General features: G+C 62.1%; 59 protein-coding genes and 1 pseudogene (1 of these 60 running past the window's edge). 32 read left to right on the forward strand and 28 right to left on the reverse strand.

The genetic code is table 11. From position 1 onward, the window contains the following. The coding region (locus PLN84_RS02930; RefSeq protein WP_348531896.1) for an AAA family ATPase at positions 1–1,072 on the reverse strand (1,072 nt) is incomplete at its 3' end. A gap of 46 nt (positions 1,073–1,118) precedes the next feature. Here PLN84_RS02930 and larC point away from each other — a divergent pair. Further along, positions 1,119–2,312 (forward strand): nickel pincer cofactor biosynthesis protein LarC, encoded by a 1,194-nt coding sequence (gene larC, locus PLN84_RS02935; RefSeq protein WP_292558585.1) that lies wholly within the window; start codon positions 1,119–1,121, stop codon positions 2,310–2,312. Further along, the gene (gene radB / locus PLN84_RS02940; protein ID WP_292558584.1) at positions 2,309–2,986 is read left to right on the forward strand and encodes a DNA repair and recombination protein RadB; all 678 of its coding nucleotides are present in this window, start codon (positions 2,309–2,311) and stop codon (positions 2,984–2,986) included. The genes larC and radB overlap by 4 nt, the downstream gene beginning before the upstream one ends. Here radB and dapF read toward each other — a convergent pair. Then, a complete protein-coding gene (gene dapF / locus PLN84_RS02945; RefSeq protein WP_292386659.1) occupies positions 2,973–3,791 on the reverse strand; it encodes a diaminopimelate epimerase in 819 nt (272 codons plus the stop codon). The genes radB and dapF overlap by 14 nt on opposite strands. A 249-nt stretch (positions 3,792–4,040) precedes the next feature. Beyond that, positions 4,041–4,439 (reverse strand): hypothetical protein, encoded by a 399-nt coding sequence (locus PLN84_RS02950; protein WP_299954023.1) that lies wholly within the window; start codon positions 4,437–4,439, stop codon positions 4,041–4,043. Positions 4,440–4,740: 301 nt separating this feature from the next. Here PLN84_RS02950 and PLN84_RS02955 point away from each other — a divergent pair, with 301 nt between their 5' ends. From PLN84_RS02955 to PLN84_RS02990, 8 genes are all read left to right on the forward strand, one after another. Next, the gene (locus tag PLN84_RS02955) at positions 4,741–5,613 is read left to right on the forward strand and encodes a winged helix-turn-helix transcriptional regulator (RefSeq protein WP_292558582.1); all 873 of its coding nucleotides are present in this window, start codon (positions 4,741–4,743) and stop codon (positions 5,611–5,613) included. 617 nt (positions 5,614–6,230) lie between these two features. Beyond that, positions 6,231–6,464, forward strand: a complete 234-nt coding sequence (locus PLN84_RS02960; protein WP_292386377.1) for a hypothetical protein — start codon at positions 6,231–6,233, stop codon at positions 6,462–6,464. Positions 6,465–6,606: 142 nt separating this feature from the next. Beyond that, entirely contained in the window at positions 6,607–7,566 is a 960-nt protein-coding gene (locus PLN84_RS02965; protein ID WP_292386378.1) for an ABC transporter permease subunit, read from the forward strand. 7 nt (positions 7,567–7,573) lie between these two features. Continuing rightward, positions 7,574–8,581, forward strand: coding sequence for an ABC transporter permease subunit (locus PLN84_RS02970; protein WP_348531897.1), 1,008 nt, complete (start codon positions 7,574–7,576; stop codon positions 8,579–8,581). Positions 8,582–8,857: 276 nt separating this feature from the next. Then, positions 8,858–9,820 carry an ABC transporter permease subunit gene (locus tag PLN84_RS02975; protein WP_348531898.1) on the forward strand — a complete coding sequence of 321 codons (963 nt, stop codon included), beginning with the start codon at positions 8,858–8,860 and terminating at the stop codon, positions 9,818–9,820. Between the two features lie 357 nt (positions 9,821–10,177). Beyond that, positions 10,178–10,735, forward strand: a complete 558-nt coding sequence (locus PLN84_RS02980) for a hypothetical protein (protein WP_292386380.1) — start codon at positions 10,178–10,180, stop codon at positions 10,733–10,735. A gap of 122 nt (positions 10,736–10,857) precedes the next feature. Further along, entirely contained in the window at positions 10,858–11,265 is a 408-nt protein-coding gene (locus tag PLN84_RS02985) for a hypothetical protein (protein ID WP_292386381.1), read from the forward strand. An 11-nt stretch (positions 11,266–11,276) separates the two neighbouring features. Continuing rightward, a complete protein-coding gene (locus tag PLN84_RS02990; protein WP_292561573.1) occupies positions 11,277–12,068 on the forward strand; it encodes a hypothetical protein in 792 nt (263 codons plus the stop codon). 296 nt (positions 12,069–12,364) lie between these two features. Here the strand turns inward: PLN84_RS02990 and PLN84_RS02995 are convergent, their stop codons facing one another. Both PLN84_RS02995 and PLN84_RS03000 read right to left on the reverse strand, forming a co-directional pair. Continuing rightward, complete coding sequence (locus tag PLN84_RS02995) at positions 12,365–12,589, reverse strand: type II toxin-antitoxin system HicB family antitoxin (protein ID WP_292386383.1); 225 nt, start codon at positions 12,587–12,589, stop codon at positions 12,365–12,367. Between the two features lie 83 nt (positions 12,590–12,672). Continuing rightward, positions 12,673–13,602 carry a ribose 1,5-bisphosphate isomerase gene (locus PLN84_RS03000; protein WP_292386384.1) on the reverse strand — a complete coding sequence of 310 codons (930 nt, stop codon included), beginning with the start codon at positions 13,600–13,602 and terminating at the stop codon, positions 12,673–12,675. A gap of 56 nt (positions 13,603–13,658) precedes the next feature. Here PLN84_RS03000 and PLN84_RS03005 point away from each other — a divergent pair, with 56 nt between their 5' ends. Genes PLN84_RS03005 through asnB form a run of 10 tightly spaced genes read left to right on the forward strand, consistent with a single transcriptional unit; the run spans position 13,659 to position 23,648 of the window. Next, a complete protein-coding gene (locus PLN84_RS03005) occupies positions 13,659–14,501 on the forward strand; it encodes an HAD family hydrolase (RefSeq protein WP_292386385.1) in 843 nt (280 codons plus the stop codon). A gap of 47 nt (positions 14,502–14,548) precedes the next feature. Next, positions 14,549–16,159 carry a methyl coenzyme M reductase system, component A2 gene (gene atwA / locus PLN84_RS03010; protein ID WP_292386386.1) on the forward strand — a complete coding sequence of 537 codons (1,611 nt, stop codon included), beginning with the start codon at positions 14,549–14,551 and terminating at the stop codon, positions 16,157–16,159. Positions 16,160–16,169: 10 nt separating this feature from the next. Further along, positions 16,170–17,696 (forward strand): methanogenesis marker 3 protein, encoded by a 1,527-nt coding sequence (locus PLN84_RS03015; protein ID WP_292386387.1) that lies wholly within the window; start codon positions 16,170–16,172, stop codon positions 17,694–17,696. Next, on the forward strand, positions 17,696–18,160 hold the full coding sequence (locus PLN84_RS03020; protein ID WP_292386388.1) for a methanogenesis marker 6 protein: 465 nt from the start codon (positions 17,696–17,698) through the stop codon (positions 18,158–18,160). Before PLN84_RS03015 ends, PLN84_RS03020 begins: the two co-directional genes overlap by 1 nt. Before the next feature lies 1 nt (position 18,161). Beyond that, positions 18,162–18,614: a methanogenesis marker 5 protein gene (locus PLN84_RS03025; protein ID WP_292386389.1), complete on the forward strand. Its 453-nt coding sequence runs from the start codon at positions 18,162–18,164 to the stop codon at positions 18,612–18,614. Next, the gene (locus tag PLN84_RS03030) at positions 18,611–19,849 is read left to right on the forward strand and encodes a methanogenesis marker 15 protein (protein WP_292386390.1); all 1,239 of its coding nucleotides are present in this window, start codon (positions 18,611–18,613) and stop codon (positions 19,847–19,849) included. The genes PLN84_RS03025 and PLN84_RS03030 overlap by 4 nt, the downstream gene beginning before the upstream one ends. Beyond that, complete coding sequence (locus PLN84_RS03035; protein WP_292386391.1) at positions 19,850–20,434, forward strand: methanogenesis marker 17 protein; 585 nt, start codon at positions 19,850–19,852, stop codon at positions 20,432–20,434. Then, positions 20,431–21,372 (forward strand): methanogenesis marker 7 protein, encoded by a 942-nt coding sequence (locus PLN84_RS03040; protein WP_292386392.1) that lies wholly within the window; start codon positions 20,431–20,433, stop codon positions 21,370–21,372. The genes PLN84_RS03035 and PLN84_RS03040 overlap by 4 nt, the downstream gene beginning before the upstream one ends. A gap of 2 nt (positions 21,373–21,374) precedes the next feature. Continuing rightward, positions 21,375–21,821 carry a carboxymuconolactone decarboxylase family protein gene (locus PLN84_RS03045; protein WP_292386393.1) on the forward strand — a complete coding sequence of 149 codons (447 nt, stop codon included), beginning with the start codon at positions 21,375–21,377 and terminating at the stop codon, positions 21,819–21,821. Positions 21,822–21,842: 21 nt separating this feature from the next. Next, complete coding sequence (gene asnB / locus PLN84_RS03050; protein ID WP_292386394.1) at positions 21,843–23,648, forward strand: asparagine synthase (glutamine-hydrolyzing); 1,806 nt, start codon at positions 21,843–21,845, stop codon at positions 23,646–23,648. Between the two features lie 12 nt (positions 23,649–23,660). On the opposite strand, the gene PLN84_RS03055 is transcribed toward asnB, so the two are convergent. Beyond that, a complete protein-coding gene (locus PLN84_RS03055; RefSeq protein WP_292386395.1) occupies positions 23,661–24,365 on the reverse strand; it encodes a DUF1614 domain-containing protein in 705 nt (234 codons plus the stop codon). Between the two features lie 466 nt (positions 24,366–24,831). On the opposite strand from PLN84_RS03055, the gene PLN84_RS03060 reads away from it, so the two are divergent. Both PLN84_RS03060 and PLN84_RS03065 read left to right on the forward strand, forming a co-directional pair. Further along, positions 24,832–25,545, forward strand: a complete 714-nt coding sequence (locus PLN84_RS03060; RefSeq protein ID WP_292386396.1) for an ATP-binding cassette domain-containing protein — start codon at positions 24,832–24,834, stop codon at positions 25,543–25,545. Between the two features lie 93 nt (positions 25,546–25,638). Then, the gene (locus PLN84_RS03065) at positions 25,639–26,073 is read left to right on the forward strand and encodes a rhodanese-like domain-containing protein (protein ID WP_292558691.1); all 435 of its coding nucleotides are present in this window, start codon (positions 25,639–25,641) and stop codon (positions 26,071–26,073) included. Between the two features lie 3 nt (positions 26,074–26,076). On the opposite strand, the gene PLN84_RS03070 is transcribed toward PLN84_RS03065, so the two are convergent. From PLN84_RS03070 to PLN84_RS03115, 10 genes are all read right to left on the reverse strand, one after another. Further along, complete coding sequence (locus PLN84_RS03070) at positions 26,077–26,529, reverse strand: RDD family protein (RefSeq protein ID WP_292386398.1); 453 nt, start codon at positions 26,527–26,529, stop codon at positions 26,077–26,079. Between the two features lie 199 nt (positions 26,530–26,728). Beyond that, a complete protein-coding gene (locus PLN84_RS03075; protein WP_292386399.1) occupies positions 26,729–27,475 on the reverse strand; it encodes a proteasome assembly chaperone family protein in 747 nt (248 codons plus the stop codon). Next, complete coding sequence (locus tag PLN84_RS03080; protein WP_292386400.1) at positions 27,457–27,624, reverse strand: RNA-protein complex protein Nop10; 168 nt, start codon at positions 27,622–27,624, stop codon at positions 27,457–27,459. Before PLN84_RS03080 ends, PLN84_RS03075 begins: the two co-directional genes overlap by 19 nt. Positions 27,625–27,630: 6 nt before the next feature. Next, positions 27,631–28,410 carry a translation initiation factor IF-2 subunit alpha gene (locus tag PLN84_RS03085; protein ID WP_292386401.1) on the reverse strand — a complete coding sequence of 260 codons (780 nt, stop codon included), beginning with the start codon at positions 28,408–28,410 and terminating at the stop codon, positions 27,631–27,633. Positions 28,411–28,418: 8 nt separating this feature from the next. After that, positions 28,419–28,607: a 30S ribosomal protein S27e gene (locus PLN84_RS03090; protein WP_292386402.1), complete on the reverse strand. Its 189-nt coding sequence runs from the start codon at positions 28,605–28,607 to the stop codon at positions 28,419–28,421. Between the two features lie 7 nt (positions 28,608–28,614). Continuing rightward, entirely contained in the window at positions 28,615–28,893 is a 279-nt protein-coding gene (locus PLN84_RS03095) for a 50S ribosomal protein L44e (protein WP_292386403.1), read from the reverse strand. Between the two features lie 37 nt (positions 28,894–28,930). Further along, the gene (locus PLN84_RS03100; RefSeq protein ID WP_292386404.1) at positions 28,931–29,602 is read right to left on the reverse strand and encodes a hypothetical protein; all 672 of its coding nucleotides are present in this window, start codon (positions 29,600–29,602) and stop codon (positions 28,931–28,933) included. A 4-nt stretch (positions 29,603–29,606) separates the two neighbouring features. Further along, on the reverse strand, positions 29,607–30,722 hold the full coding sequence (locus PLN84_RS03105) for a DNA primase small subunit PriS (protein ID WP_292386405.1): 1,116 nt from the start codon (positions 30,720–30,722) through the stop codon (positions 29,607–29,609). Next, positions 30,719–32,290, reverse strand: coding sequence for a tRNA uridine(34) 5-carboxymethylaminomethyl modification radical SAM/GNAT enzyme Elp3 (locus tag PLN84_RS03110; RefSeq protein ID WP_292386407.1), 1,572 nt, complete (start codon positions 32,288–32,290; stop codon positions 30,719–30,721). Before PLN84_RS03110 ends, PLN84_RS03105 begins: the two co-directional genes overlap by 4 nt. 3 nt (positions 32,291–32,293) lie before the next feature. Next, positions 32,294–32,560, reverse strand: coding sequence for a UPF0058 family protein (locus PLN84_RS03115; protein WP_292386408.1), 267 nt, complete (start codon positions 32,558–32,560; stop codon positions 32,294–32,296). A gap of 67 nt (positions 32,561–32,627) precedes the next feature. Here PLN84_RS03115 and PLN84_RS03120 point away from each other — a divergent pair, with 67 nt between their 5' ends. Then, complete coding sequence (locus PLN84_RS03120) at positions 32,628–33,500, forward strand: ADP-ribosylglycohydrolase family protein (protein ID WP_292386409.1); 873 nt, start codon at positions 32,628–32,630, stop codon at positions 33,498–33,500. A gap of 201 nt (positions 33,501–33,701) precedes the next feature. On the opposite strand, the gene PLN84_RS03125 is transcribed toward PLN84_RS03120, so the two are convergent. Together PLN84_RS03125 and PLN84_RS03130 are read right to left on the reverse strand one after the other, a co-directional pair. Beyond that, positions 33,702–34,154 (reverse strand): UPF0179 family protein, encoded by a 453-nt coding sequence (locus tag PLN84_RS03125; protein WP_292386410.1) that lies wholly within the window; start codon positions 34,152–34,154, stop codon positions 33,702–33,704. 6 nt (positions 34,155–34,160) lie between these two features. After that, on the reverse strand, positions 34,161–35,240 hold the full coding sequence (locus tag PLN84_RS03130; RefSeq protein ID WP_292386411.1) for an NAD(P)-dependent glycerol-1-phosphate dehydrogenase: 1,080 nt from the start codon (positions 35,238–35,240) through the stop codon (positions 34,161–34,163). Between the two features lie 11 nt (positions 35,241–35,251). Here PLN84_RS03130 and PLN84_RS03135 point away from each other — a divergent pair, with 11 nt between their 5' ends. Genes PLN84_RS03135 through proS form a run of 3 tightly spaced genes read left to right on the forward strand, consistent with a single transcriptional unit; the run spans position 35,252 to position 38,128 of the window. Then, positions 35,252–36,097 carry a DUF63 family protein gene (locus PLN84_RS03135; RefSeq protein WP_292386414.1) on the forward strand — a complete coding sequence of 282 codons (846 nt, stop codon included), beginning with the start codon at positions 35,252–35,254 and terminating at the stop codon, positions 36,095–36,097. Further along, positions 36,090–36,656: a stage II sporulation protein M gene (locus tag PLN84_RS03140; RefSeq protein ID WP_292386416.1), complete on the forward strand. Its 567-nt coding sequence runs from the start codon at positions 36,090–36,092 to the stop codon at positions 36,654–36,656. The genes PLN84_RS03135 and PLN84_RS03140 overlap by 8 nt, the downstream gene beginning before the upstream one ends. Before the next feature lie 38 nt (positions 36,657–36,694). Further along, complete coding sequence (gene proS, locus PLN84_RS03145) at positions 36,695–38,128, forward strand: proline--tRNA ligase (RefSeq protein WP_292386418.1); 1,434 nt, start codon at positions 36,695–36,697, stop codon at positions 38,126–38,128. Here proS and PLN84_RS03150 read toward each other — a convergent pair whose 3' ends face one another. Beyond that, complete coding sequence (locus tag PLN84_RS03150) at positions 38,129–38,572, reverse strand: hypothetical protein (protein WP_348531899.1); 444 nt, start codon at positions 38,570–38,572, stop codon at positions 38,129–38,131. 425 nt (positions 38,573–38,997) lie between these two features. Between PLN84_RS03150 and PLN84_RS03155 the strand changes: the two genes are divergently transcribed. Further along, positions 38,998–39,918, forward strand: coding sequence for a DUF362 domain-containing protein (locus PLN84_RS03155; RefSeq protein WP_292386422.1), 921 nt, complete (start codon positions 38,998–39,000; stop codon positions 39,916–39,918). A 3-nt stretch (positions 39,919–39,921) separates the two neighbouring features. Here the strand turns inward: PLN84_RS03155 and PLN84_RS03160 are convergent, their stop codons facing one another. Continuing rightward, a complete protein-coding gene (locus PLN84_RS03160) occupies positions 39,922–40,482 on the reverse strand; it encodes a manganese efflux pump MntP family protein (RefSeq protein ID WP_292386424.1) in 561 nt (186 codons plus the stop codon). Between the two features lie 96 nt (positions 40,483–40,578). Between PLN84_RS03160 and PLN84_RS03165 the strand changes: the two genes are divergently transcribed. The 3 genes from PLN84_RS03165 to PLN84_RS03175 all read left to right on the forward strand — a co-directional run bounded on the left by PLN84_RS03165 (position 40,579) and on the right by PLN84_RS03175 (position 43,285). Further along, the gene (locus tag PLN84_RS03165) at positions 40,579–42,513 is read left to right on the forward strand and encodes an agmatine deiminase family protein (protein ID WP_292386426.1); all 1,935 of its coding nucleotides are present in this window, start codon (positions 40,579–40,581) and stop codon (positions 42,511–42,513) included. After that, on the forward strand, positions 42,510–42,713 hold the full coding sequence (locus PLN84_RS03170; protein WP_292386428.1) for a hypothetical protein: 204 nt from the start codon (positions 42,510–42,512) through the stop codon (positions 42,711–42,713). Before PLN84_RS03165 ends, PLN84_RS03170 begins: the two co-directional genes overlap by 4 nt. A 248-nt stretch (positions 42,714–42,961) precedes the next feature. Continuing rightward, positions 42,962–43,285 carry a hypothetical protein gene (locus PLN84_RS03175; protein ID WP_292386429.1) on the forward strand — a complete coding sequence of 108 codons (324 nt, stop codon included), beginning with the start codon at positions 42,962–42,964 and terminating at the stop codon, positions 43,283–43,285. On the opposite strand, the gene PLN84_RS03180 is transcribed toward PLN84_RS03175, so the two are convergent. From PLN84_RS03180 to PLN84_RS03210, 7 genes and pseudogenes are all read right to left on the reverse strand, one after another. Next, positions 43,265–44,809 carry an MFS transporter gene (locus PLN84_RS03180; RefSeq protein WP_292386432.1) on the reverse strand — a complete coding sequence of 515 codons (1,545 nt, stop codon included), beginning with the start codon at positions 44,807–44,809 and terminating at the stop codon, positions 43,265–43,267. The two genes, PLN84_RS03175 and PLN84_RS03180, sit on opposite strands and share 21 nt — an antisense overlap. 249 nt (positions 44,810–45,058) lie before the next feature. Then, positions 45,059–45,652 (reverse strand): annotated as a pseudogene (locus PLN84_RS03185) (SDR family oxidoreductase). A 278-nt stretch (positions 45,653–45,930) separates the two neighbouring features. Then, positions 45,931–46,815: a thiamine pyrophosphate-dependent enzyme gene (locus PLN84_RS03190; RefSeq protein ID WP_292386434.1), complete on the reverse strand. Its 885-nt coding sequence runs from the start codon at positions 46,813–46,815 to the stop codon at positions 45,931–45,933. Further along, positions 46,812–48,476 (reverse strand): 2-oxoacid:acceptor oxidoreductase subunit alpha, encoded by a 1,665-nt coding sequence (locus PLN84_RS03195; protein WP_292386436.1) that lies wholly within the window; start codon positions 48,474–48,476, stop codon positions 46,812–46,814. The genes PLN84_RS03190 and PLN84_RS03195 overlap by 4 nt, the downstream gene beginning before the upstream one ends. Positions 48,477–48,580: 104 nt before the next feature. Continuing rightward, complete coding sequence (locus PLN84_RS03200) at positions 48,581–49,327, reverse strand: hypothetical protein (protein ID WP_292386438.1); 747 nt, start codon at positions 49,325–49,327, stop codon at positions 48,581–48,583. Between the two features lie 55 nt (positions 49,328–49,382). Further along, positions 49,383–50,516: an SDR family NAD(P)-dependent oxidoreductase gene (locus tag PLN84_RS03205; protein WP_292386440.1), complete on the reverse strand. Its 1,134-nt coding sequence runs from the start codon at positions 50,514–50,516 to the stop codon at positions 49,383–49,385. A gap of 179 nt (positions 50,517–50,695) precedes the next feature. After that, on the reverse strand, positions 50,696–52,285 hold the full coding sequence (locus PLN84_RS03210) for a glutamate synthase-related protein (protein WP_292386442.1): 1,590 nt from the start codon (positions 52,283–52,285) through the stop codon (positions 50,696–50,698). A gap of 189 nt (positions 52,286–52,474) precedes the next feature. On the opposite strand from PLN84_RS03210, the gene PLN84_RS03215 reads away from it, so the two are divergent. Further along, positions 52,475–52,993 (forward strand): hypothetical protein, encoded by a 519-nt coding sequence (locus PLN84_RS03215; protein ID WP_292558693.1) that lies wholly within the window; start codon positions 52,475–52,477, stop codon positions 52,991–52,993. 69 nt (positions 52,994–53,062) lie between these two features. Here the strand turns inward: PLN84_RS03215 and PLN84_RS03220 are convergent, their stop codons facing one another. After that, positions 53,063–53,743: a 2,5-diamino-6-(ribosylamino)-4(3H)-pyrimidinone 5'-phosphate reductase gene (locus tag PLN84_RS03220; RefSeq protein ID WP_292386446.1), complete on the reverse strand. Its 681-nt coding sequence runs from the start codon at positions 53,741–53,743 to the stop codon at positions 53,063–53,065. 287 nt (positions 53,744–54,030) lie between these two features. Here PLN84_RS03220 and PLN84_RS03225 point away from each other — a divergent pair, with 287 nt between their 5' ends. Beyond that, positions 54,031–55,421, forward strand: partial view of a PAS domain-containing sensor histidine kinase gene (locus PLN84_RS03225; RefSeq protein ID WP_292386448.1) — the 5' portion only. Its footprint extends 340 nt past the window's final position; 1,391 of the gene's 1,731 nt are visible here — the first part of the coding sequence; its start codon is at positions 54,031–54,033; the stop codon falls past the right edge of the window.

Below are 55,421 nucleotides of genomic sequence, written 5' to 3' on the forward strand. Positions count from 1 at the left end.
TCCGGTCGTCCTCTGAGGGGACTCCTATCTCGATCTCCCGGTCGAACCGGCCGGGCCGGCGGAGGGCGGGGTCGATGGCGTCGAGCCGGTTCGTGGCCCCGATCACCACGACCTGCCCCCGTTCCTCCAGTCCGTCCATCATCGTCAGGAGCTGGGCCACCACGCGCCGCTCGACCTCCCCGGTCACCTCTTCACGCCGGGGAGCGATCGAGTCGAGCTCGTCGATGAAGATGATGGCCGGCGCATGCTGCCGGGCGTCTTCAAAGACCTCACGGAGCCGCTGCTCGGATTCACCGTAGTACTTCGAGATCACTTCCGGCCCCGCGATCGAGATGAAGTGTGCCCCGCTCTCGCTTGCGACCGCCTTCGCGATCAGGGTCTTCCCGGTTCCCGGCGGGCCGTAGAGGAGGACGCCCTTCGGGGGCTCGATCCCGAGCTTCCGGAAGATCTCCGGATGGCGCATGGGGAGCTCGATCGTCTCGCGGACACGCTGCAGTTCGCCCTTCAGGCCGCCGATGTCCTCGTAACTGATCCTTTTGACGCCCTCAAACCCGGCCGCCGGCTTCTCGGAGAACTCGATCTTCGTGTTCTTGGTGATGATGACGGCGTTCTCCGGCTCGACCACCACGGCCTTGAACGCGACGAGCTGGGGCTGCATGAACGGGAGCCCCGCCTGGATCGGCACGGAATCGTTCTTGACGATCGGAAAGTCGATCAGTTTGTTGACGACGCTGCCGTAGTTGATGGGGAGCTGCTTGGGGAGGTCCTCTGGAGGTGCGAGCACCACCCGTTTCGCCTCGACCTCCTCGTCCAGCGTCTTTATCTTCACCCGGTCCCCGATGCTGGCGCCGGTGTTGAGCCGGGTAAAATTATCGATCCGGACCTTCCCCTGGTGCCAGTCGTTCACCATGGCACGCCAGACCTTGGCCACGGTGCGACGCTTTCCTTCGATAGCAACAAGGTCTCCGGGGCTGAGCCGGAGCTGCAGCATGGTGTCGGGGTCAAGCCGTGCCTTGCCCGCCCCCTGATCCTCCGGATAAGCGCTATCCACCTTCAAGTATATCTCGGGCATTACCTCTAGTTCTTATATTTCGGGGATTTATAAGTACTGGAGGCGCATGAACACACTTCTCTTCGACCCGTTCAACGGGGCCGCGGGCGACATGATCATCGGCTCTCTGCTCGATCTGGGGGCCGATGAAGGGCTTGTCCGGGCGGCAATGCGTTCCGTCGTCGGGGAACCGACAATAGAACGGGTAGACCGCTCCGGCATCCGGGCCGTCCGGGTGAGAGCGCATGCCCCGGTCGTTCATCGCACCCTCGACGAGGTGCTCGACCGGGTGGCCGAGAGCGACGCTCCTGCCCCTGCACGGGAGATGGCCCGGAGAGTATTTCTCCGGATACACCGGGCCGAGGAGAGTATCCACGGGCCCGGAGCGCATTTCCACGAGGTGGGTGCGGACGACGCCGTCGCCGACGTGGTGGGGGCCTGCACTGCCCTGTACTCCCTTTCCCCCGACGGGGTCGCCGTCCTCCCGGTCGCCCTCGGGAGAGGGTTTGCGGTCGGGGCACACGGCACCTTCCCCATCCCTGCCCCGGCGACCGTGGCGATCCTTGCCGCATCGGATCTCAAGACCGCCCCCGGCGAGGAGGAGCGGGAGCTCTGCACCCCCACGGGGGCCGCTCTCCTCGCCGAGTTCTCGACGGTCCGTCCGGAGGACCTCGGCCCCCGGACTATCCGGGCGGTCGGCTACGGGGCGGGGAGCAGGAACCCGCCGGGAAGGCCGAACGTCCTCCGGTCGATGCTTGTTGAGACGGAGGGTCGGGCTCACGGCGACCGGGTCGATATCCTCGAGACGAACGTCGACGACGTCACCGGGGAGGCCCTCGCCTACACGATCGGCCGCCTGATGGAGGAGGGGGCACGGGACGCAAGCGCTACTCCCGTCGTGATGAAGAAGGGGCGGAGTGGCCATCTTGTCCGGGTCGTCTGCCGCCCCGACGCGACCGACCGCCTCGTGGGCGTGATGGCCGCCGAACTCGGGACGCTTGGGATCCGGTGCCTGCCGATGGTTCATCGGGCGGTCGCCGAACGGACGATCGAACCGGTGACGGTGACGATCCGCGGCCGGGAGTACACGATCGACGTCAAGTGCGGCTGGTCGGGAGGGAAGATCACCTCGTTCAAGGCGGAGTACGAGCAGGCGGCGGCCTGTGCCCGGGATCTCGGGATCCCGCTCCGGGAGGTTGCCGGGACGGTCGAAGCGGCTGCACGAGCACGCTTCATCGAGCGGGGTGTGCTTGTGCCATGAAGCCGGAACGGGTCAGCACGGGGAGCCTGCCCCTCGACGACCTGCTGGGCGGCGGGCTTGAGCGGCGGACGATCACCCAGATCTACGGCGAGCCCGCGAGCGGCAAGAGCACGTTCTGCCTGATGGCGGTGGTGGCCTCTCTCAGGTCCGGAAACTCGGTCGTCTACATCGATACCGAAGGGTTCTCGGTGGAGCGGTTCACCCAGATCGCCGGGGAGAACGCCGGGGCGTTCGCCGACCGGCTCTACCTCTTCGAGCCGATCGATTTCGCCCAGCAGGGGGCGATGATAGCCGATGCGGAAGGACTGCTCCGGAAGAGGGACGGCGCCCCCGTCGATCTCCTGGTGATGGACTCAGCGACCGCCCTCTACCGAACCGAACTCGACCTCGGGCGGGAGGCGGTGCGGAAACTCTCGCACCATATGATCAAACTCCTCGGGCTTGCGAAGAAGTACGACATCCCGGTCCTGATCACCAACCAGATCTATATGGACGTGGAACGGGACCGGGTCGCGGGTCTTGGGGGGACGGCGCTTGAACATATCTCGAAGGCCATTATCAGGCTCGAAAAGAAGGATAGTGTCCGGCGGGCGATGCTCCGGAAGCACCGGTCCCGGCCGGAAGGGCTCTCGTTCGATTTTGTGATCATCGAAGACGGTATCAGAACGGTATAAAACCTTCAAAAACCATCTCGGCGGGGCCTTCCATGGTGACGGCCTCCCCGAAGCGGATGACGAGCGGGCCGCCTTTTGTCTCGACCCTCACCGCATTCCCGGCTTTGCCGAGATGACGGGCGACCGCGGCGGACGCGGTGGCGCCGGTGCCGCAGCTCTCGGTCTCGTCCTCGACGCCGCGCTCGAACGTCCGGATCCGGAGCGTGCCGTCGCCGGCAACCTCGACGAAGTTGACGTTCGCGCCCTCAAGGAAGGTGGGGTGGTTCCGGATCGCCGGGCCGGCGGTGGCGATGTCGACGGCGCCGATCTCATTGACGAAGACAACGGCGTGAGGAACGCCGGTATTCGCGGCGTAGACGGTGAAGTTGCGGATCTCCTCTTTATATTCGCCGTTTCCGGCAGCGGGGATGGCGCTCCGCTCGAACGCGGGCGTCGGCATGGTGATCGTCGCGGTGAACTCGTCGTCCGCGTAGCCCATCGTCACCGGGACGACCCCGGCCCCGGTCTCGATCGAGCAGGACTCTTTCACGTAGCCGGCGTCATAGGCGTACTTCGCGAGGCACCGGATGCCGTTTCCGCACATCGCGGCCTCGCTCTCGTCGGGCTGGAAGAGCCTCATCCGGGCATCGGCTTTATCGGACGCCTGAAGGAAGAGGATACCGTCGGCACCGATGCCGAACCTGCGGTCGCAGTAGAGTGCCGCGAACCCTCCCTTCATATCCTCGGGGATGGCTTCCTGTTCGAATTCGTCGATCAGAATAAAGTCGTTGCCGTTTCCCTGCAGTTTGGTAAACCCGAGCTCCATCTCCATAGTGTAGCCTCTCTATCGTAGGTATTGGGAGCGGCGGGTGATAAACCGTGGGGGTTCGTGGGGGGATGCGGCGCCGGGGATTATGGCTTCCTCACGTTGCACCGCATAGACGCATCCACCATGTGATATCCATTTGAGGGCCAAGGACCAGCTCCGGCGGAGAGGTGAATACCGTGAACTTCACTGGGATATCCTCGATCCCCATCTCCCTTGCCCGCGTATCAAGCATCGCATACACCGCTTCTATCGAGGAGACGTTCTCCGGCGGGGGCGGGCTGTTCCAGATGCTCTCACCCGGAGATACCCGTCAAGATCGTGGCCGAAACCGATGAGAGACCCGTTGGGGTAGAGGTAGCGTTCCCGTATCAGACTCTTTGTGGCGGCAGTGAAACTTGAAAGCGGTACGCCTTTGCCGCCCTTCGAGGACGGAAGCCCTCCGAGCGTGATGGTGACGGGCTCCTGCCTGTTCAGGCCGGCTTTGAGGTGCTCGATAATCTTCAGGCAAGTTCGTCTCCGGGAATAGATGGGGGCAGAGACGAGAATAGAATTGGTGTTTGTGCTATAAAATTCATAAAATCTGGAATACGACATTGAGGTATCAGAAAAGAGAAAATGTATGGCCCTTGCCCTGCTGTCGGCCATTACCTCCTTTGCCCGTGCCCCCGGTGTCGCCAACTGAAGGCGGGCACCCGGCTCGCCCTCCGGCGTCGGACGATCCGGTAACGATCCTGCGGCTGTGCGACAGCATCGGTCAGGGGGAGACTAACAGGCACCGGTTCTATCTCGGAAGCGGTGTCGCACATCCTGGGTGTACCCGGAGGGCTGAGCCTCAACCCGGATGTTGACATACGCCCTTCCGGGGAGTAGGCTCGGCACGTTCCGGACGATAGCAACGGGAAGACAAATAACAGGATTGATATCGACATTGACCCAGATAGCAATTATGTGGAACCAGGAGCCCGGACATTCGATGTATACGGCGAGCGGGTGCCGTTCCAGAGACCATACACCCTCAACATTTACCTGCGCTGGACCGGGCAGACTTTTCCGGCTGTTCACCCTCTCGATCCTCGTTCTGGTGCTGCTGGTAGCGGTTGCCGATGCCGCCGAATACACGGTCCGGCCATCGAGAAACGTCGGGCAAGAACCCGGCATGTCCGTATCCGGCGAGACGGTTCAGGAGCTCGACCCGATCCCGCTCTGGCTCGTCCTGCTACTGTGCGTGTTTCCCCAGTTGACGGCGGCCCCGATCGAGACCCTTCTCCCCCTGAAGGCCGTCGGCTACCTCGGGTACAAACGAATCTGCAGAAAGAATGTTCTGGACAGTCCGCGGAGGCTTGAGATTCTACGCTTCATCAAGGCAAACCCGGGGTTGCACTTCAGGGAATTGCTGAGGGAGATGTCGCTGACGAGAGGGACACTTGGTTACCATGTGGAAAGACTGGAGTCCGCAGGCCTGTTGAAGGCGATCAAGAGCAGGGGGAGATGCCATTATTTCGCCACAGGTTCGCCGTACTCTGCTGAAAAAGAGGCTTTTATCATTGCCATGGGTAATGACACTCTGCGAGGAATTATAACACGGATCCTCCTGAATCAGGGTGCATGCACCGAAGAACTCGCCGAAGAGTCCGGTCTGTCCAGAGCCACAGTCTATACGCACGTAAAATATCTGGAACACCTGGGTATCGTAACATCCGAGAGGGAGGGGCGGTATGTGCGGTATACTCTCACCGACGACTACTCTCGAATACTGACGGAGTATGCGCATAACCGCAGTTCCGGATCCGCAGGGATTCCGGCGGAACATGCTGTGTGAGTCAGTCTCGCGGGGATGACTGCTCTTTCCACCTGAAGAGTACGAGCGGTGTGTCCTCGTCGCAATGGATCTTTTACCCCCGATTGCCGGAATGCCCGGACGCTGCTACCGGCGCGCGGACGTGCGCCATCGGCCTGCAGCTGATATTCGGGGATAGTGCCGGAGTATCGGGCTCCTGCAGATGCAGGACGGATTGTATTCCCGGTCCGGAGCCCTCGAATGCCTGTTCGAGTCGATGATTGTCACAGAAAAGGTATAAAGAAGGACAACGACGTCTCGACTGGCGATACCCCCTGCGGTATCCCGCGGGGGCCGGGTGTCTCGATTGGCGTCGTGCCCCGACCCCCACAGCGTGCCCGGAGGGCAATAGTGCTGTTGGCTGCGATCAGGGATAGCCGTTACGGTTCCGTGGCCTTCCGGGTATGCATAAAGGAGGAACGAAAATGACACAGAAAAAAGGTCCTTATATCAGGCCTGTACTCATGGCCCTGCTTCTTGTGGCCATGGTTGCCGTGCCTGCGGTGAGTGCGTATCAGGCGACAGACTCCGCGACGTCGTATAAAGAGACGTCACCAACCCGAGTTCAGTATTCCGCTGAGACTCACGTGACGGAGCCTATGGATGAGATCTACATCCAGGCAAGCCTCCGGTATACTGATGGTTCTTCGCCACTCACGGAGGTCGCCATTACTCAAATACAGCCCTACTACAACGAGCGTCATGCCACGGCATCTGGATCGTATTCCAATCCCGCGCCGGGCAATTACCAGGCCCATGGTTACCGTGCGCTGGTCGAGAACGGTGTCGTATCGAAGAGCTGGTTTGACCAGAGCGGCTGGACCCAGGTGTGACAGCCTGTTCTCATGAATTTTGCCGTGGGGCCGTTGTTTCCCGTAAACTGCGGTCCCTTTGGCATCCCATTGGGCGTGAGCATATGAGCGGTGACAACCCATGCAAGTAACGGCGAGCACCCGACCGACCGGAGGCGGCCTGATGACTGTGGTACGCAAGGAGTTTGCCGACCACCTGACGAACCGGACGTTCCTCGTCCTCGCCGTCCTGCTCCTCGTGGTCTGCATCCTCCCGTTCCAGCAGGGCCTTGCCGGATATCGATACGCCCAGGAGGCGTACGCCGATCCCGTCATCGACGAATGGGGTTTTCACGAGCCTATGCTTGGCTTGCCGAACGCCGCCGACGTCTACTTCCCCCTCCCGGAGGCCATATCGACCGCCGGGGCGATCCTGGCGATCGCCATGGGGTTCGACCTCGTCTCGCGGGAGCGGCAGACCGGCTCGCTGAAGATGCTCCTCGTCCGGCCGATCTTCCGGGACGAGGTCATCACCGGCAAGGCGCTCGGAGGCCTCCTTGCCCTGACGATGGTCGTCGCCGCCGGGCTTGCCGTCTCGATGGCGGTCCTCTTCCTTGAAGGGATCGTGCCCGGCCCGGACGATCTGGTCTCGATCCTGCTTTTTTCGCTCGCAACGGTTGCGTTTCTGGCGTTCTACTTCGGCCTTGCCCTGGCAATCTCGACGGTGGTTCCGCGGACGGGGAAAGCCTTTTTGTATGCGCTGATTGCGTTCTTCGTCTTTTCAGCCGTAATTCCGGCGGCGGGAGAGGTTGCGAAGGACACCTTTGCCGGGGCTCATCCTCTCCCGGGAGCAAGCCCCGCCGAACGAGAGGAGTATCAGGCCCGGCTCGATCTGGTCGAGAGTGTCGTGACGGTCTTTTCTCCGCAGAGAAACTACAAACTGGTTGCAGCAAGCGCCCTTGAACCGCGGCTCACCGCCTATTCATTTCTCGGGGGTTCCTGGGTGTTTCTCCCCGACGACGGGAGCGCCCACCCGATGGACGCCCTCGCGCGGTTCTGGCAGAACGCGCTGGTGCTCTTTCTGGCGCCGCTCGCGCTCTTTGTGCTCGCCTATATAGCGTTCCAGAGGATGGATGTCCGGTGATGCCCCGATGAGAATCGATCTTTCCCGTGTCGCGATCATCGCGCGAAAGGAGTTTGCCGACCACCTCACCGACCGGACATTCCTCCTGGTGCTTGCGCTCTTCGGGATCCTGACCGTTCTTGCCCTGCATAACGGATTTGACAGTTACGCGAGTTCATTGCAGTGGTATGAACTTCAACTGGAGCAGATGAAGATCGCCCTCCCGCCTATACCGGCAAATTACTCCTCCCCTTTTATCCCGTCGGCCATGTACATCCTCCTGGCCCCCGGGGAGAATTTTCTCCTCTTCGGCCCGGTTCTCGCGATCGCCGTGGGGTTCGACCTCATCTCCGGGGAGCGGACGACCCGATCGCTCCGGATGCTCCTCGTCCGGCCGGTCTTCCGGGACGAGGTCATCACCGGCAAGGCCGTGGGCGGCGCCGCCGTGCTGGCGCTCGCATCCGCCGTGCCGTTCATCCTGGCGCTGGGCGCGATGCTCGCCGCCGGGTTCACCGTCACGCCTTACGCGGCGGTGATGGTAGCGCTCTTCTGGGGAGCCACGGTCCTCTACCTGCTGGCGTATTTTGCCGTCGCCGTCGTGTTCTCCGGGTTTACCGAAGACGGCGGCCGGGCGCTTGCCTGGGCGATGGCGGTCTTCATCCTCTTCTCGACGGTCGTTCCCGCCGCGGCCGGGTATGCCGCCGGTCTGGCCGCCGGCCCCCTCCCCGAACCGCTCCCGGAGGATGTCCTGCCGGAGGAGATGCAGAGCTACCTGGAGGAGGAGCAGAGCAGGTACTACGGGACGTACAACGGCGTCAGAGACGCATTCCTGGCGCTCAGCCCAAACAGCAACTACGAGACGATGTGTGATACAGTGGCGGAGGTTCTGGTTGACTATCACGGCGAGGACGCGGTGACTCACGCCCCCGGGGAACTGCTGGACCGGCTCTGGCAGAACATCGTTGCCCTCGTTGTGTTCCCGGCGATCTTCCTTGCCGTAGCCTATGTGCGGTTCATGCGGATCGATCTGCGATGACAATCGGATTCCGAGTGAAAAAATGGTAAATATCAAGCATTCTCCGATGGAGGGCCGGTTTATTCAGACGAACTGGTTTCGGTTGCCGGGGTTGAGATGCCCGGGTGACGGTGCAGCGATGCCGATGCAGACCTTCAGTCCGCGGCGGTGCAGGACTATTACGCTCTCGTCGCTCGCTGCCGGGGGTGGCTTTCCGTGACTTCAGGCTTGTTCGTCGTGCTGCAGAAAGAGTTTGTCGACCAGTTGACCAACTGACGCTTCCTCACCATATTTGCATTGTTTCTGATCATATCTGCGATCGGCGTACACGATGGGGCAGACCAGTACAACAATATGCTTGCATCGTACGCACAGCGGATGCAGTCCGTCTCTTCCGATACCCAGATACCGGGATATATGCCAGAAATACCCTCGCCCCTGATAATTTTTACAAAAATGACCGACTACTTTGTGATGTTTGGGGTATTCCTCGGCATCGCAATGGGATTTGACCTCATCTCAAAAGAAAAAGAGACACGATCGCTCAAAACCCTCCTTTCCCACCCGGTTTTCAGGGATGAGATTGTGAACGGAAAAGCAATCGCCAGCGCCCTGGTACTGGCGATCGCCCTCGGTGCGACGATAGCGGTATCGGTCGCCATTCTCCTTGTTATGGGTATCGTACCAACCGTCGACGAATTCTGTGCGATCCTGATGTTCACCGGTATATCCACGATGTTCGTCCTGACCTACTTCTCGCTTGCTCTCATGATGTCCACCGTCGCGCCGGACAGCGGAACAGCCCTCATATCCACCCTTGCAATCTTTCTGCTCCTCTCATCAGCCGTACCAATCTTAGGCTGGACGGCCGCCGAGATGATTGCCGGACCGCTCCCCGCTTCTCCTGTCGATGCCCAGGGCTCTCATTACATCTCTAAAAACATCGATTCCAGTGAATTTGAGCAGTATGAGCGAGAAATGCAGTCTTACTGGGAGGGACGGGCTGCCGCATCATCTCTGATCAATTTGCTCTCTCCGAACGTCAATTACCAAAAAACTGCACTTGCTGTCACCGATCCGAAGATTGCCGTGACAATGGACAACAACCCATACTCCTTCGTTGAAGGTCCTCCGGAGACACAACCCGGCCTGGATGAAATTCTCGGCAGGATCTGGGCAAATGTTGTTGCACTCATTGCTCTGCCGTGCGTATTCTTCTCTGCCGCGTATGTTACGTTCATGCGGATGGATATCCGGTGACGGTCGGGAGCGATCCAATCCTGAATGCGCGCAATCCGCCTGTAGCCGGCATCCGGGGGGAGAGACCGGAGCACCGGGCTCCGCTGCCGGCAGGCCCCCCTTTTCTTCCGATCCGGAGCCTTCGAATGCCCGGATGTGTAGCTGATCGTCACAGAAAAGGTATATGAGAGAACGTCGACGTCTCCATCGGTGATACCACGTGTGGTATCCCGCAGGGGCCGGGGACCTCGATCGGCGTCGTGTCCCGGCTCCCACCGCGTGCCCGGAGGGCAATGGTGCTGTTGGCTGCGATCGGGGATAGCCATTGCAGTTCCGCGGCCTCCGGGAGGAGCGTGAATAGAATTAGGTGAAACCATCATGAAACGGAACAAAATCTTCAGAACGTGCGCTGTTGCCGTCATCGGCCTGCTCCTGGTCTGCATGGCGGCGGTGCCGGTCGGCGCAGAGAATGATCTGCCCCATGTTATGCCTGTCGACGGAAACCTGACACGCGTCACTCCCGTAGATGTGGGCTTGACCCCCATCGTGTCCGTCGACGGGAACCTGACGCGCGTCATACCCGTCGACGGCGGTTCCCTCGTCATCGACGAGGGCGGAGGTGTCGACTGTACGGCAGACGCGGGGTCATGGTTCGTCGAGAACCATACGCCGGGATTGGTTTACCGGTTCATCGTGGAGTGCGAATACGTCGACACCAACAGTGCAATCGGAGGTACGGCCGAGTTCCGACTGGAAGGACCGGATGGCACGGTAGATGCGTGGACCATAGACGACACCCTGCTCCTCAACGACAACTGGAAGGGAACGCTTTCGGTGGACTTCATGCCTGAGGGTCCCGGTGCGTACCACTGGGAGACCGCGTGCAATAAAGGCGGAGAGAGCACTTCGTCGCGAGGAGATCTCGTCTTCCGGTAGGAGATCGTCCGGGTGAAAACGGATCATATAATCTCAGAAAAGCTCTCGGTGATGCCTCCTTTGGTTTCTCCAGAGGGTTGGCTCCCATACGAGCAGTAATCAAATGAGCAGCAGGTAACATCATGGCTGGCATAAACCCGTTGACCGCCGCCCTCATAATCCTGGCATTCATCGCTGGAATCGGGGCTGGCTATCTCCTTCCAACGCAGAATGAGCCCGCAGCAGCAGGGGCTGCAGGCATATGCCCGGCAGAGATCACGTCTCTCGACGCATTGACCGTGGCGCTTCACGATCCGGAGGTCGTCGAACTACTGGACAACAAGAGCATCGATACGATCACGTTCTCAAAAGGTTCCTATCCCGAGAGGGACACAAACTACACCCAGCTCGTCTTCCGTCCCCTGGACCCGGACCCTGACGACCGTGAGACCTCTTCGATGATTGTGGTGAAGATCAACGACTCCTGCATGGTCTACTCCGTCTACGAGACGTATCCGTCGTATATTCCCGAGGCTCCCCCCGGGACATAAGGAGGCCTCACATGAAACAAAATTCCCGCACCCTGACCTTGCTCATCGCCGTCGTCCTCTTCGTTGCCTACCTGATCTACTGGGTCCTCCGCATGAGCTCGCTTCCCCTCATCGCCGACGCCGTGCTTGCTGGCGGCGTCATCGCCGCTGTGGCCCTGGGAATCATTGCGCTCGGGAGGGGGACGGCGGTTCAGCGGCTCGCGGCCTCGGTCGTCATCGGGGTGATCCTCTGCGGCCTGATCTTTCTCGGCCTGAACGTCTGGGCCGGGTGGTACGAACACCGTCCTGGCCTTGTCGGCTACGAAGTCACGGTAGACGGCCTTGAAGGGCGAACCGAGGGGCTTGTGACGACGATCCTCGTTCCCCTCCCCGTGCAGGACGGGGAGGTGATCATCCCGGCATCCAGACTTGAAGGCCGGACGTTCGACGGCTGGACGACGACGATCGTCGGGACACGGGACGGGAATATGCTTGCGTTCCAGAACCGGAACAACACCCTGACCGATATCCAGGCCCGCTTCACGCGTGACGAGGAGACTATAGAAGGGACGAAACGCTCCCCGGTGGAACACCTCTCGCCGGTCGTCGAGAGGAGCGCGGATGACCGGTATGTAACGGTCATCTTCGTTGACGAGGGCATCGGCCCACCCGGAGAACTGACGGTCTCCCTCACGCTGACGGCCGGGTGCGGCCTCTTCCACGGGATGGCGCAGGAGACCTACCGGACAGAAGTGAGGGAGACTGTCCCCGCCGGGACGAGTGGGCGGATCGTCGTTGATGCAACGGTCGAGAAGGTACGTTGACCGCCCGGGCCGTGAGCGGGGATAGGCGTGTCTTCAGGCTGTGGGGGATTTTCTCCGGGCACCGGGGTGATCCCGGTGAGGGCGCAGGTGGCAGGGTTTGGGGATGTGTGGCGGCGGTTGCAGGCGCCCGTTGAGGTCATTCTGTGCCTGGGTTCTGGAGAAAACCGGTGCCTTACCTCTCGATAGCAGGACCAAATGGATTCTCCCGACCACGAGGGCCGGGTTGAGCAGGAGAGGGGCGTCGTTGAGAGGTCAATAGAGCCGGAGTACGTTAATATTTTAATATTATGACTATTTCAGCCTTGACAGGACTTAATTTCAACTCTCTGAACCCCCACAAACTCTCGCAGTTCATCCGGTTCGGGTGATTCATTGACTTCAAGGAATAACGAAATTGCCTCGTCAAGTCGTCTTATTAATTCTTCATAAGTCCTTGCCTGTGTAAAACACCCCGGAAGCGAGGGAATCGAGGCATAGTAGTAACCATCCTCGTCTTTCTCTATGAGGCAATTGACTTTCATACCAATTTTATCATATTGTTTTGTGGAATAATATATCTCGTGACGTTCAGTGTTACTGAAAAATTGGTTCTATGATCCCCACCTCACCGCAGCTCCTCGATCTTCCACCCCAGGTAATCCCGTATCACCGTGAACGCGAGCCCCGGCGGGATCGCCCCCTGCTCGGTGACGATCAGGTCGACATACTCCGCGGGCGTCACGTCGAAGGCCGGGTTCCTGACCCGGACGAACGGAAGTCTCTCCACTTCTTCACGGGGGAGCACTTCATAGGGGTCCCGCTCCTCGATCTCGATCAGTTCGCCGAGGATCGTCCTTGGCGCAAACTTGTAGGTCTCCGCCGCCACGATGACGTTCGTCCGCGCCTCGTGTGCTGCGTGCGCAATCTGGGCGGTCCCGATCTTGTTCACCACCGCGCCGTTCACCGCGATCGCGTCGGCACCGACGACGACCAGGTCGACGTCATTGATGAAGTAGCGGACCGCCGAGTCGACAATATAGTTTGTGCGGATCCCGGCATCGTTTAAGGTCCTGATGGTGATGAGACCCTGGCCCCGGGGCCGGACCTCCGTCGCGTAGACCTCGATCTCCTTGCCCTGCCGGTGGGCCTCGAGGATGCACGAAAGCGCCGCCTCGGAGTTGCAGTGGGTCATAAGGACGTCGCCGTCGGAGATGTGGCGTGCCCCAATCTCCGCTATCCGCTCGATGGCGTGCTCCGAGTGGTCGACGAACTCCGCTGCTCGCGCAAGAACCGCGTCCCGTCCGGCCTCCACGGACTCGAACGAATCGAGAGCCCGCATCACGGAGCGCACCGCGTTCGGGAGCGAGACGGCAGTAGGGCGAGTCGCTGTGAGGATATCGGCCGCTCTCTGCATCTCCTGCTTGAAGGTCTCTGGGTCGGATACGTCAAGATTCCGGGCATAATCGGCCAGTGATTCTACCGCCGCCCGGGCGATCCTGCCGGCGCCCCGGATCTCCATATTCTTTATGCTTGCTGCCGTCTTACTCAGTACCATAGGTCTTCATTGAAGAGACGACCAGAGACTACATAGATTTATTGACGTGAGAACACATGTCGGTTGCCGTTGTTTTCGATAGTGCAGGCACACTTCTCCGGACCTACCGCGTGGCGCGGGATCTCCTCCACGATGAGATGTTGACTGAGGTCGAGACCACGACCATCACCTTTGGGGTTGAGGCGAGGGTGCTCGTCGTCCTCCACCTCCACTCCCGGGATGTCATGGAGGCGCCGGAGGACCGGCTCCTCTCGGAGTTCTTCCTCGAACGGTCGGTCGGGTTCGGGGTGGCCTGCTCGCGGCGGGTCATCCCCGCCGAGGAGGTTGCAGATATCCTTTATACCGACAGGCGTGCCCGCATCGGCGACCTGCAGGCCTGCATTCGAAAGGTCTGGAGTTGCTGCAAGAGAGAGTCGATCGTCACCATGAACAGCGGCGTCATCCTGAACATGGACCTCTCCTGCATCGAGTTCACCGTGACCACCGGCGGGAGACCTTTTAGCGGTGCGAGAGAGGCCATCAGCGAACTGCACCGTATGGGCGTCCCCGCATACATAGCATCCGGGGACCGCGTGACGAAACTCGAACGGATGGGGGACTACCTCGGCATCCCCAGAGAACGGGTCTACGGCGTCGCGACCCCCTCGATGAAGGCCCGGATCGTGGAAGACCTCAAAGAGCAGTACAACAAGGTTGTTATGGTTGGCGATGCCATCAACGATCTCCATGCCTTCCGGAAGGCGGACCTTGCACTGCTGACCGAACAGCAGTCCGATCACAAACCGGATATACTCTATACCACCGCAGACCGGGTGATCCGCAACGTCAGCGAGGTGCCCGGTATCGTGGCGGAACTTCTCGTGGAAACCACGGAGAGCGGGAAAAGTGCAACAATATAAACCCTAATATGATACCACGAGAAGATTAGATTAACGAGGAACTCGAGATGACCCCACTCATTACGGTAAAGAACCTCTGCATGGAGTTCAACGGGACTGTTGTACTCAAAGATATACATTTTGAGGTAGCGGAGGGAGAGACAGTCGGCATAATCGGGAGAAGCGGGGCCGGCAAGACCGTTCTTATGCACCTTATGCGGGGCGTGGACCAGCCCCCGACACAGGGATCGATCATCTATCATATCGTCGCCTGTGGTGCGTGCGATTATGTCGGCGTCCCGAGCGAGGGAGGGAAGCCGTGCCCCGTCTGTGGCGGCGAACTCAAAGCCATGGACGTCGATTTCTGGGCGGATGAGAGCGCGGCGATAAAACGACGGATCATGCGAAGGACCGCTATCATGTTCCAGCGGACGTTCGCCCTCTACGGCGACGACCGGGTGATCGAGAACATCCTGCGGGCGCTCGACGACATCGGCTATCCGGCGGAGAAGGCGGTCAGCAGGGCCGCCGACCTCATCGACCAGGTCAGGCTCTCCCACCGGATGATGCACATCGCCCGCGACCTCTCCGGCGGCGAGAAGCAGCGGGTGGTGCTCGCCCGGCAGCTCGCCAAGAACCCGTTCATGCTCTTTGCGGACGAACCGACCGGGACGCTCGATCCGGAGACCGCCACGCTCGTTCACCGGATGCTCATCGAGAGTGCTGAGAAAAACGACATGGCAATGGTAATCACGTCGCATTTCTCAAACGTCATCAAGGACGTCGTGGACCGGGCAATCCTCCTTGAGGACGGGGAGATCAAGGAGATCGGGGCCCCGGAGGAGGTCATTCACCGGTTCATGGAGGACTACAGCGACACCGAGCAGCACGAGACTGCGGAGGTCGGCGAGAAGATCCTGGTCGCCCGGGACGTGATCAAGCGTTACCTCTCGGTTGACCGGGGCATGGTCCGGGCGGTCAACGGCGTCTCCTTCGAAGTCGCCGAACAGGAGATATTTGGGATCATCGGCAAGAGCGGTGCGGGTAAGACGACCCTTTCAAGGATTATATCCGGGATCCTCGAGCCCACCAGCGGCGAGATGAACATCCGGATCGGGGACGACTGGATCGATATGACGAAACCCGGCATTGAGCACCGCGGACGGGCGAAAGGCTACATCGGCCTTCTCCACCAGGAGTACGACCTCTACCCGCACAGGACGGTGCTCGACAACCTCACCGACGCCATCGGCCTCGAGTTCCCCAAAGAACTTGCGATGAGGAAGGCGATCATCACCCTCGGGATGGCCGGGTTTACCCCCGAGAAGAGCCGGGAGATCCTGGACCGCTACCCAAGTCAGCTCTCCGAGGGCGAGAAGCATCGGGTGGCGCTTGCCCAGGTTCTCATCCGCGAGCCCCTTATTGTCGTCCTCGACGAGCCGACCGGCACGATGGATCCCATCACGAAGATCGATGTGAAGCACTCGATCCTCCACTCGCGTGAGGAGATGGACGAAACGTTCATCGTGGTCTCACACGACATGGAGTTCGTGCGCGATGTCTGCGACCGGGTCGCCCTCATGCGGGGTGGCAAGATCATCAAGATGGGTCCGACGGAGGAGGTGCTTGCTCACCTCACCGAGGACGAACGACGCGTGATGGGGGCAGGCGCCCCCTGAGGTGTGAAGGATGGAGATCCACCTGGACGGAGAACGTGTAGAAGTCCCGGCAGGCGCCCGACTCGGGGATCTCCTCCCCGGGCGGGCCGGGCGGTGCAGCGTCGCCGTCATCCGCCCGGCAATCGAAGAGGACGCGGCGGAGTCGCAGGAGGTCAGGTTCGTCACCTCGGCCGGTGATTCGGTCGCCGAGATAGCGGAGCCGGCGATGGTCTCCCGGCTCTTCCGGCCGGGCCTCTCCGAGCACCTCCGCCTGCACTGGCAGGACCGCCACGCCGCTGCCTTCGGGCCGTTTAAATCCGATATCAGGCCGGCACGGGAGCCAGGCCGGTACGAGCGAGGCGACGTCATCCTCGGGTGCGGCGGCTACGAACCGTCCCGGTCCTACCTGATCTTCGCGCGTATGCGGCATACCGCCGACTACGGAGCTCCGGCGGGAGGCGGCGTCATCGGCAGGGTCGTCACCGGCCGGGGACTGCTTGACCGGATCGTCGAGGGCGACCGGATCGTCGAAGTCGAGCGGATATTCAGGCGTGCCGACCGGTCGCATGCCGTTATCACCCGCGATGCGGGGTTCCCGCTCGAAGACGGGATGCAGGTCATCTCCTACGTGGAGGCGGATGTGGAGGGTTTCAGAGGAGAAGGGATTGATATCCGGACCGCCCGCAGCGTCGAGCATTTTCTCCTCGCCGTGCAGAACGGCAGATTCCCGGTGGACCGTTCGAGCAGCACCTACATCGCCGATACGCACCTGGTCCCGACGAAGGTTCCGGCAGACCTTCCCGGCCCGCGGCTCGAGGGGACCATCACGGTCCGGACCGCCGGGAAATCATCGGGCGCCGTCTACATCTACACGCAGGGCGTATCGGCAAGCCCGGTGCATACCGTCGTCGGCCGGGTCCGCCACGGGCTTGAACTCGTCCGGTTTGCCGGCGAGGGCGACCTCCTCGCCATCCGGGCCGAACCGGAACGGTTTGATCTGGTCGGTCTCGACCTTGGAGAGGCCGAAGCGGTCGCTGCCCGGCGCGGTATCACGCTCACCGCCGATGCGGCTGAAGGTGACCGCGTCGTGGTCGGCCAGACCCCGGCAACGACGCTCGAGGTCCTGGCCGCCGGAGCGGTCAAGGTCACGACGGAACCCTCCGCTCACGTCATCAGCATCACGCTCGACGAAGCGGCTGCTCCCCGGTCGGTCACGATCTTCCGTGAGGTGACCGGGCTTAAACATCATGCCGTCGGGAAGATGCCGCTCGTATTCACGTTCGAGGACGTCTTCCTCTTCAAGCCCAAGATCGGGAAGGGTGTCGGGATCATCCCGGAGAACACCCCGACAGGCGAGGTACCGGCGTTCACCCTTGCGATGACGAACGATTCCCGGCGGGGTGCCGGCATGGTCGGCGTTCGCACGACACCGAACGCCGAGTTCGGGCCGACATCTGAACCGCTCACGGGCACGAACGTCATCGGGAACGTGCTTGATGCGGGGAACCTCGCCGGGATGCGCGAAGGGGCGACGGTATACGTGAGAGAGGTGAAGTGATGGCCGAGTACATCCCGAAATACGTGGGCACGATAACGAAATACGTCTTCATCGAGTCCCCGTCCATGACCCCCGGCGAGCTCGCGCTCAGGGCATACGAGGCGTCCGAGGGCGTCCTGATCAAGGAGACATGCTTCGGGCTGCAGCTGACCGGCGTTCCTGAGGCGGTCGACCGCCTCATCGACGAGATTCGTTCCTTCGACCCCACCCACATCTTCGTCAAGGACCGCGGGTTCCCGCCCGGTGACCCGCGGCGGTGTCGGGCGAACCTCGGCGGGGCACGGCCGGGCTACCTCGGCCACGAGCGTGAGTTCCGCATCCTCCGCTACATCACCCGCGGCCTCGAAGAACTCGATCGCCGGGGAGAGGATGCGGAAGTGCCGGAAGCGGAAGTGCTGCGCGAGAAGAGACCCCTGCTGGATATCAAGCGATTACAAGAACTGATAGAGACAGAGGAGCAATAACATGGCAAAGGTGTTTATCTACCCTGCAACGAGCCTCATCCTCTCCGACCTGGTGGCTCGGTTCGGCCATAAACCGCTCGGTGCAGCCCTTGGTATCCGGGAGCGGATACAGACCGCCGGGGTCGACTCCCCGCCCCTGCAGATCACGCCCGAAGAGCCCAAGCGCGGCCTGAAGTATGCGGCCGTCGAAGTGCCGTCCGGCGTCCGGGGCAGGATGGCGATTTACGGCCCTCTCATCGAGGAGGCCGAGGCCGCGATCATCGTCACCGACGCCGACCTTGCGTTCGGGTGCATGGGATGCGCCCGCACCGACGAGTTGATCCTCTTCTCCCTGCGCCAGAAGGGCATGCCGATCCTGGAACTGAAGTACCCCACGAACGAGGAGGAGGGCATACTGTTCGTCGCCGCCGTCAGGAAGTTCCTCACAAGTCTCCCGGAGGAGGGTGAAGCGTGAACCGGAAAGTACGGATCGCCCAGCTCACCTGCGGCGCCGAATACAGCGGCGTCCAGAAAGAGATCTATGACGCCGCCGAGTCGGTGGGCGCGGAGATGTTCTTCCCCGATATCGCGCTCGCCGACGTCGAGCGAGCGGTCAAGGCGTTCGGGCTGGATGTCAGAAGCGCCGACTTAAAACTGATGATCGCCCGGGGCATGGCCCTGGTGGAAGGGAAGGTGGAGGCGGACGGGGTCTTCATCGGCACCTGCTTCCGGTGCGCCGAGGCGGCGATTGTCAGGAACGAACTCAGGCGATATATCCCCGAAAACTCGAAGCTGCCGGTGGTAAGTTACTCCTTCACCGAGCGGACGACCTCCGGAACTCTTCTCACGAGGATGGAGGCCCTGACCACTATCGCCCGGCGGAGAGCGCTCCTTGCCCGCGAGGAGCAGACCGGGATCACGATGGGCGTCGACTCGGGGTCGAGCACCACGAAGGCGGTCGTGATGAAGGAGAACAAGATCGTCGGAACCGGCTGGCTCCCGACGACCGAGGTGATCAAGAGCGCGGAGGGTGCCGTTGCCCAGGCCCTGGAGATGGCGGGCCTTGCCCGTGAGAATATCCAGGCAATTGGGACCACTGGCTACGGGCGGTTCCTGATCGGGAAACACTTCGGAGCAGACCTGATCCAGGAGGAGTTGACGGTGAACTCGAAGGGCGCCGTCTACCTTGCCGGCCACCAGCGGGGAGCCTCGACCGTCATCGATATCGGCGGTATGGACAACAAGGCGATCAGCGTGATCGACGGTATCCCGGGAACATTCACGATGGGCGGGATCTGCGCCGGTGCGAGCGGCCGGTTCCTGGAGATGACCGCGAAGCGTCTCGGGATCGATATCACCGAGCTCGGGCCCCTCGCCATGAAGGGCATGGGCAAAAACGTCCCGATGAACAGTTACTGTATTGTCTTCGGGACGCAGAGCCTGGTGAACGCGCTCGCGGCCGGGTCCTCGCCTGAGGATGTGGCGGCCGCGGCCTGTCACAGCGTCGCCGAACAGGTCTTTGAACAGCAGTTGCAGGAGGTTGACATCAAGGAGCCGGTGATCATGGTCGGCGGCACCTCGCTGATCGAGGGGCTGGTCTACGCGATGGGCCAGCTCCTGCAGACCGAGATCGTCGTCCCGCCCTACTCGCAGTACATCGGCGCGGTCGGGTCTGCCCTGCTCGCGTCCGGGTTCGTCCAGGAGAAGTAGATGCCGCCGCTGAACTACTTCGTCGTCGAGTCTCCCGATGCAACCGGGAGAGAGGCCTACGAACGGATAGCGGGCGACGTCCTCCAGGATCTCGACCTGATCAAGGTGGTCGACCGGCTGCACATCTACGTCGACCCGAAGGCGCCGATCTTCATCGCCGCTGGAATGCTCCGGCATATGCCCCGGGCCATCCGGGTTACCGACTTCGCGAACATCAACCCCGGTGAGAAGGAGATTGTCCTCGATATCGGCGACGAGGCCTACCTTGCGCCGCTGCTCCAGAAACTCTGGGCCCGATACGGCAAGGAGAACGTCGACCAGCCCGACCGGTTCACCGTCGTCCTCCCGGCGGGGTTGGCCGGGGAAGAGGACCTTGAGCAGATGGTGGTGGCAGACCCAAGCGAGACGCTCCATAAGGACATCATCTACGCCCTGCAGTACATCGCTCCCGAGGGGTTCAAGGTCCGCCGCCAGTACATCAAGGACGAGAAGTTTTACTATGTGGCGAGTGAGGATACCCTGGAAGGCGACATCGTGGAGACGATGGTCGCACCGATCTTTGCAAAGATGGGGGTGACGCTGTGACGACGCTGGTGCCGGTGACCTATAAGGGAGGCGTCTACCGGCACGACGAGATCGTGGACCTGATCGACGACCTCGGGGGCTACATCGTGCAGAAACACATCATGGCCCAGGACGTCGTGCTCCAGTCGTTCGTGCCGAGAGACGATATCGACCTGATTCGAGAGATTGCAAAACCGCTCGCCGGCGAAGTGACCGAAGCACCCCTCGTCGGGACCGAGATCGCCGTGGTCAGCCCGAGTCTGGAGATCCATCACCTCCCGCATACCGCCTGCGACATCGCCGAGTACCTCCGGCGGGCCGGCGCGAAGACAAACATGGTCGGGCTTGCGCGGGGATTTGGGAAGCGGATAGCAAATCTCAACGACGAGGAACGGGATGTCATTAACGAGCATGATCTCGCCGTCTATGCGCTCGGCAACTTCGAGGAGTGTATCCGGCAGAAGTTCCCGGTGCTCAGGCGGGGGATCCACGTCCCGATCGTGGTGACCGGGGCCCCGGACCGCGAGACGCTTGTCGCGATCGTCGACCCGCCCGTCGAGGGCTACGTCGGGGGGATCGGCAGGATCATGCACCGGTTCAAGCGTCCCGAAGAGCTCGCGAAACTCGATGAATTGGTGGACGAGGTCTCCCGCACCCTGGATGCCCGGCGGGACGTCCTCGCAAAGGATCCCCTCTCCGTCTTCCCGCCCCGCCTGATGGCGATCCTCGAGGAGCGGATCCATGAGATCAGCATGTTGACGCACCCGACGCCGGTGACCGCCCAGATGGAGGGCCTGCGGCTGAAACTTCCGTATGATTCATACGCCCCGGCGGTCCGGTCGCTTGAGATTGCCGATGGGGTCACCATCGGCGATATTGCCGATGTTACGCCGTCACGGATGCGCAATTACATATTGATCCGGATTAAACCTTTCTCGGAAACCAGGATATTGGTGTAGCGATGGACTTTGAGAAGATACTTGCGAGGGTTGCCGAACGGGGATCGGATGCCATAGCAGGGGAACTCCTCCGGGAGATCGAGGCCGAGTACGGGAGGGTCCCCCTGATATTTGAGCGGATGTCGGAGCGGCCCGAGATCCTCATTTCGCACCTGCTCTACAAGGGTGCCGTTACCGAGACCACCCGGCTCGAGCCGAAGGTGATCGAGCTGATCAGCCTCGCGGTGGGCGCCGCGCTCAAGTGCAGCCACTGCGTCGAGTACCACATGCAGTCGGCGATGGCGAAGGGCGCAACCCGGGCCGAGATCCTGGAGGTGATCCTGATCGCGGGGATGCTCGCGAACTCTGCGGTCCTCGCGGACGCCTACCGGGTGGTGAACGGGTCCGGTCCCTGCCCCTCCTGCGACATCAACGGGACGGGCCTCAACAAGACCTGTTCCGACGAGTGACCGACCCCAGGTATCCGGAGCATGTGCGGTATTGCCGGGCAGTTTGTCCTGAACGAAGATCTGGCGGATGCGTCCCTCGTCGGGGTCATGGCGGAGCGACTCGGTCATCGCGGGCCCGATGGCGAGGGGAGGTATTTCTCCGGGCCGGTCGGCCTCGCTCACCGCCGCCTGGCGATCATCGACCTCTCCGACGAGGGTCGGCAGCCGATGGGAAACGAGGACGGGTCGCTTCAGGTCGTCTTCAACGGCGAGATCTATAACTACCGCGAACTCCGGGAGAAACTCTCTGCCGCCGGCCATCGCTTCGCCTCTGCAACCGATACGGAGGTGATCCTGCACGCCTACGAGGAGTGGGGGAGGGACTGCCTCGCCCGGTTCAATGGGATGTGGGCGTTCGCCCTCTGGGACGGGCGGCGCCGCGAACTCTTCTGCGCCCGGGACCGCCTGGGAATAAAACCGTTCTATTACGCCATGGCCGGCGACTCGTTCCTCTTTGCGTCGGAGATCAAGGCGCTCCGGGCGCACCCGGAGGTCGGCAGGCGGCCGAACGACCGGATGCTCTCGACGTTTCTTGCCTGGGGGGTCGCGGATCATACCGCCGAGACGATGTACGACGGTATCTTCCAGCTCTCGCCGGCCCACCTGGTCGTCGTCTCCGGGGAGGGTGTCGGGGAGCCGCAACGCTACTGGGACGTCGTGATGAACGGCGCCCCGCGAGGGACTGACGACGACGAGGTCGCCGCCCGGAGGGTCAGGGACCTCCTGACCGACGCGATCCGGCTCAGGCTCAGGAGCGACGTTCCGGTCGGGACCTGCCTCTCTGGCGGCATCGACTCCTCGACGGTCACCGCGCTCATCAACGTTCTTCTCCGGGGGGAGGCTCCGCAGAGCGTCGGTGAACGACAGAAGACGTTCTCGGTCTGTTTTGAGGATGAAAGGTTCGACGAGAGCAGACATATCGATACGGTGGTTGCGGCGACGGAGGTCGCAAGCCGCCGGACCACTCCCGACACGGAGGGGCTCTGGGAGGATATCGGGCGGCTGCTCTATATGCAGGACGAACCGTTTGCGTCGCTCTCGATCTACGCACAGTACTGCGTGATGCGGCTTGCAGGAGGCGAGGTGAAGGTGGTCCTCGACGGGCAGGGGGCCGACGAGCAGTTTGGGGGGTATATCGCCTACCAGATGCCGTATATCCGTGGACTCCTCCGGCAGGGGCACGCCCTCACGGCCCTCCGGGAGGCTCTCGGGAGCACGAGGCACCACGGATCGTTCTTCGCGTGGGCGTTCCGTCAGTCTCTCGTCCGGTCGGAGCGGCGAGGGCTTCTCCGGGGCCAGGTACCGGAGGTCCTCCGGTACGCAGGGTCGCTCGATGAGGTGCTCGCGCGGGAGGTCACGACCTCGAATCTCCCTCTTCTGCTGCACTGGGAGGACCGGAACTCGATGGCCTTCTCGATCGAGGCACGGGTCCCGTTCCTCGACTACCGGCTGGTGGAGTACCTCGCCTCCCTCCCGCTCGACCAGAAAGTCCGCGGCGGCGTCACGAAGTATGTCCTCCGGCGGGCGATCAGGGGGCTGGTCCCGGACACCATCAGGTGCAGGATGGACAAGATGGGGTTCGTCACCCCCGAGGAGGCCTGGATGAAGGATGAACTCGCGCCCGAGATCCTCGCTCTCTTCTCCTCGCCGGAGTTCACCCGGCGGCCCTACTGGGATGCAGAGCGGGTGCTCCGGAACTACCGGGCGTTCCTCGACGGGAAGAGCGCGTACTCAACCGAGTTCTGGCGGATAGCCTGCGCGGAGTTGTGGTTGAGACAGTTCAAGTAAACAGCGCCCCCATCACTCTTTCTCCTCCAGGCAAACCCCTCTCTTCTCCCGCAGGCCTCTTCCTGCATACATCGCGAGCAGGACCGCGAGGACGCCGGTGACGAAGATGCCGTCGAAAATCCCTGCTCCTCCTATGGAGAGGACCGTCGCACCGTCCCCCGCAAGCGCCGCGAGCACTTCCGGATTCGCGAGGTTGAGGATGTCGGCGCCGATCAGGGTACCCATGGTCCCGCCCGCATAGGCGAGTCCGGGGGCGGCACGGCAGCCGCGAGCGAGGAGAAGCCCCGCGGCGGCGCCTGTGAGGGGCGCCACGTAAAACGGTATCGTGATCCCGAGGCCGGGGACCGGCGTCGCGAAGACGTAGGCGACGAGCGATACGGCGGCGACGGCGATGAGGGCCTTTATGCGGGATACCCGCCCCCGTCCGACCATCCCGACGGTCACGAAGAGCGGAATTACGGCACCGCCGAGATTGACCGCGATGACTGCTTCTCCCACAGGAACGAGCGGTATGTCGATCAGGCTGCCGAGAAGCGCGCCTGCTGTCGCGAGCACCGCCTGGTAGAACCGGAGGCCGATCGATTCGAAGATGCCCTCGGTTATGAGGAGCAAGTTGAATATGACCAGGGTCGGTATGAGGACGGCTAAGGCGACGAGGATCTGCTCCGGACTGAAAAGAACCGGTAGAATCGCGATCGTGGACAACTCGATCTCCATAGGCCGGATATACCGGACGGGTCCATGCCAGATATAGGTTGATCAGCACGACCTTGAGACTCGAGACCCGGGGCCGTTCTGTGGATCAGCCCTCCTCAGGGTTTCGACCGGGCGTATGCGACTGGATAACGACGCCAATCCGTTTTTCCGAACCCGGCTGGAAATTTTAAGTACAGGCGCATTTCGGCGCTCTTACCGTGAAAATGGCATTTTATAGAATATAGAAACCTTAAATGGCGTATTTCATCTTCATTTACATATAGATATTCATATATAGTGGCCGTAAAAAATAATGACTATACAACATCTCCGTCCTCGAATTTCGTAACGGAGACCCGTTATCGGATCTCTTGGGAGCATCCCGCAGGTGAGAGATCGTATGAGAATAGTGGGTGCATGTGTCGGGGCGATGGCTAATTGAAGGCGATTCCGTTCTATCCGGCTGGCCGCATCTGTGCGGAGGGGCATGGCTGCCTTTACCGTTGAGGATCTTATCCGGCACCTGGAACGGCTTCAGGCACGGGGCCCGATCCCGTTCAACGTGAAGAGCGGAGAGATTCTGGGTCTCCTCTGCACGTGCAGCCAGGGCCAGCGAACCCTGATCGCGATACTCATGACGATCCTCTACCCTATCTCCGAATTCGCCGAACGCTCGCCCCTTGCAATCCTGGGGAACCTCGGGGACGTGCGGCGGAGCATGGGCATCGTCCTCCGGAACCCGGTGCTCGATCCTGCGCTGACCGGCAGGGAGAACCTGGACTTTCACGCACGGCTGCACGGGCTGGGTGAGCGGGCCCGGGACCGGAGGCTCTCCGAGGTCATAGACCTCTTCGGGCTCTCCGGGAGCGCTGCCGCCGCGGTTGAGACCTATACCCCGGCCATGGTGCAGCGCCTTGAGATCGCCCGGGCGTATCTTGCACACCCACGCGTCCTTTTTCTCGCCGGGCCGACGGAGGGGCTGGACGAGCCCGGTCGCCTGGAGATCTGGGGAGTGCTCCGGCGGCTGAACCGGGAGAAGAGGGTGACGATCGTCTTTACGACTCGCGACCTGGAGGAAGCGGCGGCGATCTGCAACCGGGTTGCGGTGGTGGACGACGGGGAGATTGTTGCCCTGGACACGGTGGAGACCTTCCTCACGATCATGGCCGTGAATGGTGCGTCACTTGACGGTACCGCCTAGGTCTCCGGGCCCTGCGCCGGTGATCGGAAACCGGATATACCGGCAATCCGGCGAACCAAAATCTATTTACACTTGTGGCCGCGACATGGATGCATGACCAATCCCCGTTCTCCGCTTACGTCTTTGTTCATGGCCGGAAGCACTATTGTAGCTGTGTTGATCGGCGGATGCGTTGGTGGCGGCCCCGCTTCGGAAGACCGGATCAACCGGACCCTACCTCCGGCCGAAGCGTCCGCCCTGATCGAAGAGATGAAGCAGGATCCAACATTTGCCATCATCGATGTCAGGAGACCGGAGGAGTATGCCGGCGGGCACATCCCGGGCGCAATCAACATCAACTCGGCCCAATTCTCCGAGCACCTTGAAAGCCTCGACCCGGACGGAACATACCTTCTCTGTTGCCAGCGGGGCGGACGGAGCGCCGGTGTCCGCGAGTTGATGGAGGAGGCCGGGTTCCACAACGTTCACGAGGTCAAAGGCGGCATGAGCGCCTGGAAGGCTGCCGGGTTCCCGGTGGTCAGGGATTGACTCTCATCCGTCGCTTTTCACGTAGGTGACGCCCTCCGGCTCTTCCGCTTCACGGGTCTCTATCACGACGGTGCCCGAGATCCGGTTAAAGAGCCTCTGTTTTGAGCCCGACATCGCGAGCCACCCGATCAGGCAGTCGGGGACGAGGAGGAACGCCTTCCCGAAGCTCTCGACCGCCGCGGCACCAAAACCAATATCCTCCCCTGCGCGGCCGGTGGCCCTGATCTTCAGCGCCATCTTGCCGATGGACTGGCCCCGGTAGCCTTCGAGCAACGTCCAGTAGAGAAAGAGGATGATGGAGGAGAGGCTTATGGAGATGAGGCCGGGATCGATCGTGAACCGCCAGGCGGGCGGCAGCCGGTCGGAGATTGCCCAGAGGGGCAGCCCGATCAAGATGATGTCGATGAGCCAGGCCCAGAAACGGCTCTCCCAGCTGGCGAGGTAGAGGGTGACCATATTGCAGATCTGTCGTCCTCCGCGGGCCTTAAGAGTTCGTATCGGCAATCCATGGTTGGCCTGTGGGGCACGATAGAGGACGAACAGGTTTTCCTGCCACGATCGCACCGATCCGGTGAGGGTTGTTGCAGAGGTGCAACGGGGCAGCGGTCCTCCGGCATAAACGGCGGTGCTGCTCCGGGACCAAAAATGGTGTTTTTTAGCCGATATAACTGAGTTCTTCCCGGCCCCGGGCTTCCTCGGCTTCCTGGATATTCGCTATCATCTGCTCCATATCCGCGGCACGCTGCTGCAGGGAGGTATGGTCGACCTCGATTCCCATCAGGCGGGAGAGGACGGCAAGAAGACTGTCGGCGCTCTTCGGGTCGACGATGTAGCCGCTCGTCTCGCCCATCAGGCAGACCCCCTCGATACCCCGGGCCTCACCGAGGCCGAGCAGGAGCCCCGACGCCCCCACGATCATCCCGCCGCCTCCGGCGTTCTCAAACGACCCGCCGGCCGCCTCCACCTCAGGCCGGAGATGTTCCATGTTGACGGCACAGAGCACTCTCGGGCTCTCGACCAGGTGGCCGACGCCGTATCCCCCGAGCGCATAAATTCGCCGGACGCCGAGGTCTTCGGCGATATCAAGGTACCGCTCGGCCAGGATGTAGTGGCCTTCGGCCGAGTTGCTCTGGAAGTCGCCTACGAGAAAGAGGACCGTCCTCCCGTCCTTCTCGCTGCGATAGAGCTCGTTGTTGACCAGATGGGTGACACCCTGTTCGTCGACGATCACCTGTGGAGGAAAGTGGAGCGAGGAGATCTCTCCGATCTTCTCGCCCTGGAGTTCATGGATCAGGTGGTCGGCGACAAGTTTCCCGACATGCCCGATCCCGGGCAGGCCCTCGATCAGGATCGGGGCATCGATATTATCGTCTCTTGAAAAACTCACTCTGACGTGTTCCATCTGCGTACTGCCCTCCTGTAGTTGCCGTACCTGTCCTGTGGGGAAAAACGGGCCGGGTGAGCCGGCCGACACGACCGGCCGCAGACCGGACAGACCAGAGAGAGCGTGTATCTCCGATCGTCCGGACAGCGGCGAATGCGGTTACTCATACCGTCTTATCCGGCTTTCTGCTTCCGGATGAACTTACCGGAACCGCCCGCCCGCTCAACCACACCGACGGCGGCACTTGCCGCCTTCTCGATTGCCTTCTCTGCTTCCTTATAATCGGGTGCGGTCACTTTTATCCGGTATTTCGGAGCCCCGACGTAGATCAGGTCGATCTCCACGTCGTCAACCTTCGGCTGAGCGCTCCGGAGCGCCCGGCGGATCACGTTGACACCGTCGGGCCGGGCCGACGTCAGGATGAGGTGCCCCGTGATGGTCACCCTGGAGACCTTCACGTTCTCGTGTGCTGTGGAGATGAGCGACTTTTTGACCGGCTCGTCGAGTTTCAGCCGCTCGGCCGCCTCGCCGTTGGTGATGACAATATCTTCGAAGGCCGGGTACAACAGGCCGTATTCGCGGTATATGGCCTCTTCGATGATCGCCCGGTCCGCTCCTGTTGCCTCGGAGACAAACCCGACCCATTTCGCGGCCTTCTGCTCGCTCTTCCACTCGTGGATTTTCTCGCGTCGCTGGTGCTCATTTACGTCTTTTAACGAGAGATCAATGTGGCCGCGGTCAGGGTCCACATTCAGGACTTTACAGACGACCTTCTGTCCTTCTCGTACGTAGTCCCGGATGTGCTTAATCCAGCCCCGCGCTATCTCGGATATGGGTATGAGCCCTCTTCGCCCGTCGTACTCATCCAGGGTAACGAACGCCGCGAAGTCTTTGACGTCGGCGACCGTGCAGACGACGAGTTCTCCTTCTTCGGGCCACTCTCTCTCGTGCATGGACTTACTCACTCAAGTACTGCCAATATTTCAGCCTTGATATCAGCTTTTCCACCGTGGGGCTCTGCAAGGATACGCCCGCAGACACTGCACTCCACAACGGTACTCGCTCTCTCAAAGACTATCTGTTCGTTCTCACAGTCAGGGCACTTTACCCGGAGGAATGTGCTCCTGTTCTCTCTGTTCAGCCGGACCATAATAACCTCACTCCGTAAGTTCAAATTTACCGATCCGGAATCCCGGCCGGAGGTGCGCCTTTCCACAGACCGTACACCGGTACCTGACGTTGATCTTCTTCGTCGGCTTGTCGCCGCCGGGCACTTTGCTGTACTTGCCCATGTTGCCCACGGTGCTTCTGCGCCCCTTCTGGCGGTCGATCCAGTTGAAGTGGCGTACCTTGCCTTTCTTCACCTTCACGACTTCATGAACCTGGTGGTTCCTGCAAAACGGACAGTACGTCTTGAATTTGGACGGCATTTTCATGATAGTAACCTCTATTCAATTGATTCGAGTACCTATATTACTTGTTAAGCCTAATATTTAAGGCTATGTCGTGCTCGCAGAGCACATCCGCATTGTTTTCCGGCAGGGTGACGATATCCCCCTGCTTCAACACGTACGTCCTGCCGTCCACCCCCATGAACGACTCCATATCCGAGCGAATATGCACGAGGGCGTAGGGAGACTGGATGGGACGGGAGGCAGGGGCTCCCGGTCTCTCCGATCCGGAGGCTTCCGGGGCTTCGTCGTCGACCTCATCATTGTCCCGGAGGGCGGCAGCCGCACCGCCACTGCTGAAGGTATACTCCCCCCCATGGACGAGCGTCTCCCGGCACCCCTCGATGGCGTCGATGATCCTCCCGTACATCTCTCGTTCTGCCGGGAGCATCTTCCTGGCCTCTTCCTTATCGAAGTACTGCCCCTCCATCTGCTGGAACGCGAGACCGAGGATCTGCCGGGTCCGGATCGAGAAGATCTCCTGTACGGTCTCGGTGACGCTCCCTATCTCCTCGATGATCAGACTTCCTGCCCGACTCTCCAGGGGGTTTTTCAGGCCGTAATAGTCCGCCTTGAGTTTCTCGACGTATGCCCGGGCATCCTCGTAGAGGCCGGGCTCGATGTCTGAAAGCCGTCCCGAGTGCTGCATGTCAAGCAGCATCTGCCGCAGTTTCTCCAGGAGGTTCGCGGCCATACTCTCATGCACCCCCGCTGATCTCTGCCATGTTCCGGCAGCAGAGGAAGACTGCGAGCGCCTCGGGGACGTTTGCGGACCCGGTTTTGAGCGTGTAGGTGTTCCCGAGCAGGGATGTGGTAAAGTTTGCCTTCATTTCCACCCGCACCTCACGGTCGCCGAAGGCTACCGCGTCCACGAGCGGGTCGAATCCCTCAAGATCCCGGATATCGAGTGGCACGACCCGCATTCCGCTGCCGCCGTGCAGCGACCCCGGCGTCCGGATCAGCCGCTTGATATCGGTCGTGACCGGCTCGTCCGCACGTGCTCCGGCGTCACGGACCCGGTTCTCGAAGTCGGGCGCGGCCGCGATCGCCCGGACAACCCGGTTCTGCAGGAGGTCGCCGGGGTCCTTCACGAGAATGGCGTCGAGATCTGCGGGGAACTCCGCGGCCGTCCGCTTGCTGATGCCTTCAAGCCTCGTAAGATAGGCCGCTGTCTCGGCAGGATTGAGGTCCCGGAGCCAGAGCAGGTGAGATTGGAGGGCATCGATGTAGCGTCGCCGCCATCCGGTCGGGGCGCCCCCCGGAGTAAGCATCACGGCCGGGTCAAGCCCGATGCCGCAGACGTAGTCGACGACCTCGCGCCGCTCCGGGCTCCCCCATCCCCGCACAGCGATATCGGTGACGTGGACGTGGTAGCCGCGTCCCCCGGAGAAGGCGACCCGGATATGGTTCCGCGCAAAGCCGAGCTCGTCGGTCAGCATCTCGATCAGTTTTCCGGTCTCTTCCTTGACCCGCGCAAGCATCATCGCGTAAGGGCCGCGGACGATCTGGTCGGCGTCGAGGTCGAAGATCAGGTCGGCACCGGCCCAGTGCTTATCGTTCATCGTCGGCGCCGAAGGCGTCTGGTAGTAGGCCGTCGAGTAGTAGACGTGGGCGGGAACCAGATTCTTGACGTAGGCGGCAAGTTCCTCGCGGTCCACAAAAGCCATGTGCCGCCGCATCCGGACCTCGGCCGCGGCGTCAAAGAAGACGAACCCCCATTCGCGCTGCTCAAGAGAGGACGGAACGGTGAGGTGCTGCCTCTGGTAATACTCGGCAAACCTCTGTTTCACAAACTCGAGCGTCGCGGGCCTCATGGGAACGTCTTGATCATGTATGGGCCCACTTGTTCATATCCCTGTTTCCTGTAGTAGGGCCGCACCCCGACACCGCTCATCACCGCGAGCCGCCGGTAACCATGATCACGGGCCTCCTCCTCGGCGGCGGAAAGGAGCCTTGCGCCGAAACTGCGGTGCTGCCACTCGTCGGTGCCTGCCTGCGTGCTGAGGGGGACCACGCTCCCGTAGACGTGGAGCTCGCGCAGGAGCGCGGCGCTCGTGAGTTCGTCGCGGAAGGGCCGGTGCGGGAACCGGAGACGGGCGAACCCGACGAGGGCGTCGCCGGTGCCCGCCTGGATAAACCGCTCCTCTCCGCCGCAGGCCCGGTAGGCCAGGGTCGAGACCGCCGCCGCCTCCGGGGCAACCGTCCTCCCCACCTCGCGGCACCGGATGCACCGGCAGCGGAGTCCCTGCTCATGGAGCCGCGCCTCTGCAAGCTGCCGGAAGTTGCTGTGCCGGGAGCCCGCGACGATCAACTTTGCCGGGATGTCCCGCTGGATCCGCTGAAGGCGGACGTACTCCGGGATGAGCGATTTCGCGTAGGCAACGAGGTCGATCAGTTCTTCCTCGGTGTAGGGTAGGTACTCCCCCCGCTCCCAGAGGCTCTCGATCTCTGAGGCCGGTGTCACCAGGGTGGGGTAGATCTTCAGGAAATCCGGCCGAAACCGCGGGTCGCCGAAGAGTTCCTCAAACATCCGCCGGTCGTCCGCCATGCTCGCACCGGGAAGGTTCGGCATCACGTGGAACCCCACCTTCAGCCCGGCGTCGCGCAGGAGGCAGTTTGCCGCGACCGAGTCCGCAACCGTGTGGCCCCGCCGGTTGTAGTCGAGGATCCGGTCGTCGACGTGCTGGATGCCGAGCTCGACCTTCGTCACCCCCATCGCGAGCATCCGGTTGATGTGGTCCTCCCGGCACCAGTCGGGCCTCGTCTCGAAGGTGGTGGCGACGCACCTGACCCTCGATGCCTCGTTTGCGGCAAAGATCGTATCGAGATCGGGATTCTCCTGCGGAAGGCCCACCCGCGGGTAGTCGTTCATCGCCTGCACGGCGGCCGCGACGAACCACTCCTGGTACTCGACCGGGCGGGCGGTCATCGTCCCGCCCATGACGATCAGCTCGGCCTTGTCGACGTGGTGCCCGAGCGCCTCGAACTGCCCGAGGCGGGCCTGTACCTGCTCGTAGGGATCGAATGCGTGCTCTCGTGCCCTGAGCGCCGCGGGCTCCTCTCCCGTGTAACTCTGGGGGGATTTGAAGGGGTGCTCCGGCCCGCCGGGGCAGGGGAGGCACTTCCCGTGGGGGCAGGGGTGGGGCGAGGTCATCACCGCGACGGGCGCCACCCCGGAGAGTGTCCGGGTGGGTTTGACCAGGAGAAGCGGCCGGAGCCGCTCATGCTCCTCCGGGGTAGCTGCGGCGAGAACAGCGGAGTTTTTGGGCATACTGACGCCGTACTCCCGGCAGATCTCAAGTTTAATCTTCTGAATATCGGCGTCCTCGCCAAAAGAAAGGATGCGGGAGATGATCTCCCGGAGCGAATCGGTATCGTTCATCGTTTAGTGTTCGGTTGCAATCCGTTCGGACTGAAAATCGGCGTGATATTCGATGTAGGGGTTGTGATGATCCCTGATGTGGTGGACGATCTCGTCGCCCAGAGTAAGGATAGCTTTTTTATGCGTTACCTTGTTCTTATGGATATGGACGGGTGAGATGTGGAGAGCGTTGTATCGGTCGGTCGCGATGTCTTCGTCGGTCGTGCTTTCATAATACTTCTTAATGTGGACTAACAGCATGTGTAAGTGGAGCAGCTCTTCTTTTTGCACAATATCACCTTGCCTCGAAGAATACTACTGTGCGCTGGTAAATATAATTTGTTGGTGATGTTTTTATATGAATGAGATGCGGGCGGTCGGGGCGTTCGTTGGGCTTGCAATTGGGGATGCTCTGGGCGCGCCCCTGGAAGGCCTTCCGCCGGGTCCGATCGTCGTAACGGAGATGCAAGGGGGCGGAATTCACAACACCCTCCCCGGCCAGTACACCGACGATACCCTGCAGGCGGCAGCTCTTGCAGAGACCCTTCTCCGGTGCGGGAGTTTCGACCCTGAGGACTTCGCCCGGCGCCTGGTTCTGGTGTATCGCGCCAATCCGAAGTTTTTCGGGCCGACGTCACGGGCCGTCCTCGACCTGATCGGGAACGGCCTTGCATCTTCGGTTGCCGCGAGGATGGCGCACAGGGCGTTAGGTCGGAGCAGGAGCAACGGGAGCGTGATGCGCGGGGTCCCGGTCGGCATTTTTTACCCCCCCCGCGAGGTGCGGGAGGTGAGTCTTGCCGCGTCACTGGTCACCCACTTTGACCCTGTCGCCGGTGAGGCCTCGGCGTTCGTCAACCGGATGGTCAGCGGGATCTGCCGCGGGGAAGAGGTGGATGCGGCCTTCGGGCAGGCCCTCGCCGCCTGCCCGGATCCGGAACTCCGTGGAATGCTCGAAGATTACCGGGCATACCCGCCAGAGCCCTCGCTCGATGCCGTCCTCTGCACCCACTGCGCGGTTCGGGTCTTCATGGAGGCCTCATCTTTCCGTGACGCAGTGATCGCGGCAGTCAACCTCGGGGGCGACGCCGATACCGTCGGCGCGATCGTCGGCGGCCTCGCCGGGGCGCGTTTCGGGTATGAGGCGATCCCGGCCTTGTGGCTCGCGGTGCTCCAGGACCGGGAGGAACTCCTGGCCCTTGCCCGGCGGCTCTCTCTCGCGAGCCGGCCGTAGCGTTCCGGGTTACAACTGTCTCATACACGCCCCCTGTCCGTCGCACCTCGGGGAAGTCGTTCTTCGCGAAGAACGCGAAGAGGATTAGCGTGAGCGCCCGAACGGCGGAGGCCACTGGATCCGTGGGATGACCGGCGGTTCGCCTCCCGCACCACAAAAAATGGCTCCGCCTTCAACGAACGACCGTTCGCTGCAGCAGCCTCAGGCCGGCCTCAGTTCCACCAGTTTCAGGGGCCGGCCCCGTTCGCAGACGTCGGGAGCGTTGCCGAGGACCTCCCTGACGACGTACTTCTCCCCCTCGATGATGCCGTCGGGGCGACAGAGCCGGTAACTCCGGCAACCCGTCCTCGGGCAGGAGAACTCGTAACTGACCTTTGAGTTCACAATCGCCATATCGGCACCGATAAGCGCGACGACGGGGGCCTCCACGACGTCGACCGCGACCGCTGCCTCGTGGTGGACCGGGCAGTCGTGCCGTGTGTTCGAGCGGATCCCGACGATCCGATACTTCTTCCCGGACTGCAGGTTATGACAGACTTTCTGCACCTTGCACCCCTCGCATTCGGTGCACGTGCTGCCTTCGTAAACAAACTCAAGTCCAACTCTCGCGAGCATCGCCCCGATCAGCGTCACTTTTGTCTTCTCACTTGCCATTTCTTCTCACTCCCGGTAGAGCATCTTCACGAGGCTCCGTGCCGACTCCGGCGTCAGTCCCATATCCAGTATCGTGAACCGCTCCGGCCGGATTGTCCGGGCGGCGAGGAGCGCCTCTACGGCCGTCTCGTCATCGACCCCGATCTCTGCTGGGGTGGTCGGTGCGCCGATCTTTCGTAACGAGTCACGGATCGCCTTCCAGTCGCCGCCGTGGAGGTACATCGTGATGATTGTCCCGATCCCGCACTTCTCCCCGTGGAGGCCCTTGTTCGGCGCAAACCGGTCCAGGGCGTGGGAGAACTTGTGCTCGCCGCCGCTCGCCGGACGGGACGACCCCGCGATGCTCATCGCGACCCCCGAGGAGACCAGGGCTTTCGTCACGATCCAGGCGCTCTCCTCAGAATGTGGTTTGATGAGATCTGCGTTCCGAAAGAGGATCTCGGCGGTCATCCGGGAGAGCGTCAGGGCGTACTCCGAGATCGGCTCTCCCCTGAGGCGGTGGGAGAGTTCCCAGTCGAGGATTGCGGTGTGGTTCGCTATGATATCCGCACACCCGGATGCGAGCAGCCGGTGGGGCGCCGAGGCGATGATGGCGGTATCGGCGACGACGGCGAGCGGCGGCTCGGCGGCAAGCGATACGTTCCCGTCGGCGGTCGGGACCGACGCCCGCGACGATGCGATACCGTCGTGCGATGCGGCGGTGGGGACGCTGATGAAGTGGCGGTCGGTATTATAAGCAGCGATCTTCGCCGTGTCGATGACCCGCCCCCCTCCGACGCCGATGACGAACCCTGCCTCTGCCGCCGCCGCCTCGGCCTTCTTGATCGTCCCGAGGGGGTCGCCGGCAGCAGCGAACGTCGCAACGTCGTAGGATCCGGAGAGAAGCGCCTCGACCCTCTTCCCGGCAACATCCCGTGTCCGGCCTCCTGAGATGATGAGCACAGACTCGCCCAGAGCGAGGTCTTCACAGACAGCCGGGATCTGCTCGAGAACATCGTGGCCGATGACGACGTCACGAGGGAGCTGCATCCATTTGGACTTGTCGAAGACCTTGGTTCTGAGTAGGTTTATGCCGTCTGCGCTCATTTAGATCAGTAATGATTAGGGAGTTCCTCTACAAATATTACATAGATCCCATTCGTTACGGGCAGGCATATACGCTCGTCGATACGCTGACCTACGCCCTGATCCTCATCGTAGCGGTCTACCTTCTCTACCGGGGGCTCCGGCGGTACAGGATTGCCGTCGACGATGAACTCGTGCTTGCCACCCTGCCCTTCGTCGTCCTCGGCGGGCTCCTCCGTGTCGTCGAGGATACCGGGATGATCACTTCGGATCTGCGGTTCCTCTTGATCACGCCCCTGATCTTCTTTACGATCTTTGCGGTTGCGGCGGTCGCCCTCTTTGCCGGGAAACTTGCGGAGAACGCCGGGCTGGTCTCCCGCTACAGCCGGGTCTACGGGGGGGCGGGCATCGTCGCCTGCCTTCTCGCCGGGGCGGCGCTCGTCTGGTTCGGCCTTGCCGAGACGACGATCGCGCTCGATGTGCTTGTTACCATCCTTGCCCTCGCACTCGTGTCGTCGCTTGCCTTCTGGGCGTTCCTTGTGTACGTGCTGAAGTGGGATTACGCCTCGAATATCCTTTATAAGCTTCTCATCTTCGGGCACATGCTCGATGCGAGCGCGACGAGTTACGGCATCGATATCCACCCCGTCCACTACGTGGAGCAGCACGTTGTGGGTTCGAGCCTGATCGAGTTGACCGGCACCGCGTTCTCTATGTTCCTCCTCAAGATCGCGGTGCTCGTCCCCGCCATATATGTCCTCGAGATGTACCGGCGGGAGGGAAACCCTGAACTCTGGCACCTCATCCTCCTTGCCATGATCGTCGTCGGCATGGCGCCGGGGATACGGGATCTGGTGCGGATGGTGCTCTATGTCTGATCTCCCGGTTGCCCGGACCACGGGCCTTGCGGCTCTTTTCTTTGCCGTCTCGGTCGGCATCGGCGTCGTTGCCGTGACCCGCGACCCGGGCATCGGCGCGGAGGTCCTGGCCCTCTTCAGCGACCGGATCGTGAGCCAGATCCTCTCCGACTCCCCGGCAGTCCTTGCAGGAAAACTGTTCTTAAACAACCTGGCCGCCTGCCTCCTCCTCTTTCTCGGGGGAGCGTCGCTCGGTGTGGTCACGATGCTGATCCTCTCGGTCAACGGGCTCCTGATCGGTGCGGTGACGGAACTCATGCGACAGCAGCAGGGTCTGCTCTTTATCGCGGCGGCGCTCGTGCCGCACGGTATCTTCGAGATCCCCGCCTTCCTCATCGCAGGAGGTCTCGGGCTCCTTCTCGGGCAGGGCCTCATTGCCGAGTGGCACGGACGCGGCGATGCCGCCACCCTGGCAGTGCCTCTCGCCCGCCTCTTTCTCCGGGTCGTCGTCCCGCTCCTCGCGGTTGCCGCGCTCGTAGAGGCATTTATTACGCCGGCAGTCCTAAGTATGATAGCTTAAAAGAGCGGCAGATCATAATTTTTTGAGGTACGAGACGGATGGAAGAAGATACAGGGGCACTTCCCCGGAAAAGTGATTTTTCCCAGTGGTACAACGAAGTTCTCTGGCGAGCCGAGATCATGGACGTCCGCTACCCGGTCAAGGGGCTGTATGTCTGGTACCCCCACGGGTTCGGCATCCGGAAACGTACATACGGGATACTCCGGGACCTGATGGACCGCGACCATGCCGAGACGATGTTCCCTCTCCTGATCCCCAAGACCGAGTTCATGAAGGAGGCCGAGCACATCAAGGGCTTCGAGGACGAGGTCTACTGGGTCACCCACGGCGGCACGAGCGAACTCGACGTGCCGCTTGCTCTCCGGCCCACGAGCGAGACCGCCATCTACCCGATGTACTCCCTCTGGATCCGGTCCCACACGGACCTGCCCTTAAAACTCTACCAGATCGTCAATACCTTCCGCTACGAGACGAAACACACCCGCCCGCTCATCCGCCTCCGGGAGATCACGTCATTTAAGGAGGCGCATACCGTGCACGCGACGTGGGAGGAGGCGGCGGCGCAGGTCGAGGTCGCGCTCGGCCTCTACAAGGAGTTCTACGACCGCCTCCGGGTGCCGGTGATCGTCTCCCGCCGCCCGGATTGGGACAAGTTCCCGGGCGCCGACTACACCATCGCGGTCGACACCATCATGCCCGATGGGAAGACGCTCCAGATAGGGACGGCGCATATGCTCGGCGACCACTTCTCTCGCACCTACGATATCACCTACGAGGACGCGAACGGGGAGCGGCAGCATGCCTACCAGACCTGCTACGGGATCTCCGAGCGGTCGATCGCGGCTGTCATCAGCGTTCACGGCGACGATAAGGGGCTTGTGCTGCCGCCGGAGGTGGCGCCGATCGAGGCCGTCATCGTCCCGATCATCGTCGGAAAACGGCGCGACGAGGTGCTCTCTGCGGCCGCGGCGCTTGAGGAGGAACTCCGGAACGCCGGGTTCGTCGTGAAGCTGGACGACCGGGATATGCGCCCGGGCGCGAAGTACTACCACTGGGAGATGCGCGGCGTGCCGCTCCGAATCGAGATCGGGCCGCGTGATATCGACGCGAACACGGTCGTCGCCGTCACGCGGAGCGGTCGGAAGACCACGCTCGACCGGCGTGGCGTTGTTGAAGGCGTCTCCTCCGTCCTTGCCCAGTTCGGGGAGGAACTCTCGCAGGCGGCGCGGCAGGCGATGGCCGACCGGATCGCCATGGCCGGGACACTCGAAGAGGCCGCCGGAGCGGTGAAGACCGGGGTTGCCGTCGTCCACTGGTGCGGCTCGCAGGAGTGCGCAGAAAAGATAGAGGCGGCGGTGGATGCGAGCATCCTCGGGTCCGAGATCCGGTCGGACCTGATCTCCGTCTCGGACGGTCCGTGCATCGCCTGCGGCGGGAACGGCACGTCCACCCTGGTTGCCCGGACCTACTGATCAGCACGACGGGCAGGTATACGTTCTTTTGTGTTCGGGGGACAAAAGGTCTCCCGACATCATCACTTTTCCTCCCGAGAGGAATATTCTACCGCACTTTGCGCACCGTTTCGGGAGCAGTCGCTCCCAGCGGCTCATCGGAACTTCCAGAGAAAACTGCATCTTCTCCGCATCAGCGGGATTGCACTGGGTGAGCTCCTCATACCGGGAGAGGATCTGCATGACCTGGAGCGGGCTTGCTCCCTCGTTGCAGAACCGTTTAAAGACATAGAATTGAAAGATCATCCACCCAAGATCGGAGCGCTCGAGGGTCTCCTCATACTCGCTGCAGGTTCCGTCGTCTTCGTCGAGGGAGTACCCGCAGAGGGGGCAGCGCCCGCCCACGAGTTCGTCCAGGAAGACCTCTTCGTGGCAGCTGGGACAGGTGGTGTGGGGGGTATGCATTCTGGAAGTCATGGTTATACTGGCCTCATACCTTTTACTCTTCAAGAGACACATGGCGGGGCCGCGTGTCTGCTGAAAGCGTTCCACGCGAGGATGCGCGGTCTCTACGAGTGCTCTGAGGTTTTACTACGTATTGCGCTCGGTGTGCTCTTATACGTGTCGAATGCGGTGATCGGATCTGCGGAGCCCCGGGTGGTTGAGGTTCAGGTTCCCGGGACCGCGGAACACGCTTGCGTCGATGTCTGGAGGCTGTTTGGGGAGCCCGGCGGCTTCTTGCGGTCAGGATGCCGTCTTCGTCGCACGCCCGGCCGACCAGCCCTTCATGCGAACCCGTAATGCCCTTGAATCAACCTTGTTATCCGGAATAAGGCCTCCGGCAGGCAGGATGACGTATATTTTTATAGGTTGGCGGGCATTCTGCTTGCATGGCATCGCCAGCAGCATCTGAAGTTTACATCATCGATGCATCGGATCGTTACCGCGCTATTGAAGCGCTCTGGCACGAGATCGGCCCTCTTCCCCTCGATGGGAAGACCGTCGCGGTCAAGGCGAATTTCAACAGCGACGATCCGTTCCCTGCGACGACTCACCCCGATATGCTGGAGGCGGTCCTCGGGCAGGTTCGCGCTGCCGGTGCCGGGACGGTACGGCTCGGGGAGCGGAGCGGGATGGGGGAGACCCGCGCGGTGCTGAAGAACCGGGGCGCCGTCGACGTCGCGGCCCGGACGGGCGCAGAAGTGGTGGCGCTCGACGGTCTCCCGCCGGAGGGGTGGGAGGCGGTCCCACCGGACGGTCTCCACTGGGAGCGGGGGTTCCTGATCGCCCGGCTCTTCCGGGAGGCCGATGTAGTGGTCCAGACCTGCTGCTTAAAGACCCACCGGTTCGGCGGGCACGTCTCCCTCTCCCTGAAGAATCCCGTCGGGGCCGTGGCGAAGAGGGCTCCTGGGAGCGGCTACAACTACATGGCGGAACTGCATTCGTCGCCGCACCAGCGCAGGATGATCGCCGAGATCAACCGGTCCTTTCCCTGCGACGTCGCTATCATGGACGCAACGGAAGGGTTCTCGACCGGGGGCCCCGAGCGGGGCGGCCTCGTCGCGCCGAACGTCATCCTCGCGAGCACCGACCGGATCGCCCTCGACGCCGCGGGGATCGCTCTCCTCCGGCGTTACGGCTCAACACTCGAGGTGATGCAGGGCAGGATCTTTGCGATGGATCCGATAGCCCGGGCAGCGGAGCTCGGCATCGGCGTTCGGTCGGCGGAGGACCTCCGGCTCGTCGCGCTCGACTCCGAGAGCAAAGACCTTGTCCTCGATATGCGGCGGATCCTGGACGAGACCGCGTGAAGATCAGAAGAAGAGGTGGTCGAGCAGGATCCGGAGACCGATGCCGATCAGGATCACCCCGCCGAGGACCTCGACCTTCCTCCCGAAGACCCGGTCGAGCGAACTTCCTATCAGCACGCCGGCGGCGGAGAGGATGAAGGTTACGGCGCCGATCGTGACTGCGGGCCAGAGGATCGGCATATCCAGGACGGCAAACGTGACGCCGACAGCGAGGGCGTCGATGCTTGTCGCAACGGCGAGAAGGAGGAGCGTGGTCATGCTCCCGGCGCCGAACCGGACGTTCTCGTCGTCTCCCCGGACTGCCTCGACGAGCATCTTCCCGCCGATCAGGGTAAGCAGCAGAAAGGCGATCCAGGGTGCCCAGGTCCCGACGAACGAGGTGACGCTCACCCCGCCGAGCCACCCGAGCACCGGCATCCCTGCCTGGAACCCGCCGAAGAGCGCCCCGATGATGAGGGCCCACCGCCCCCGGTCTTCTTGCATCGCGGCCCCTCCACTGATCGAGACGGCAAATGCATCCATCGCGAGTCCGACGGCGATGAGGAGGGTTGTTGCGAACTCCATTGCTTCCATAACATTCCAGCGCGATACCGGATAACGCTATGGTCGACGGTTGTTATATGGCGCCTGAGTGCCCTACCGGTATGGAGAGATGATACGATGAGCACGCAAACGATTGGCCTCATCCAGACGGCGGCGGGCAATGACCCCGACCGCAACCTGGTCCACACCCTTGCAATGGCAAGAGCAGCAATCGCGAAGGGTGTGCGGATCCTCTGCCTGCAGGAACTCTACCGGCTCCCCTACTTCCCGCAGTATGAGGCTACGGACGCCTCTGTCTACGCCGAGACCATACCGGGTCCCTCGACCGAAGCGTTCGCGGCGCTTGCCCGGGAGCACGGCGTGGTGATCGTCGTGCCGCTCTACGAACGGACCGAATCGGGGGAGTACTTCAACGCGGCAGTAGTGATCGATGCCGACGGGCGACTGCTCCCCCCGTACCGGAAGGTGCATATCCCCTACGACCCGCTCTTCTACGAGAAGACCTACTTCCGGCAGGGGGACCGCTACCGGGTCTACGATACCCGGTACGGCCGGATAGCCGTACTCATCTGTTACGACCAGTGGTTCCCGGAGGCCGCGAGGGCGGTCGCCCTGCAGGGCGCTGATATCATCTTCTACCCGACCGCCATCGGCCGGATTGCCGGGGAGGAGCCGCCGGAGGGAGACTGGCGCGAGGCGTGGGAGACGGTGCAGCGGGGCCATGCGATCGCAAACAGCGTCCACGTCGCCGCCGTCAACCGGGTCGGCACCGAGGGGGATATCCGGTTCTTCGGGAGCTCGTTCGTCGCCGACGCTTTCGGGAACGTCCTCGCCCGGGCGAGCGAGACCGACGAAGAGGTGCTCGTCGTCGAGGTCGACCTCGCGAAAAACGAGGCTGTCCGGGAAGGCTGGGGCTTCTTCCGGAACCGGCGGCCTGAGACCTACAAGGTGCTCACCCGGAGGTTTCCGCCGGGTAGAACCCCGCAGGCGCTCGGCTACCGCATGCCGGCGGAGTGGGCGTCGCACGATGCCGTCTGGCTCTCCTGGCCTCATGATCGGGAGACGTTCCCCGACCTTGCCGCGGTGGAGCTTGCCTACGTCGAGATCCTCGCGGCCCTCCGGGGGTCCGAGACTGTCAACCTGCTTGTCACGAGCGAGGCGATGCGCATCCGGATCGAGGCGATGCTGGAGGAGGTTGGTGTCAATCCAGAGGGCATCAGGTTTCACTCCGCCGACTACGCCGACGTCTGGTTCCGGGACTACGGGCCGACGTTCGTGATCAACCCCGAGGCGGGGAGCCTCGCGATGGTGGACTGGACGTTCAACGCCTGGGGGGAGAAGTACCCGGAACTTATGGGGGATACCGGGGTCCCGCTTGTGATGAACCGCGAGATGGACCTCCCCCTCTTCACTCCCGGGATTGTTCTGGAGGGCGGTTCGATCGAGGTGAACGGGTGCGGGACGGTGATCACGACGGAGGCCTGCCTCTTAAACCCGAACCGGAACCCTCGCCTCTCCCGGGGGGATATGGAGGCGTACCTGGAGGCTTACCTCGGCGCCAGTCACGTCATATGGCTCAAACAGGGTATCGCCGGCGACGATACCGACGGCCATATCGACGACATCGCCCGGTTCGTGGACGAGAGAACCGTCCTCTGCGCCGTCGAGGAGAACGAGGACGACGAGAACTATGCCGTCCTGCAGGAGAACCTCGCGATCCTCCAATCGTCGACCGATCAGGACGGCAACCTCCTGACGGTCGTCCCACTCCCGATGCCGGGCAGAGTCGGCGGCGAAGAGCGGCTGCCGGCGAGTTACGCGAACTTCTACATCGGAAACACCGTCGTGCTGGTGCCGGTCTTCGGGCACCCGAACGACGAGGTCGCCGTAGCAAGGATCCAGGGGTTCTTCCCGGACCGGGAGGTCATCGGGATCGACTGCACGGCGATGGTCGAGGGGTTCGGCGCGATCCACTGCATCAGCCAGCAGCAGCCATCCATCGTGCCGCGCGCCACCTTCCCGGGGGGAGAAAGCGCACCGCGAGAGGGATGAACGCGGAGATAACCGTGCTCCACGTCCAGCCGGCGAAGGCAAGCAGGATCGCAATGACGGAGACGGCCGGGACCATCGTCACCCCCCGATTTGCGCGCCGCACGTCGGTCCCGGGATGGACGAGCCGGTCTCTCCCGGCTCCGACTCTCTCCTCCATCTGCAGCAATCTCTTCTGGGAGGGCCGGCCTGATATGGGGTGAGCATCTGCACCGGCAGGGAAGTTACCAGCCGTTGCAGTGGACCCGGTCCTTACGGTAGCGGTCAACCGGCGGAGAGCGTGCGGCCGGGGAGCCGACGGTGACGAGGGCGAAGGGAACGACTGGCCGAAGGGTGCGATGGTTCTATGAACGGAAGTTTGAGCACCGTCAGGTACGAAGAACGCGAAATCCGGCGGATGAATGGTGTAACTCCCCTTCGTGGCTTTGCGGCTCGCACTTCGCGTGAGGGCATGTCACCACCTCTGTATCAGCCATCCGCGCCTTCAGCCACCATCCGGGGCCGACCTTCCCCCCGGCATGGGGCAGAGCGGTGTCGCCTCCTCCGGAAGCATGAGGATCTCGCGGACCCCGCCGTCATCGAACGCCCCGATGGTGACGGTGGCCGGGGCGCCGCCCGCGGGCGTCTGGTTGACGGCCGCGATCTCAAGGGCTGCCCGCCGGTCCCCGTTGCCGACCCGGACGACCTGATGCTTCCCGGGCCGGTAGTCCTGGACGTAGCACCTTCTGGCATGCTCTTCTTCACCGGGGCGGGGCTATGGGTGCCGGGGAGATGAAGCTGTCGGAGCATCCTCCTCCCCAATCGCTTCTTCCGGTGGTTCCTGGCGGCGCTTCTCCCGGCGTTCCCTGACGGACGAGAAGGGGAACTTCACCATCTCCCGGAGACCTCCCGCGGGGGAGAAGTTTCGCATATCACGTCGGACTCCTGAGATGAGTTCGTCGACGACCTCCTGCTCCTTTGCCTCCCCCTCCTCCTGTACCGCCGCGAGGCGGTGGAGGGAGTAGAGCCCGAGGATGAAGGCGAAGAGGAAGAAGAACTCCCATTGTTGCAGGTCGAGGGTGACGAAGACGAGCTCCCGTACCGGGTCTTTCCAGACGAGGGTCCAGATGAGTTCCCGCTCGGCAAAGAAGTCCACGAAGAGGCCGCCGAGGATCGGCGCGACGCCGGCGGCGACCGAGTTTGCAAAGGTGCTCGCCGCAAGGTAACTGGTCGCCTGACCTTGTGGGGCCAGCTTCAGGCCGATGTTTCCCGAGGCGAGCGAGACTCCCGCAAGTGAGATCCCCATCAGGATGTGGATGAGGATGAGAAGCGGGTAGGTCAGGACGTAGATATCCGGGAGCGTGACGAACATCCAGGCGAAGATCGCGAGCATGAAGAGCGGACCGCTCACGGCGAGAACCGACTTGTTGGAGAACCGGTCGGAGACCTGGCCCCACGACCGGTAGAAGACGATGTTCATGACCTGGCTGAGGACGCTGAGAGCGACAACGAGCGAGATATCAAGACCGATCCTCTGCAACATGTAGACCGTAAAGAACGGCGACGCGAGGTTGACGGCGAAGTTCCACGAGCCGAGGAAGATGACCAGGTTCCTGAAGTTGAGGTCCGCAAAAGGCTTCCTGATGGCGGCGAAGAGGCCGTCCTCCCCACCTTCGACGACCATCCGGGGCTCGGGCGTGCGGATGAGGATCACGATCCCGGCGAGACCGGCGATGAGCCCGAGGAGGAAGAGGATAGAGTAGCCGTAGGGTGCAAGGTCCGGGAAGATTGCCTCCCACGAGTCGATGAAGAAACCTGCGACGAGGCTGACGACGAGCGCAACCGCTGTCGAAAGGGTCAGCCGGTGGGAGAAGAAGGCTCCGAGCCGGTCCTGCGGTATGAGGTCCCGCATCCAGGAGTTCCAGCCGCAGTGGGAGACCGCCGAGAAGGATGCGTAGAGAGCTATTGAGAGGATGAGCACGAATATGCCCTGCTCCGGCGAGAGGAAGAACGGTATCAGGATTATGAGTATCCAGCAGAGGCGGGCGGCGAGCGATGCCGCGACGACCACCAGCCTTCTCCTGCGCACCCGCTCGACGATGTAGATGGCGGGCATCTGCAGGAGTTCTGCGAGCGGCGGGATGGCGGCGAGCAGGCCGATGACGGTGTTCGATGCCCCGAGTTGGAGGGCGAACGCTACCAGGAAGATGCCGCCGGTCAGCGTCACCATCGCCTGAGTGGCAAGGCCGTCCCGTATGACGAGTTTTAAGCCGTGACGGACCTCTTCTTCCGTCAGGCTCTCTTTTGCCTCAAAGACCATGCTTTATCCGGGCCTCTCTTTCTGATGCTCACGAACCGTTCACCCCGAGAGATTGCCCGTCGGCAGGGTGCCGGAATATCCGTGGGGGACCTCGCGCGGGCATCAGTTTTCTGGACTTATTGTATAAAAATAGAATTATATTAATGTGTTTGATTAAATCGAGAACCTCCCCGTGGTCCCGTCGGTCATGGCCCCGAAGGGATCGGGGGTATTCGCCGGCAGGGTTCCCCGGAAGGTTTCTCCGGTGCCTCAGCTCCCTGACGACCAGGGTGTTCTGAAGTCGGGATAGAGGGTGAGCCCGCCGTTATAGGCGGCCTCTTCGGACACGAGAAAGGCAAAGACCGCTGCGATCTCTTCTGGCTCCCCTGCGCGGCCCATCGGAATATGTCCCTCCACTTCCGTCTTCTTTTCCGGGTCCTCCGCTCACTCCCGGTTGATCGGGGTGGCGATCGCGCCGGGCGCGACCGCGTTGACCCGGATGCCCTCACTGGAGTACTCGAGTGCAAGTGTCCTCCCGAGAGCCCCGAGCCCTGCCTTGCTCGCGGCGTAAGTGGCATAGAGCGGTTTCGGAACGGCTTCGTGAACGGAGGTGTTGTTGAGGATTACGCCCCCGCCACCACGGTCGAGGAAGTGCCGAACCGCTTCCCGGGCGCAGAAGAACGCACCCCGGAGGTTCACCGCGAGGACCCGGTCGTAAGCATCCGCAGTCATCTCGTGAGTCGGGCTTGCAGTCTGGATGCCTGCGTTGTTGACCAGGATATCAAGCCTCCCCCACGCCGTGAGGACCTCGGCGAAGATGCGTTTGACGTCTTCTTCGCTGGCGACGTCCCCCTGGACCAGCATCTCCCGACAGCCCTTCTCGCGGATGAGGCTGCAGGCATCCCGGGCCTCCTCAAGCGTGATCTCTGCTTCCGTCTCGCTTGCATGTAGTTGATGGCGACGTTTGCGCCTGCTTCCGCGAACCTGATCGCCGTCGCCCGGCCGATGCCGGTCGAGCCGCCGGTAACGAGGACGTTCTTTCCTTCCAATCGTCTCATCTCGCCTCCTGGTGGTCCGGGCAGGGCCGCCCGTCCCCCGGGGGCCAGTGATCCGGGCGGGTAATGAAGATCGCGGCCGGGACTTCACCGCCGCTCCTCGAGGATTTTCCGGACGAGCGCTCTCCGGTCGGGCCTCCCGGCGGTGAGCGCCTGGAAATGCTCTTCGTAGATGGGCCTCTTGACCGAGTAGAACGTCCCGAGCGCGGTCGGCGCATCCCGGTCGTAGTCCCACTCCCTGATCTTTCCTAAAGCGCTCTCGAACCTGCCCGTCTCGACGTCGCCCTCCGCGAGCTCGTAGGCGTGAGCGTTGTAGTAGTCGGTCAGGTTGAAGTAAGTCGCGCAGATCTGGAGGACGTCGACGAACGAGAACCCCCGGTGCATGATCGCCTCCTTGAAGAGGTCTTTTAAGTGCCGGACCTTCTTCGTGTAGCCCCGGGCGATATGTGTGGCCCCGGAAGCGAGCATCACCTCGAGCGGGTTGATCGGGTGCTCGGTGATCCCGCCGGGAGTGGAGCGGCCTTTAAATCCGGTAGGGGACGTCGGTGTGTACTGCCCCGTCGTCAGTCCGTAGACCCGGTTGTCGTGGACGATGACGGTGATGTCGCTGTTCCGTTTTGCCGCGAAGATGAGGTGATCGAGGCCCTCGGCGTAGATGTCCCCGTCCCCGACGTGGCAGATGACCCGCAGATCCGGGTTTCCCATGCGTACTCCCGTCGCCGCCGGGACCGAACGGCCGTGGATGCCGTAGAAACTGTTGACGTTCAGGTAATCGGCTAGTTTCCCGTGGCACCCGATCCCGCCGAGGATGACGAAGTTATCGAGTGGTATCCCCTCCTCAGCCGAGAGCTCCGCGATCGCCGACTTCATCATATGCTGGATCGAGAAGTTGCCGCAGCCGGGGCACCAGGTGTTCTGTGCCGGGCTGATGAGGCTGCCGGCCGGCCGGCCGGGGGGGCTGGTCGGGGTCATGCGAAGACCTCCGCAAGGCGGGCTTTCAGTTCATCGACCGCGAACGGCCGCCCGTCGTACTTCAGGACCGATCGTCCCGGGTCGAATCCGTGCTGCCGGAGGAGGCGGGCAAGCTGTCCCGTGGCGTTGTTCTCGACGCAGGCGACCCTCCCGGCGCCGATCATCGCCTCCTTGAAGGCACGGACGGGGAACGGCGCAAGCACGAGAGGCTGGACGACCCGTGCCCCAAACTTCGCGGCAGCCTCGATGCAGGCCCACTTCTCCGAGCCCCAGCAGACGATCGTCTTCCCGGCGTTCCGTTCACCGTAGGTTCTCACGGTCGGGTAGGCGGTAAGTTCCCGGCTCAGGCTCTCGCCCTTCGCAAGCATCTTCTCGCGCAGCCGTATGGTTTCCTCGACCTCCTCCGTAGTGAACCCGGCCTCGTCGTGGGCGTAACTGTTCACCTTGACGACGGCGCCTTCCCGGCCGGGGAAGGCAAGCGGCGATACCCCGTCTTCGGTCCGGGCATACCGCCGGTACTCGCCCTCGCCCTCCCAGAGCACGGGCTCCCGGTCCGGGTGCGGGGTGACGGCGTTGATATCGAAGGAGTAGGCCCCTTCCGCGAGGGTCTTGTCGGTCAGGATGATCGAGGGGACCTGGTACTTCCATGAGAGCATCAGCGCCGTCGCCGACCAGGCATACGTCTCGTCGAGATCGCCGGGTGCGACGACAAGCCGGGGGAACTCCCCCTGCCCTGCGTTCAGGACGAAGTGGAGTTCGGTCTGGGAGGTGTAGGTGGGGAGGCCGGTGCTCGGCCCCGGACGCTGCCCCATCACGATCGTCACCGGGAGTTCCGCCATCCCGGCAAGGGAGAGGCCTTCTGTCATCAGGCAAAACCCGCCGCCCGAGGTCCCGACCGCGGCCTTCTCGCCGGCATAGGCGAGGCCGAGGGCCATCATGATGACGCTGATCTCGTTTTCGGGGTGGAGGACCTTGATCGAGAGGTCTTCTGCATGGTTGGCGAGGTAGTGAAGGATGTTCGAGGTCGGGGTCATCGGGTAGGCGACGTAGGACTCAAGCCCGCCGTGAACGAGCCCGAGCCCGGTGACCTCGTTCCCCGTCAGGACCGGGAGTGCCGGAGCGCCGAGCGGCTCGACGGAGAAGACATGATCCACGGCGTCGTAGCCCCGTCCGGCGACCCGGAGGTTGGCATCCAGGTGCTTTGCGGGGACGCTCTCGCGGAGAACGTCCTCGAGAACCTCCCGGCCGATCCCCGCGACCCGCGCAAGCGCCCCGAGCATCGCGGAGTTCCCGGTGATCGGGGGCGCCTTCTCCTCCTTGAGGATCGCATCGAGCGGGAGGCCGTAACCGTCGCCCCTCGTGACCTGGGAGGCGTCGTAAATGACGGTCGTCCCATCGTGGATCCTCTGCCGGTGGTTATCGATGCTGTTCTGGTCGAAGGCGAGGAGGACGTCGACCGGGGTGCGGTGCGCCCCTATCGATCTGCCCGCGGCCCGGATGATCGCGAAGTTGTGCCCGCCCCGGATAAGGGAAGGATAATCGAAGTACATGTAGGTGCGGTAGCCGAGGCGGGAGAAGAGGGCGGCAATCGAGAGGCCTGCCGTATTGATACCCTCGCCGGCCTTCCCGCCGATCAGCACGGAGTATTCGCCCATGGTCATCAGGCGTGCCGTTGCCCGCCTGCCGGTATATAGGTTGTGTTACCGGGAAGAGCGGTGGGGGGAGTCAACGGCCGCCGCAAACCCTCTGACGTCCTCCGGCACGCTTAGTGGACAATCGGCGACGCTGTCTCGTCGAAGGGATTGCTCCGCATCTCGAGCGAGAAGAGGTAGGGGTAGTTCTTCTGGAGATACTCCATGTAGGCGAGCCACTCCCTGATGAGCAGGCCGTATACCCGTTCGACGTCCCTGGCAAGGTGCCGTAGATCGCTCTCCGGGAGCCCGGCAAAATCTCCCCGGCGTTCGAGTTCCTCGGTCAGGTGGAAGACCGCTCTAAGGAGGTTGGTGAACGATTCGTGCTCCATGAGGACGGGGTTCTCGAGCAGCCGCAGGAGGAAGTCCCGCCGCCCTTTGAGGTACCGGCAGAGCTCCTCGAGGTCTGCGGTATCGGGAGCGACGGTGCAGCAGTGGCCCCGGAGACTGTCCTGCACCGCGGAGAACTTCTCCGGCGTCCAGGCCTCCGTCACGACGAGTTCCTGCCGGAGCCGGGGCAGGTCCGGGTCGCGGTCCGATATGAAGGTGAGCAGCCAGGTGCCGGCCTCCGAGAAGAAGGTGCCGATGACCATATTCAGTTTCTCAAGCCTCTCGCGCTTCGCCCGGATGCTCAGAAGCTGGTTTAAGATGAGGGTTACCAGGAGGACGTTGATCGGCAGAAAGCCGAGCGCGTTGAAGATATAGTTGTAGGTATTCTCCGGATCGCCGAGAATGAGATACTTGACGGTGTAGATGGCCACCGATGAGGCCACCAGGATTATCCCGAGCCGCACTTCCCAGGACCGGAGATTGAGAGGCATACGTTTAAGGATGGTACGTCCGGCGGGGAAAATAAAGGTTGGGCCCCGACGCCCTTCAGACACGGAGACGTGACGATGCCGGGACGTTGATGGGCGAAGCGACCGGCTGCCGCCGTGCGATCTCCGTCTCGACCCAGGCGGCGAGTTCGAGCAGTCCTGCCTCGAGCGGGACCTGTGGGGTATAGCCGAGGACTTCCCAGGCGCGACTGATATCCGCGATGCAGTGGCGGATATCGCCAACGCGGCCGGTCTCCGTTACCTCGGGCGCAAGGTGCTGCCGCCGGGTTATCGTCGCAAGGAGGGTGGCGGCGGTCCGGAACGTGTAGGGGCGGCCGCTCCCGATGTTGAACGTTCCCCCGGCAGCACCGGGCGACTCCAGGGCCAGGCGGAAAGCGCGCGCCACGTCGTAGACACTCACGAAGTCGCGCTGCTGGTAGCCGTCCTCGAAGAGGCGCACCGGGAGGTCCTGGAGCAGGCGAGACGCGTACTCGGTCAGCATGCCGGAGTATGGGTTGGCATACCTCTGGTGCGGGCCGTAGACATTGAAGAGCCGGAGGATCGTCGTCGGGATGCCGTATGCCTCCCCGATCATCCTGCACATCTCCTCCTGGTCGTACTTGGAGATGGCATAGACCGAGAGCGGCGAAACCTCCTTCGTCTCGGGTGTCGGGAGGGGGTAGATCACCTCCCCGTCGGGGCTCCGGGGCTCCCAGTCACCCCGTACCGCCTGGTGGAGGGAGCGCCGGATCTTCGGGTAGGTGGTGCCGTTGTACGAGCAGTATAAGCCTTCGCCGTAGACGGCGGAGCTTGAGGCGACGACGAGCCGCTCGATCGGGTGGTCCAGCAGGGCCTCAAGGAGGACGGCGGTCCCGGTGGTGTTGACGCTCATATACTTCTCGATCCGGTACATGCTCGGCCGCTCCCCGACGACTGCTGCGAGGTGGATGACGGCATCGACGCCATCGAGAGTTTCCTGGACGCTGTGCGGGTCCCGGATATCACCTACAAAGACCTCCGCACGCCGGTCGAGATGGCCGGGCCGGTGCCGTTCCGGACCATGGACCTGTGGTGACAGGTTATCGAGGATGCGGACGTGATAGCCATGCTGCAGCAGTTCCGTAGCGAGATGCGACCCGATGAATCCTGCCCCCCCGGTGATGAGGAGGGTCGGACTGGTATCCGTATGCATGATGTATCAGGCACACTTGATGGCAGTCTTCGCATTAAATATTATCGCGAATGATGGATAAAAAATAAAATGAGAGATTCCGGATTTTTCCCGCCCTGCGGCCTGCTCCACGGGTCTCATCACGTGCGGCTGTGAGAGGTGGTGGGGCAGGCTCCTCCCCACCCACATTCTTTTCGCGTTCAGGAGTCGAGGATCGACTCGGCAGCGTCGCGGTAGGCCCGCATGACGTACGGGATGCCGGAGATCGCCTCTGCCTCTTCGGTCAGCGCCATCAGGTCGTTCCGGGCGACCGTCTTGAGGCTGAAGTTCCGGGTCCCGGCCATGATCTGCTGGAGCCCGGTCCTGAACTTCTGGGCGTAGGTGTAGATTCCGACTGCTCCGAGCGGGATCTCATCGATACGACCGGGATATCTCTCCTTGAGCTGCTCGTAGCAGACGAAGATCTCTTCTCTGGTGCGGCCGTACTTCGAGACGGTCTTCGGGAGTTCGCCGGCTGCAAGCCACTTCTCGATGTTCTTTCCGACCATGCCGGGGATCATGAGGGCACGGCCCATGCAGACCGCCCTGACGTAAGGGCTGCCCATAGCGAGCCCTTTGAAGACGTTGGCCTCGTCGGCAAACCCTCCGGCGATGGCGAGGTCCGGGACGCGGATGCCCCGTGCCTTCAGCCGCTCGGCGAACTGGTAGGCGAGGGACTCGATGTAGAAGGTCGGGATGCCCCACTCGTTCATCATCGGCCAGGGGCTCATCCCCGTGCCGCCGGGTGCGCCGTCGATGGTGAGGAGGTCGATCTTCGCCTCGGCTCCGTAACGGAGCGCCATCGCGAGTTCGACGGCCGAGTAGGCGCCGGTCTTGAGGGTGATGCGCTTGAATCCGATGTCGTGGAGCCGGTCGACTTCCTCGAGGAACCCTTCCCGGCTGACGAAACCGAGGCGGGAGTGCCGCTCGAACTCCTTCAACGCGCCGTCCTTGAAGGATGCCTGGACCTCGGCGGCCCGGGGGTTCGGGTGGACGATGTAGCCGCGATCGTTGAGCTGGTTCGCCCGCTCGATGCTGCCGACCTTGATCTCGCCGCCGATGCACTTTGCACCCTGCCCCCATTTCAACTCGATCGTCTCGAGGTTGTGCTTTGCGGAGACATACTCCGCGGTTCCAAGCCGCGTGTCCTCCACATTCAGCTGCACCAGGAGTTCGCCGTACCGGTCCTTGAAGTTCCGGTAGGTCTCGATCCGGCGGTCCATCTCGGGCGACTTGCTGACCTTGCCGTTGTGGTCGAGGACCAGTCCGGGGTCGACCCCGCAGACGTTCTCCCCGCAGACGAGCGTGATGCCTGCAATAGCAGCCCCGATGGCGAAGTGCTCCCAGTTCTCACGGGCAATCTCGGTCGAACCGAGCGCTCCGGTGAAGATGGGGACCCGCATCGGGACCTTGTTCTTCCATCCGTACTCGGTCGTGGTATCGACGGCCGAGAACAGAGCGGTGTCGGGGTTGGCCTCGACACCTTCCGGCATCCCCTTTGCGCCCCTCGCGTAGCCCTGGATGTTCAGGTGCGAGTAGTCGACCGGGTAGTTCTTGTCCGCACCGGCGGTGATCTCACCGAACGGCCCCGGGTAGAGGACCTCTCTGCCACGGAAGGAGGAGAGCCAGATCTCGCAGGCCCCCTTGCACCCGTCTACACACCGGGTGCAGATGCCTGACATGGGCGCGACATCACGGGAACGGTTGGTCGTTCCTGTCGCTTCGTTAGCGTTCGGTCTTCGTAGGTTCATCGCTTGCCCTCTATTTTGTGGATAGAAGTTTCCTTCCTATGCATATAAATATTTCTCACGACCTCCCATCCAACCCTGATCGGCAGGGACCGCCCCCGGACCAGAGCAGCAACAGGAAGAGCCCGGGGAAGTCCCTGCAGACGGGCTACCCGGCAGCAACCCCGGGTATTTGATACCAGCGTATCCCGGATGTACCATGAAGATGACGAAAAGGTGAAATACCTTGATATCCATGAATGGATTATGAACTTCAGGTTGCTATCTGCTCTGATTGTGCTTCTGCTCGCAGTTTCACTCTGCGCCGGATGCACTGGCTCCGGCGAACCCGCCGGGCCGTCTACGACCCAGACCCCGACGGTCACGGCAACACCTGCGCCCACGACCTCGGGCTCGCTGACGCCCGGCCCGACACAGACGGTGCCTCCGGGAAAAGAGGTTGAGTTCGAGCTTACGGGTGGCTTCCCCTCAAGGGTTACGAACGATCTCTATATCAAGTTCATCGGCGGCAAAGGGTGGGACTACGTAAAATCCATTGACATACACGTGACCAAGTCGAACGGGGAGGTCATCACCGAGGCGATGGAGCCGACTCCCAACAAAGAACTTATTATTCACAATGCAAAAGGGGATAACCGCGTCGCGATAACTGTTTCTCTCATCACAGGAGGCACCTACACAGTTATAGACGAGATTGTAGAGGTTCCATAACCCTTCACGATCTCCTTTTTTACGTGGCCGGACTGCAACACGACCATCCGGGCAATCCCCTCGTTTTCCTCATCGCCCCTCCACATTCCACCGTATGAGCAGGCCGTCGTCGATCTGAACGGCCTCGATGATGCGTAACCGTGTAAAATCCGCCTCCCGGAGAAACCCGGTGCCGTCCGCCGGCGTGGGGGCGTCCTTCCCGCCGATGACGATGTTGCCGACGAACGTCTGGAGTTCGTCGACGAGCCCTCGCTCAAAGAGCGCCCAGATCAGGGTCCCGCCTCCCTCGACCATCAGACGCCGGACACCCTGCCGGTGGAGTTCCTCGAGAAGGGCCACAAGATCGACGGTCTCGTCGCCGGCGATGACGACGGCGGCGCGTTCCCGGAGGGCTTCCACCTTTTCGCGGGGTGCCCTCGCTGAGACGGCGACAATACGGTTTCCGGTCCCTTTGTGAAGGATGTCTGCAGTGAGGGGGATCTCTCCGGAACTATCCACCACGACCCGGATGGGATGCTCGTCGTTCCCGGCCGCTCTCCGCTCTGCACGGAGGTCCGGGGACTTGACGGTGAGTGAGGGATTATCGGCGAGCACGGTGCCGATGCCGACCATAATGGCATCGCTCTCTGCCTTGATCCGGTCGACCCGTGAGAAATCTTCAACTCCGGAGATCCTCACCTGCCGCCGCTCTCGTGTTGAGATCTTCCCGTCGGCGCTCATGGCGACGTTGACGAAGACAAACGGGCGCATATTCTAGGGTTACACGACGACCCTCATATATGCTCTCCTCCCGGACTGTATGTGAGGCCATGGCGCCTGCACTCCTCCTCTTCGGGAACCGGGGAAATGTTCGGCACCTATCCCCATAAAACCAAAGAACAATCCTTCTTTTCTGGAAAAATTGTATTCATTATTGGGATATTTCGAATGACATATATACATTCTCCTGGATATTCTCCGTATTCAGTATGTCCTGGAATTGGTACCCATTGAGCCGTTTTCAAAAAGACCTGTTTACCGGGACGGATATTGTCAGAATGATCGTGGTGGTGTCATTCTCGGCGATATCGTTTATGCTGACGGCTGTTGCACCGGATTACAACGCTTTCCTCATCTATCCCCTGATCTACTGTATCTCCATACTCCTTGTTGCTCTCTGGTTCCCGGAAAAAGGGATCTGGGTGACCGGAACCCTGGTTGCCGGATTCGTGCTTATCCAGGTGTACCTATCAGTCCTTGGGGTTACCATAGACCTTGTGATGACCGGGTTGCACATGGTGATCTTCTTCTGGGTCTTCGCGGCCACGACACTCTTCGTGCGGAGCTCCCGCCTGACCGCCTCCCGGTGCAGGCAGATCCTCGGAGATACCCGCGATGCGAAGTTTCTGTGCGACCCGCAAACCCTCCGACTGCTCTGTGTCAGCGAACGGTGCGCCGATATCCTCGGTTACGCCCCGCAGGATCTCGTCGGCCTCCCGGCGGAGAAATTCTGGGCGGATGAGAGCGGCAAGGCCCGGTTTATCGAGGAGATGAAACGGGAAGGGTACATCGGGAACGCAGAGATGATCTTTCGTGCGCAGAACGGCGATGCCCGCGTGGTCCTCCTCTCCTGCCGGGCTCTGGTCCCGGAGAACCTCTTCGAGTGTACGGTTGTGGATATCGGCAGCCTCCAGAACAAGCATAACAGCCTCATCCGGTCGAACGGGCGCCTGAAAGAACTCATCCAGCAGTCAAACGACCTCTTTTTCGTGCAGGATGCTACGGGCCGCATCCTGCACTTCTCCTGGTTGCGCGCCCACGAGTACGGAATAATTTCCGATGACCTCATCGGGCGGGGAATGGATGCACTCCTGCCCGTTGACCTGGCCGCGCGGCATATGGAATGGGTTCACAAGGTGATCCGTGAGCAGAAGAACGCCCGTTACGATCTTGACCTCACGATAGCAGGTGCCCGGCACACCTTCTCCATCACACTTGCCCCGTATGCCGGGGTGGACGGCTCCCTCGTCGGCATCGTAGGGTCGGCGCGCGATACCACCGAGGTACGGCGGCAGAGGATCGCCTGCAGGCAGATGATATGCGAGATCGACCAGTGGGAGGGGCTCGTCACTACGCTCTCCCATGAACTGCGCACGCCCCTGCAGCCGCTCGTCGGTTACCTGGCGATGCTCGTCGAGAATCCCGGGCGTTATGGTCTCACGGGGGAGACGGAGAAGTTCCTTACTACCTGCCTTGCGTGCGCGAGGCAGGAACAGGCGGTGGTGGAGAGGATGGTCGAGTTGAGCCTGCTGACGATGGACCATGTCGAACTCACCATTCAGGACGTATCCCTCCGCCAGCTCATCAGCTCTGTCATCTCTGATGGCGGGTATGACCGGGATGCCGGGATCCACAACGAAATTCCGGAAACTACCCGGATCTGGGGAGA

The sequence above is a fragment of the Methanoculleus sp. genome, assembly GCF_035363275.1.
Lineage (GTDB): Archaea > Halobacteriota > Methanomicrobia > Methanomicrobiales > Methanoculleaceae > Methanoculleus.

Bases quoted from the DNA above. Each gene is read 5' to 3' on its own strand.
- larC (WP_292558585.1), top strand. From the start codon at position 1,119: ATGAACACACTTCTCTTCGACCCGTTCAACGGGGCCGCGGGCGACATG.
- radB (WP_292558584.1), top strand. From the start codon at position 2,309: ATGAAGCCGGAACGGGTCAGCACGGGGAGCCTGCCCCTCGACGACCTG.
- dapF (WP_292386659.1), bottom strand. From the start codon at position 3,791: ATGGAGCTCGGGTTTACCAAACTGCAGGGAAACGGCAACGACTTTATT.
- PLN84_RS02950 (WP_299954023.1), bottom strand. From the start codon at position 4,439: ATGGCCGACAGCAGGGCAAGGGCCATACATTTTCTCTTTTCTGATACC.
- PLN84_RS02955 (WP_292558582.1), top strand. From the start codon at position 4,741: ATGTGGAACCAGGAGCCCGGACATTCGATGTATACGGCGAGCGGGTGC.
- PLN84_RS02960 (WP_292386377.1), top strand. From the start codon at position 6,231: ATGGATGAGATCTACATCCAGGCAAGCCTCCGGTATACTGATGGTTCT.
- PLN84_RS02965 (WP_292386378.1), top strand. From the start codon at position 6,607: ATGACTGTGGTACGCAAGGAGTTTGCCGACCACCTGACGAACCGGACG.
- PLN84_RS02970 (WP_348531897.1), top strand. From the start codon at position 7,574: ATGAGAATCGATCTTTCCCGTGTCGCGATCATCGCGCGAAAGGAGTTT.
- PLN84_RS02980 (WP_292386380.1), top strand. From the start codon at position 10,178: ATGAAACGGAACAAAATCTTCAGAACGTGCGCTGTTGCCGTCATCGGC.
- PLN84_RS02985 (WP_292386381.1), top strand. From the start codon at position 10,858: ATGGCTGGCATAAACCCGTTGACCGCCGCCCTCATAATCCTGGCATTC.
- PLN84_RS02990 (WP_292561573.1), top strand. From the start codon at position 11,277: ATGAAACAAAATTCCCGCACCCTGACCTTGCTCATCGCCGTCGTCCTC.
- PLN84_RS02995 (WP_292386383.1), bottom strand. From the start codon at position 12,589: ATGAAAGTCAATTGCCTCATAGAGAAAGACGAGGATGGTTACTACTAT.
- PLN84_RS03000 (WP_292386384.1), bottom strand. From the start codon at position 13,602: ATGGTACTGAGTAAGACGGCAGCAAGCATAAAGAATATGGAGATCCGG.
- PLN84_RS03005 (WP_292386385.1), top strand. From the start codon at position 13,659: ATGTCGGTTGCCGTTGTTTTCGATAGTGCAGGCACACTTCTCCGGACC.
- atwA (WP_292386386.1), top strand. From the start codon at position 14,549: ATGACCCCACTCATTACGGTAAAGAACCTCTGCATGGAGTTCAACGGG.
- PLN84_RS03015 (WP_292386387.1), top strand. From the start codon at position 16,170: ATGGAGATCCACCTGGACGGAGAACGTGTAGAAGTCCCGGCAGGCGCC.
- PLN84_RS03020 (WP_292386388.1), top strand. From the start codon at position 17,696: ATGGCCGAGTACATCCCGAAATACGTGGGCACGATAACGAAATACGTC.
- PLN84_RS03025 (WP_292386389.1), top strand. From the start codon at position 18,162: ATGGCAAAGGTGTTTATCTACCCTGCAACGAGCCTCATCCTCTCCGAC.
- PLN84_RS03035 (WP_292386391.1), top strand. From the start codon at position 19,850: ATGCCGCCGCTGAACTACTTCGTCGTCGAGTCTCCCGATGCAACCGGG.
- PLN84_RS03045 (WP_292386393.1), top strand. From the start codon at position 21,375: ATGGACTTTGAGAAGATACTTGCGAGGGTTGCCGAACGGGGATCGGAT.
- asnB (WP_292386394.1), top strand. From the start codon at position 21,843: ATGTGCGGTATTGCCGGGCAGTTTGTCCTGAACGAAGATCTGGCGGAT.
- PLN84_RS03055 (WP_292386395.1), bottom strand. From the start codon at position 24,365: ATGGAGATCGAGTTGTCCACGATCGCGATTCTACCGGTTCTTTTCAGT.
- PLN84_RS03060 (WP_292386396.1), top strand. From the start codon at position 24,832: ATGGCTGCCTTTACCGTTGAGGATCTTATCCGGCACCTGGAACGGCTT.
- PLN84_RS03065 (WP_292558691.1), top strand. From the start codon at position 25,639: ATGACCAATCCCCGTTCTCCGCTTACGTCTTTGTTCATGGCCGGAAGC.
- PLN84_RS03070 (WP_292386398.1), bottom strand. From the start codon at position 26,529: ATGGTCACCCTCTACCTCGCCAGCTGGGAGAGCCGTTTCTGGGCCTGG.
- PLN84_RS03075 (WP_292386399.1), bottom strand. From the start codon at position 27,475: ATGGAACACGTCAGAGTGAGTTTTTCAAGAGACGATAATATCGATGCC.
- PLN84_RS03080 (WP_292386400.1), bottom strand. From the start codon at position 27,624: ATGAGTAACCGCATTCGCCGCTGTCCGGACGATCGGAGATACACGCTC.
- PLN84_RS03085 (WP_292386401.1), bottom strand. From the start codon at position 28,410: ATGCACGAGAGAGAGTGGCCCGAAGAAGGAGAACTCGTCGTCTGCACG.
- PLN84_RS03090 (WP_292386402.1), bottom strand. From the start codon at position 28,607: ATGGTCCGGCTGAACAGAGAGAACAGGAGCACATTCCTCCGGGTAAAG.
- PLN84_RS03095 (WP_292386403.1), bottom strand. From the start codon at position 28,893: ATGAAAATGCCGTCCAAATTCAAGACGTACTGTCCGTTTTGCAGGAAC.
- PLN84_RS03100 (WP_292386404.1), bottom strand. From the start codon at position 29,602: ATGGCCGCGAACCTCCTGGAGAAACTGCGGCAGATGCTGCTTGACATG.
- PLN84_RS03105 (WP_292386405.1), bottom strand. From the start codon at position 30,722: ATGAGGCCCGCGACGCTCGAGTTTGTGAAACAGAGGTTTGCCGAGTAT.
- PLN84_RS03110 (WP_292386407.1), bottom strand. From the start codon at position 32,290: ATGAACGATACCGATTCGCTCCGGGAGATCATCTCCCGCATCCTTTCT.
- PLN84_RS03120 (WP_292386409.1), top strand. From the start codon at position 32,628: ATGAATGAGATGCGGGCGGTCGGGGCGTTCGTTGGGCTTGCAATTGGG.
- PLN84_RS03125 (WP_292386410.1), bottom strand. From the start codon at position 34,154: ATGGCAAGTGAGAAGACAAAAGTGACGCTGATCGGGGCGATGCTCGCG.
- PLN84_RS03130 (WP_292386411.1), bottom strand. From the start codon at position 35,240: ATGAGCGCAGACGGCATAAACCTACTCAGAACCAAGGTCTTCGACAAG.
- PLN84_RS03135 (WP_292386414.1), top strand. From the start codon at position 35,252: ATGATTAGGGAGTTCCTCTACAAATATTACATAGATCCCATTCGTTAC.
- PLN84_RS03140 (WP_292386416.1), top strand. From the start codon at position 36,090: ATGTCTGATCTCCCGGTTGCCCGGACCACGGGCCTTGCGGCTCTTTTC.
- proS (WP_292386418.1), top strand. From the start codon at position 36,695: ATGGAAGAAGATACAGGGGCACTTCCCCGGAAAAGTGATTTTTCCCAG.
- PLN84_RS03150 (WP_348531899.1), bottom strand. From the start codon at position 38,572: ATGCATACCCCCCACACCACCTGTCCCAGCTGCCACGAAGAGGTCTTC.
- PLN84_RS03155 (WP_292386422.1), top strand. From the start codon at position 38,998: ATGGCATCGCCAGCAGCATCTGAAGTTTACATCATCGATGCATCGGAT.
- PLN84_RS03160 (WP_292386424.1), bottom strand. From the start codon at position 40,482: ATGGAGTTCGCAACAACCCTCCTCATCGCCGTCGGACTCGCGATGGAT.
- PLN84_RS03165 (WP_292386426.1), top strand. From the start codon at position 40,579: ATGAGCACGCAAACGATTGGCCTCATCCAGACGGCGGCGGGCAATGAC.
- PLN84_RS03170 (WP_292386428.1), top strand. From the start codon at position 42,510: ATGAACGCGGAGATAACCGTGCTCCACGTCCAGCCGGCGAAGGCAAGC.
- PLN84_RS03175 (WP_292386429.1), top strand. From the start codon at position 42,962: ATGTCACCACCTCTGTATCAGCCATCCGCGCCTTCAGCCACCATCCGG.
- PLN84_RS03180 (WP_292386432.1), bottom strand. From the start codon at position 44,809: ATGGTCTTTGAGGCAAAAGAGAGCCTGACGGAAGAAGAGGTCCGTCAC.
- PLN84_RS03190 (WP_292386434.1), bottom strand. From the start codon at position 46,815: ATGACCCCGACCAGCCCCCCCGGCCGGCCGGCCGGCAGCCTCATCAGC.
- PLN84_RS03195 (WP_292386436.1), bottom strand. From the start codon at position 48,476: ATGACCATGGGCGAATACTCCGTGCTGATCGGCGGGAAGGCCGGCGAG.
- PLN84_RS03200 (WP_292386438.1), bottom strand. From the start codon at position 49,327: ATGCCTCTCAATCTCCGGTCCTGGGAAGTGCGGCTCGGGATAATCCTG.
- PLN84_RS03205 (WP_292386440.1), bottom strand. From the start codon at position 50,516: ATGCATACGGATACCAGTCCGACCCTCCTCATCACCGGGGGGGCAGGA.
- PLN84_RS03210 (WP_292386442.1), bottom strand. From the start codon at position 52,285: ATGAACCTACGAAGACCGAACGCTAACGAAGCGACAGGAACGACCAAC.
- PLN84_RS03215 (WP_292558693.1), top strand. From the start codon at position 52,475: ATGTACCATGAAGATGACGAAAAGGTGAAATACCTTGATATCCATGAA.
- PLN84_RS03220 (WP_292386446.1), bottom strand. From the start codon at position 53,743: ATGCGCCCGTTTGTCTTCGTCAACGTCGCCATGAGCGCCGACGGGAAG.